General features: G+C 68.2%; 57 protein-coding genes and 1 other RNA gene (1 of these 58 only partly in view). 26 read left to right on the top strand and 32 right to left on the bottom strand.

Annotated elements, in window-relative coordinates; translation table 11 throughout:
- Nucleotides 1–316 (top strand): IS5/IS1182 family transposase (locus G524_RS0106085; RefSeq protein ID WP_027442915.1); only part of this gene is annotated, 316 nt, incomplete at its 5' end.
- On the opposite strand, the gene recF is transcribed toward G524_RS0106085, so the two are convergent.
- Entirely contained in the window at nt 313–1,401 is a 1,089-nt protein-coding gene (gene recF / locus G524_RS0106090; protein ID WP_027442916.1) for a DNA replication/repair protein RecF, read from the bottom strand. The genes G524_RS0106085 and recF overlap by 4 nt on opposite strands.
- A gap of 233 nt (nt 1,402–1,634) precedes the next feature.
- On the opposite strand from recF, the gene G524_RS17080 reads away from it, so the two are divergent.
- Genes G524_RS17080 through G524_RS0106105 form a run of 3 tightly spaced genes read left to right on the top strand, consistent with a single transcriptional unit; the run spans nt 1,635 to nt 2,153 of the window.
- Nucleotides 1,635–1,757 carry an enoyl-CoA hydratase gene (locus tag G524_RS17080; protein ID WP_245561308.1) on the top strand — a complete coding sequence of 41 codons (123 nt, stop codon included), beginning with the start codon at nt 1,635–1,637 and terminating at the stop codon, nt 1,755–1,757.
- Nucleotides 1,758–1,792: 35 nt separating this feature from the next.
- Nucleotides 1,793–1,906 (top strand): enoyl-CoA hydratase, encoded by a 114-nt coding sequence (locus G524_RS17085; protein WP_211219292.1) that lies wholly within the window; start codon nt 1,793–1,795, stop codon nt 1,904–1,906.
- A gap of 31 nt (nt 1,907–1,937) precedes the next feature.
- Nucleotides 1,938–2,153 (top strand): PspC domain-containing protein, encoded by a 216-nt coding sequence (locus G524_RS0106105; protein ID WP_027442917.1) that lies wholly within the window; start codon nt 1,938–1,940, stop codon nt 2,151–2,153.
- Between the two features lie 109 nt (nt 2,154–2,262).
- Here the strand turns inward: G524_RS0106105 and G524_RS0106110 are convergent, their stop codons facing one another.
- The 5 genes from G524_RS0106110 to G524_RS0106130 form a co-directional block, all read right to left on the bottom strand.
- Nucleotides 2,263–3,045, bottom strand: a complete 783-nt coding sequence (locus G524_RS0106110) for an SDR family oxidoreductase (RefSeq protein ID WP_027442918.1) — start codon at nt 3,043–3,045, stop codon at nt 2,263–2,265.
- On the bottom strand, nt 3,042–3,605 hold the full coding sequence (locus tag G524_RS0106115; RefSeq protein ID WP_027442919.1) for an NUDIX hydrolase: 564 nt from the start codon (nt 3,603–3,605) through the stop codon (nt 3,042–3,044). Before G524_RS0106115 ends, G524_RS0106110 begins: the two co-directional genes overlap by 4 nt.
- A gap of 76 nt (nt 3,606–3,681) precedes the next feature.
- The gene (locus G524_RS0106120) at nt 3,682–4,356 is read right to left on the bottom strand and encodes a TPM domain-containing protein (protein WP_027442920.1); all 675 of its coding nucleotides are present in this window, start codon (nt 4,354–4,356) and stop codon (nt 3,682–3,684) included.
- A gap of 3 nt (nt 4,357–4,359) precedes the next feature.
- Nucleotides 4,360–5,193 carry a TPM domain-containing protein gene (locus G524_RS0106125; protein WP_027442921.1) on the bottom strand — a complete coding sequence of 278 codons (834 nt, stop codon included), beginning with the start codon at nt 5,191–5,193 and terminating at the stop codon, nt 4,360–4,362.
- Between the two features lie 6 nt (nt 5,194–5,199).
- Nucleotides 5,200–5,802: a LemA family protein gene (locus tag G524_RS0106130; RefSeq protein WP_036857560.1), complete on the bottom strand. Its 603-nt coding sequence runs from the start codon at nt 5,800–5,802 to the stop codon at nt 5,200–5,202.
- Between the two features lie 183 nt (nt 5,803–5,985).
- Between G524_RS0106130 and mscL the strand changes: the two genes are divergently transcribed.
- Both mscL and ssrA read left to right on the top strand, forming a co-directional pair.
- On the top strand, nt 5,986–6,408 hold the full coding sequence (mscL, locus tag G524_RS0106135) for a large conductance mechanosensitive channel protein MscL (protein WP_027442923.1): 423 nt from the start codon (nt 5,986–5,988) through the stop codon (nt 6,406–6,408).
- A 144-nt stretch (nt 6,409–6,552) separates the two neighbouring features.
- Nucleotides 6,553–6,921, top strand: a transfer-messenger RNA (tmRNA) gene (gene ssrA, locus G524_RS16565).
- A 64-nt stretch (nt 6,922–6,985) separates the two neighbouring features.
- Here ssrA and G524_RS0106140 read toward each other — a convergent pair.
- From G524_RS0106140 to G524_RS0106155, 4 genes are all read right to left on the bottom strand, one after another.
- On the bottom strand, nt 6,986–7,240 hold the full coding sequence (locus G524_RS0106140; RefSeq protein WP_027442924.1) for a hypothetical protein: 255 nt from the start codon (nt 7,238–7,240) through the stop codon (nt 6,986–6,988).
- A gap of 94 nt (nt 7,241–7,334) precedes the next feature.
- A complete protein-coding gene (locus G524_RS0106145; RefSeq protein ID WP_027442925.1) occupies nt 7,335–8,585 on the bottom strand; it encodes an N-succinylarginine dihydrolase in 1,251 nt (416 codons plus the stop codon).
- Nucleotides 8,582–9,598 (bottom strand): arginine N-succinyltransferase, encoded by a 1,017-nt coding sequence (locus tag G524_RS0106150; protein ID WP_027442926.1) that lies wholly within the window; start codon nt 9,596–9,598, stop codon nt 8,582–8,584. The genes G524_RS0106145 and G524_RS0106150 overlap by 4 nt, the downstream gene beginning before the upstream one ends.
- On the bottom strand, nt 9,595–10,791 hold the full coding sequence (locus tag G524_RS0106155; RefSeq protein WP_036857561.1) for a hydrolase: 1,197 nt from the start codon (nt 10,789–10,791) through the stop codon (nt 9,595–9,597). The genes G524_RS0106150 and G524_RS0106155 overlap by 4 nt, the downstream gene beginning before the upstream one ends.
- A 120-nt stretch (nt 10,792–10,911) precedes the next feature.
- On the opposite strand from G524_RS0106155, the gene G524_RS0106160 reads away from it, so the two are divergent.
- Entirely contained in the window at nt 10,912–13,014 is a 2,103-nt protein-coding gene (locus tag G524_RS0106160) for a malate synthase G (RefSeq protein ID WP_027442928.1), read from the top strand.
- 31 nt (nt 13,015–13,045) lie between these two features.
- Here the strand turns inward: G524_RS0106160 and rsmA are convergent, their stop codons facing one another.
- The 4 genes from rsmA to G524_RS0106180 form a co-directional block, all read right to left on the bottom strand.
- On the bottom strand, nt 13,046–13,870 hold the full coding sequence (rsmA, locus tag G524_RS0106165; protein WP_027442929.1) for a 16S rRNA (adenine(1518)-N(6)/adenine(1519)-N(6))-dimethyltransferase RsmA: 825 nt from the start codon (nt 13,868–13,870) through the stop codon (nt 13,046–13,048).
- On the bottom strand, nt 13,863–14,879 hold the full coding sequence (gene pdxA / locus G524_RS0106170; RefSeq protein WP_027442930.1) for a 4-hydroxythreonine-4-phosphate dehydrogenase PdxA: 1,017 nt from the start codon (nt 14,877–14,879) through the stop codon (nt 13,863–13,865). Before pdxA ends, rsmA begins: the two co-directional genes overlap by 8 nt.
- A complete protein-coding gene (locus tag G524_RS0106175; RefSeq protein ID WP_027442931.1) occupies nt 14,879–16,246 on the bottom strand; it encodes a peptidylprolyl isomerase in 1,368 nt (455 codons plus the stop codon). The genes pdxA and G524_RS0106175 overlap by 1 nt, the downstream gene beginning before the upstream one ends.
- 275 nt (nt 16,247–16,521) lie before the next feature.
- Nucleotides 16,522–18,879, bottom strand: coding sequence for an LPS-assembly protein LptD (locus G524_RS0106180; protein WP_027442932.1), 2,358 nt, complete (start codon nt 18,877–18,879; stop codon nt 16,522–16,524).
- A 132-nt stretch (nt 18,880–19,011) separates the two neighbouring features.
- Here G524_RS0106180 and G524_RS0106185 point away from each other — a divergent pair, with 132 nt between their 5' ends.
- The 5 genes from G524_RS0106185 to ndk all read left to right on the top strand — a co-directional run bounded on the left by G524_RS0106185 (nt 19,012) and on the right by ndk (nt 22,419).
- Nucleotides 19,012–20,472: a leucyl aminopeptidase gene (locus G524_RS0106185; RefSeq protein ID WP_027442933.1), complete on the top strand. Its 1,461-nt coding sequence runs from the start codon at nt 19,012–19,014 to the stop codon at nt 20,470–20,472.
- Between the two features lie 170 nt (nt 20,473–20,642).
- The gene (locus G524_RS16570) at nt 20,643–20,792 is read left to right on the top strand and encodes a DUF2256 domain-containing protein (protein WP_084625077.1); all 150 of its coding nucleotides are present in this window, start codon (nt 20,643–20,645) and stop codon (nt 20,790–20,792) included.
- A 49-nt stretch (nt 20,793–20,841) separates the two neighbouring features.
- Nucleotides 20,842–21,282, top strand: coding sequence for a DNA polymerase III subunit chi (locus tag G524_RS0106195; protein ID WP_036857564.1), 441 nt, complete (start codon nt 20,842–20,844; stop codon nt 21,280–21,282).
- Nucleotides 21,283–21,343: 61 nt separating this feature from the next.
- A complete protein-coding gene (locus G524_RS0106200; RefSeq protein ID WP_036857565.1) occupies nt 21,344–21,853 on the top strand; it encodes a hypothetical protein in 510 nt (169 codons plus the stop codon).
- 143 nt (nt 21,854–21,996) lie between these two features.
- Entirely contained in the window at nt 21,997–22,419 is a 423-nt protein-coding gene (gene ndk, locus G524_RS0106205) for a nucleoside-diphosphate kinase (protein WP_027442936.1), read from the top strand.
- A 57-nt stretch (nt 22,420–22,476) separates the two neighbouring features.
- Here ndk and G524_RS0106210 read toward each other — a convergent pair whose 3' ends face one another.
- From G524_RS0106210 to purM, 3 genes are read right to left on the bottom strand one after another with little or no spacing between them, the layout of a single operon-like run.
- Entirely contained in the window at nt 22,477–23,679 is a 1,203-nt protein-coding gene (locus tag G524_RS0106210) for a sulfotransferase family protein (RefSeq protein ID WP_027442937.1), read from the bottom strand.
- Nucleotides 23,679–24,644, bottom strand: coding sequence for a phosphoribosylglycinamide formyltransferase (gene purN, locus G524_RS0106215; RefSeq protein WP_027442938.1), 966 nt, complete (start codon nt 24,642–24,644; stop codon nt 23,679–23,681). The genes G524_RS0106210 and purN overlap by 1 nt, the downstream gene beginning before the upstream one ends.
- A complete protein-coding gene (gene purM / locus G524_RS0106220; RefSeq protein WP_027442939.1) occupies nt 24,637–25,758 on the bottom strand; it encodes a phosphoribosylformylglycinamidine cyclo-ligase in 1,122 nt (373 codons plus the stop codon). The genes purN and purM overlap by 8 nt, the downstream gene beginning before the upstream one ends.
- A gap of 69 nt (nt 25,759–25,827) precedes the next feature.
- Here purM and G524_RS0106225 point away from each other — a divergent pair, with 69 nt between their 5' ends.
- Genes G524_RS0106225 through G524_RS0106240 form a run of 4 tightly spaced genes read left to right on the top strand, consistent with a single transcriptional unit; the run spans nt 25,828 to nt 28,942 of the window.
- Nucleotides 25,828–27,120, top strand: coding sequence for a hypothetical protein (locus G524_RS0106225; protein WP_027442940.1), 1,293 nt, complete (start codon nt 25,828–25,830; stop codon nt 27,118–27,120).
- A 13-nt stretch (nt 27,121–27,133) separates the two neighbouring features.
- Nucleotides 27,134–27,796, top strand: a complete 663-nt coding sequence (locus tag G524_RS0106230; protein ID WP_245561309.1) for an HdaA/DnaA family protein — start codon at nt 27,134–27,136, stop codon at nt 27,794–27,796.
- 52 nt (nt 27,797–27,848) lie between these two features.
- Complete coding sequence (gene epsC / locus G524_RS0106235; RefSeq protein WP_027442942.1) at nt 27,849–28,580, top strand: serine O-acetyltransferase EpsC; 732 nt, start codon at nt 27,849–27,851, stop codon at nt 28,578–28,580.
- A 35-nt stretch (nt 28,581–28,615) separates the two neighbouring features.
- Nucleotides 28,616–28,942 (top strand): DUF2794 domain-containing protein, encoded by a 327-nt coding sequence (locus G524_RS0106240; protein ID WP_027442943.1) that lies wholly within the window; start codon nt 28,616–28,618, stop codon nt 28,940–28,942.
- Between the two features lie 110 nt (nt 28,943–29,052).
- On the opposite strand, the gene G524_RS0106245 is transcribed toward G524_RS0106240, so the two are convergent.
- Nucleotides 29,053–29,982 (bottom strand): SDR family NAD(P)-dependent oxidoreductase, encoded by a 930-nt coding sequence (locus tag G524_RS0106245; RefSeq protein ID WP_027442944.1) that lies wholly within the window; start codon nt 29,980–29,982, stop codon nt 29,053–29,055.
- Between the two features lie 128 nt (nt 29,983–30,110).
- Entirely contained in the window at nt 30,111–30,806 is a 696-nt protein-coding gene (locus G524_RS0106250; protein WP_027442945.1) for an HAD-IA family hydrolase, read from the bottom strand.
- Nucleotides 30,807–30,884: 78 nt separating this feature from the next.
- Between G524_RS0106250 and glmU the strand changes: the two genes are divergently transcribed.
- The gene (glmU, locus tag G524_RS0106255) at nt 30,885–32,258 is read left to right on the top strand and encodes a bifunctional UDP-N-acetylglucosamine diphosphorylase/glucosamine-1-phosphate N-acetyltransferase GlmU (RefSeq protein WP_027442946.1); all 1,374 of its coding nucleotides are present in this window, start codon (nt 30,885–30,887) and stop codon (nt 32,256–32,258) included.
- Complete coding sequence (locus G524_RS0106260) at nt 32,255–32,557, top strand: HNH endonuclease (RefSeq protein WP_245561310.1); 303 nt, start codon at nt 32,255–32,257, stop codon at nt 32,555–32,557. The genes glmU and G524_RS0106260 overlap by 4 nt, the downstream gene beginning before the upstream one ends.
- 16 nt (nt 32,558–32,573) lie before the next feature.
- Here the strand turns inward: G524_RS0106260 and G524_RS0106265 are convergent, their stop codons facing one another.
- The 9 genes from G524_RS0106265 to G524_RS0106305 form a co-directional block, all read right to left on the bottom strand.
- The gene (locus G524_RS0106265; protein WP_027442948.1) at nt 32,574–32,822 is read right to left on the bottom strand and encodes a DUF1153 domain-containing protein; all 249 of its coding nucleotides are present in this window, start codon (nt 32,820–32,822) and stop codon (nt 32,574–32,576) included.
- 219 nt (nt 32,823–33,041) lie between these two features.
- The gene (locus G524_RS0106270; RefSeq protein ID WP_084625078.1) at nt 33,042–35,147 is read right to left on the bottom strand and encodes a prolyl oligopeptidase family serine peptidase; all 2,106 of its coding nucleotides are present in this window, start codon (nt 35,145–35,147) and stop codon (nt 33,042–33,044) included.
- A 165-nt stretch (nt 35,148–35,312) separates the two neighbouring features.
- Nucleotides 35,313–35,570 carry an ATP synthase F1 subunit epsilon gene (locus tag G524_RS0106275; RefSeq protein WP_027442950.1) on the bottom strand — a complete coding sequence of 86 codons (258 nt, stop codon included), beginning with the start codon at nt 35,568–35,570 and terminating at the stop codon, nt 35,313–35,315.
- Between the two features lie 6 nt (nt 35,571–35,576).
- Nucleotides 35,577–37,034: a F0F1 ATP synthase subunit beta gene (gene atpD, locus G524_RS0106280; RefSeq protein ID WP_027442951.1), complete on the bottom strand. Its 1,458-nt coding sequence runs from the start codon at nt 37,032–37,034 to the stop codon at nt 35,577–35,579.
- A 21-nt stretch (nt 37,035–37,055) separates the two neighbouring features.
- Nucleotides 37,056–37,925 carry a F0F1 ATP synthase subunit gamma gene (locus tag G524_RS0106285; RefSeq protein WP_027442952.1) on the bottom strand — a complete coding sequence of 290 codons (870 nt, stop codon included), beginning with the start codon at nt 37,923–37,925 and terminating at the stop codon, nt 37,056–37,058.
- A gap of 13 nt (nt 37,926–37,938) precedes the next feature.
- Nucleotides 37,939–39,468 (bottom strand): F0F1 ATP synthase subunit alpha, encoded by a 1,530-nt coding sequence (atpA, locus tag G524_RS0106290; protein ID WP_027442953.1) that lies wholly within the window; start codon nt 39,466–39,468, stop codon nt 37,939–37,941.
- A gap of 39 nt (nt 39,469–39,507) precedes the next feature.
- Nucleotides 39,508–40,062 (bottom strand): F0F1 ATP synthase subunit delta, encoded by a 555-nt coding sequence (locus tag G524_RS0106295; RefSeq protein WP_027442954.1) that lies wholly within the window; start codon nt 40,060–40,062, stop codon nt 39,508–39,510.
- 193 nt (nt 40,063–40,255) lie between these two features.
- A complete protein-coding gene (locus tag G524_RS0106300; RefSeq protein WP_027442955.1) occupies nt 40,256–41,227 on the bottom strand; it encodes a hypothetical protein in 972 nt (323 codons plus the stop codon).
- Between the two features lie 50 nt (nt 41,228–41,277).
- Complete coding sequence (locus G524_RS0106305; protein WP_027442956.1) at nt 41,278–42,873, bottom strand: S1 family peptidase; 1,596 nt, start codon at nt 42,871–42,873, stop codon at nt 41,278–41,280.
- A 110-nt stretch (nt 42,874–42,983) separates the two neighbouring features.
- Here G524_RS0106305 and G524_RS0106310 point away from each other — a divergent pair, with 110 nt between their 5' ends.
- On the top strand, nt 42,984–44,015 hold the full coding sequence (locus G524_RS0106310; protein ID WP_245561311.1) for a bifunctional transcriptional activator/DNA repair enzyme AdaA: 1,032 nt from the start codon (nt 42,984–42,986) through the stop codon (nt 44,013–44,015).
- Nucleotides 44,016–44,148: 133 nt separating this feature from the next.
- Here G524_RS0106310 and G524_RS0106315 read toward each other — a convergent pair whose 3' ends face one another.
- Genes G524_RS0106315 through G524_RS0106325 form a run of 3 tightly spaced genes read right to left on the bottom strand, consistent with a single transcriptional unit; the run spans nt 44,149 to nt 48,577 of the window.
- Entirely contained in the window at nt 44,149–44,784 is a 636-nt protein-coding gene (locus tag G524_RS0106315) for a glutathione S-transferase family protein (RefSeq protein ID WP_027442958.1), read from the bottom strand.
- Between the two features lie 10 nt (nt 44,785–44,794).
- Nucleotides 44,795–46,354, bottom strand: coding sequence for a cryptochrome/photolyase family protein (locus tag G524_RS0106320; protein ID WP_027442959.1), 1,560 nt, complete (start codon nt 46,352–46,354; stop codon nt 44,795–44,797).
- Nucleotides 46,355–46,396: 42 nt separating this feature from the next.
- Nucleotides 46,397–48,577, bottom strand: a complete 2,181-nt coding sequence (locus tag G524_RS0106325; protein WP_027442960.1) for a primosomal protein N' — start codon at nt 48,575–48,577, stop codon at nt 46,397–46,399.
- 55 nt (nt 48,578–48,632) lie between these two features.
- Here G524_RS0106325 and G524_RS0106330 point away from each other — a divergent pair, with 55 nt between their 5' ends.
- A complete protein-coding gene (locus G524_RS0106330) occupies nt 48,633–49,343 on the top strand; it encodes a DUF4197 domain-containing protein (protein WP_027442961.1) in 711 nt (236 codons plus the stop codon).
- 3 nt (nt 49,344–49,346) lie between these two features.
- On the opposite strand, the gene G524_RS0106335 is transcribed toward G524_RS0106330, so the two are convergent.
- A complete protein-coding gene (locus G524_RS0106335; protein ID WP_051220948.1) occupies nt 49,347–50,006 on the bottom strand; it encodes a DUF2490 domain-containing protein in 660 nt (219 codons plus the stop codon).
- 60 nt (nt 50,007–50,066) lie between these two features.
- Between G524_RS0106335 and fsa the strand changes: the two genes are divergently transcribed.
- The 6 genes from fsa to cysS all read left to right on the top strand — a co-directional run.
- Entirely contained in the window at nt 50,067–50,720 is a 654-nt protein-coding gene (gene fsa / locus G524_RS0106340) for a fructose-6-phosphate aldolase (RefSeq protein ID WP_027442963.1), read from the top strand.
- Between the two features lie 16 nt (nt 50,721–50,736).
- Nucleotides 50,737–52,575, top strand: coding sequence for a cobaltochelatase subunit CobT (gene cobT, locus G524_RS0106345; RefSeq protein WP_027442964.1), 1,839 nt, complete (start codon nt 50,737–50,739; stop codon nt 52,573–52,575).
- Between the two features lie 85 nt (nt 52,576–52,660).
- A complete protein-coding gene (locus G524_RS16275; RefSeq protein ID WP_156894032.1) occupies nt 52,661–53,272 on the top strand; it encodes a hypothetical protein in 612 nt (203 codons plus the stop codon).
- Nucleotides 53,273–53,284: 12 nt separating this feature from the next.
- Nucleotides 53,285–53,782 carry a hypothetical protein gene (locus G524_RS0106355; RefSeq protein ID WP_027442965.1) on the top strand — a complete coding sequence of 166 codons (498 nt, stop codon included), beginning with the start codon at nt 53,285–53,287 and terminating at the stop codon, nt 53,780–53,782.
- A 122-nt stretch (nt 53,783–53,904) separates the two neighbouring features.
- Nucleotides 53,905–54,567, top strand: coding sequence for a nitroreductase (locus G524_RS0106360; protein ID WP_027442966.1), 663 nt, complete (start codon nt 53,905–53,907; stop codon nt 54,565–54,567).
- Nucleotides 54,568–54,604: 37 nt separating this feature from the next.
- Nucleotides 54,605–55,059, top strand: the beginning of a protein-coding gene (gene cysS / locus G524_RS0106365; RefSeq protein WP_027442967.1) for a cysteine--tRNA ligase. The gene runs 1,021 nt beyond the window's last position; the window shows 455 of its 1,476 coding nt (coding positions 1–455); it begins with the start codon at nt 54,605–54,607; the stop codon falls past the right edge of the window.

Genomic DNA, 55,059 nt, shown 5'->3' on the forward strand with positions numbered 1-55,059 from the left:
CGATCCGCTGCTCGAGGCCGTGCCGGAAGGCAGCATCTTCCTCGCCGACAAGGCCTATGACAGCGACGCCATCCGCGACAAGGTCGAGGCGCGCGGCAGCTTCGCCAACATCCCGCCAAAGGCCAACCGCAAGAAGGGCTTCGCCTTCAGCTCCTTCCTCTACCGCTATCGCAACCTGATCGAGCGCTTCTTCGGAAAACTCAAGCACGCCAGAGGCTTGGCCACGCGATACGACAAACGCGCCGACAACTTCCTCGCCGCTGCCAAACTCTTCTCAACTCGCCTATGGATCGCAGCTAATGAGTCCACGGCTTAGAGCGGCGCGGCGCTGCCGGCGCTGACCTGCCACACCGCCGCTTCGTCGCGGATTGCCGCGAAGGGGGCCAGTTCGGTGCCGGTCATCCACACCTGCGCGCTGCCGGCGGCAAGGCGGCTCAGCAGCGCGGCGCGGCGGCGCGGATCGAGATGGGCGGCCACCTCGTCGAGCAGCAGCACGCTTGGCCGCCCGGCCGCGGCGAGCGCGCTGTGGGCAAGGGTGATGGCGATCAGCATCGCCTTCTGTTCGCCGGTCGAACAGGCCGCTGCCAGCTGGCCGCTCCCCGCCATGCGCACCTCGAGCTCGTCGCGCTGCGGCCCGGTGAGCGCGCGGCCCGCCGCCCGATCCCGCGCCCGGCCGCGCGCGAGCGCCTCGGCGAGCGCGCCCTCCTCCATCGGGCCGCCGGGGCGGTAGGTGAGGAGCGGGCGGGCGAAGGGTTCGCTCGGCAGGGCGGAAAGCTCATCGGCGAGGCGCTGGACGAGTTCGGCGCGGGTGCGCGCCAGCGCCGCGCCATGGGCGGCGGCCCTGTGCTCGAGCGCCTCGAGCCAGCGCGGATCGCCCCCGCTTTCGAGCAAGCGGGCGCGCTCGCGCAGCGCGGTTTCAAAGGCGCTCACCTCGCGGGCATGATCGGGCGCGATGGCGAGGGCCATGCGGTCGATGAAGCGCCGCCGCGCCCCGGCGCTGTCGGTGAACAGGCCATCCATCGCCGGGGTGAGCCAGGTGAGCGCCAGCCACTCGGCCAGCCGCGCCGCGCTGGCGGGCGCGCCGTTGATGCGCACCAGCCGCCGCCCGCTCTGCCCCGGCTCGGAATAGGTGCCAAGCCGGGCCGTGACCGCGCCCGCTTCGGTAAGGCTCGCACCGATGGCAAAGGCAAGGGGCGCCGCATCGGGCGCGGTGCGGCGGCCGAGTTCGCCCAGATTGGCGCGCCGCAGGCCCCGGCCTGGCCCGAGCAGCGAAAGCGCCTCGATGAGGTTGGTCTTGCCCGCGCCGTTCTCGCCCACCAGCAGGTTGAAATGGGCCGTCTCGCCGAGCGTGGTGGCGGCGTGGTTGCGGAAGTTTTCAAGCGTGATGCGGCTGAGGCCCATGGCGTGGGCGCGGGGTTAGCACAGGCTGGCGATTTGGCCAGAGCGCGCGGGGCAAAAAGGTGCTCGCCAATCCTTGGCAAAAAATCCCAAGCTTTCGGATGGCTGAATGGGGCGTTGGCCGCCTGAAAGCATGGGAATGGCGCAAATCCGGCGTTTTTCGGGTTTGGCACGGCTCGTGCAGAAGGTTGGGCATCCCCGGGATGGTCCCGGATCGGATCGAAAAGACCAAGGAGATGGCCACCATGTTCGCCACCGAAACCACCGCCCGCCTGTCCGCCGCCGCCTTCGCCATCGTGCTCTCGGCGCTGTCCTTCGCCTACGCGATCATCCCCGCCACCCCCGCGCTGGTTGCCTGATGGCCCCGCGCACACAGCAACAGAAAGGAATGTCCATGTTCGGCTCCGACAACACCGCCCGCCTCGCTTCGGCTGCTTTTGCCGTGGTCCTCACCATCGCCAGCCTTGCCTATGCCATCATCCCGGCCAGCCCCGGCATGATCGCCTGACCACAACGCTCGCACAGGAGACTGAAGGACCATGAACGACATCGTCGGCAACACCCCCGGCAAGCCGCCCCGCGGCAGCTTCCGCCTCGACAAGGGCAAGGCCAAGGTGTTCGGGGTGTGCGCCGGGATCGGCAATTATTTCGGCATCGACCCGATGCTGGTGCGGATCGGCTTTGTCGCCGCCACGCTGCTCGGCTTCGGCAGCCCGGTGCTGATCTACCTTGCGATCGCCTTGATCGCCGATTGACTGCAGCCTGCCTGAGGCCCGACCCGGTTGCCGGGCGGCTGCACACCGATCCCAATCAACCGGGAGGGGCCGCAAGGCCCCTCTTGTGTGTCAGGGGCCCTCTTGCCTTTCACATCGCCGAAATGCCGCCGTCGATCTTGAGTTCGGCCCCGGTGACGAAGCGGCTTTCATCGCTGGCGAGATAGACCACCGCCTGGGCGATGTCATTGGGCTCACCCACAAAGCCAAGCGGGATCTGCCGCGCCAGCTTGTCCATCAGCACATCCTTGTCGAGCGCATGGGCGCGCGCCGTGCCATCGAGGATCGGGGTATCGACAAAGGTGGGGTGGATCGAATTGCAGCGGATGTTCATGCGCTTCTTGGCGCAGTGCAGCGCGATCGACTTCGAGAGCATCCACATCGCCGCCTTGCTGGCATTGTAGGCAGGCATGGTGTCGCTGGCGATCAGCCCGGCGATCGAGGAGATGTTGATGATCGATCCCGGCGCGTGTTCGCGCATCAGCGGCAGGGCCTTCTGGCAGCCGTGGAAGATCGAATTGACGTTGATGTCAAAGCAGCGCTGCCAATCGGCAAAGGTGCAGGTCTCGATATTGCCGGGAACCCCGATCCCGGCATTGTTGACGAGCACGTTAAGACCGCCGAGCTTGTCGCGCGCGGCATCGATGGCGGCTTCCCATTGCTCGGGGCTGGTCACATCATGGGCGAGGGCAAAGGCGGTGCCATCGCCGAGTTCGGCATTGATCATGGCCGCGGTTTCCTCGGCCCCGGCGGCGTTGATGTCAGTGGCCAGCACCCGCGCGCCCTCGCGCGCGAGCGCCAGGCAATGCGCCCGTCCCAAACCCTGCGCCGCGCCCGTCACCAGCGCCAGCTTGCCCGATACCCTTCCCGTCATGTCTCATCCCCTTGCAAGAATAGTGGTGTGAGCAGCATTGCGATGCGCACGTCCACCCCGTGCCCGGCGCGGCGCCAGTCCGCAACGAAATCGGCAAGGCCGGCAAGCGCCACGCGGTGGACGGTGATGTTCTCGCCCGCGGTGCCTCCGCCGGCGCTCACCCGGGTGAGCCCGGTGGCCTTCAGAAGCGTGAAGCATTCGGACACCATCCCGGGCGAGGAATAGAAATCGCCCAGCACCTCGAGCCGCGCGGCGCGGTAGCCGGTTTCCTCCTCGAGCTCGCGCGCCGCGGCGCTCAGCGCATCCTCGCCCTCGCCCCCGGCCTCGTCGCCCACCAGCCCGGCCGGGATCTCGAGGCAGAAGCGCGCGAGCGGCACGCGATACTGGCTCACCAGGATCACGTGGCGCGTGCCATCGGGATCGGTGTCGAGCGCGATGATCGCCGCGGCGCGGATGCCCCGCGCGCGCCCGACATATTCCCAGCGCCCGCGGCGCTTGGCGGTGATGAAGCGGCCTTCCCACATCACTTCCTCGGGAAGGTCGGCATCTGTGTCTGTGATCACGCGCGGCTCCGTTGCGGGCAGGTGTGGCGCCCTTCGACAGGCTGGCGCGCGGCTGGTCAAGCCCCTGATTGCGTCAGACCTCGATCAGCCGGTCGGGCAGTTCGTTGACGTCCTCGGCCCCGCGCGGGAAATGCTCGGCCAGCACGTGGCCGACATCGCGCACGCCCGCGGCCAGCCCCTCGGCCACGCGGCCCTTGCGGATATGGGCGAGCATGTCGGCCATGGCCTCGCCCCACACCTCTGCCGAAACCTTGGCCGCGATGGCCTCATCGGCGACGATCTCGGCGCGGTGTTCGGCCATCGAGAGATAGATCAGCACCCCGGTGCGCCCGGTGGTGCGGCGATCGGCACCCACCTTGAACTGGCGCACCGCCTGGGCGTGGACGCGCATGGTCTTGACCGGGCCGGGCACCAGCAGCCACTTGAGCGGCTGCCATTGCTGGATCAGCCACACGCCAAGAAACTTCACGAGCCCCAAGGCGATCACCATGCTGGCAAGCTCGCCGGTGGTCCACTGGTGGTCCCACCCACCAAAGGCCGCGTCCCAGGCCTCGAGAAAGGGCAGGGGAAAGGCCGCAAAGAGGCTCATCGCGGTGAAGGCCGCCCCCGCCGCCCACAGCAGCGCGACATCGGTATAGCCATCCGAACTGTCGGCCAGCACGGTGACGATCTCGCCCGCGGTCTGCGCCTCGGCCGCGGCCACGGCCTCGCTCACCAACTGGCGTCCGGCATCATCAAGATAGGCCATGGCTCACCACCCCCCGGAGGCGCCGCCGCCCCCGAACGATCCGCCTCCGCCGGAAAAGCCGCCGCCGCCCCAGCCGCCCCCGCCGCTGCGGCCGCCGCCCGACATCATCCCCCGGGCAATGGCGCTGCCCACTTCCCACAGGATGATGTCGCGCGCGGTATCGCCAAGGTCGCGGCTGCCCCAGGGGCCGGCGCCGCGGGCACGATAGCGCCGCCGCCGCCCGCGCCCGGCGAGCGCAGGCAGGATGAAGAAGAAGAATAGGAAGGCAAGCCAGATCAGCACGCCCACCGGAAAGCCGCCATCGCTCTTGCGCTTCTTGCCGGCCTCGGCCGCGACCTTGGCAGCCTCCTCGGGCGGAAGCTGCAATTGCGCGATGATCGCGTCGGTCCCGGCCTCGATCCCCCCGGCAAAGTCGCCATTGCGGAAGGCGGGCAGGATGGTGTTCTGGATGATCAGCGCCGCAAGCGCATCGGTGAGGTAGCCTTCCAGCCCATAGCCGACCTCGATGCGCACCTTGCGCTCGTTGGGCGCAACCAGGAGCAGCGCGCCATCGTCACGCTCCTTGTCGCCAAGGCCCCAGTGCCGGCCGAGCTGGTAGCCATAATCGGCAATGTCATAGCCGTTGAGATCGGGCACGGTCGCCACCACCAGCTGGCGCTGCGACTGGGCCTCGAGCGCCTCGAGCTTGGCGGTAAGGCGCGCCTCGACCTCGGGCGGGAGGAGATCGGCGGCATCCACCACCCGCCCGGTGAGCGGGGGAAATTGCGGCTCGGCGGCAAGGGGCGCGGCGAGCCACGCCCCCACCAGTGCCAGCGCCAGGGCAAGGAGCCGGATCACGGCTGATCAATTCGTCGTCATGTCGATCTTGGGCGCGGCCTCGGCGCCTTCGGTCACCGCCTTGTAGGGCACCATCGGCTCGGCCCCGTGGATCACCTTGGCGCCGATGATATCGGGGAAGGTGCGGATCGTGGTGTTATACTTGCGCACCGCCTCGTTGTAGTCGCGGATGGCCACCGCAATGCGGTTCTCGGTGCCTTCAAGCTGGCTTTGCAGCGCGAGGAAGTTCTGGTTCGACTGGATCTGCGGATAGGCCTCGAAGCTGGCGAGCAGCCGCCCGATCCCGGCGCCAAGCTGGCTCTGCGCCGCGGCGAAGGCCTCCATCTTGGCCGGATCGGTAAGATCATCGGGGGTGATGTTGATCGCGGTGGCCTTGGCGCGCGCCTCGGTCACTTGGGTGAGGATGGTGCGCTCGTTCTCGGCCGCGCCCTTGGCCACCTCGACGAGATTGGGGATGAGATTGGCGCGGCGCTGGAACTGCGCCTCGACATCGGCCCACTTGGCCTTGGCCTCTTCTTCCGCCGCCGGCACCGAGTTGATCCCGCAGGCGGCAAGGCTGAAGGCGAGCGCCGCGGCAAGGGCGCCGCGCAGCATGGTGGCAAATGGCATGAAGCAATCCCTCCTGTTTGCGCGCGGGGGGAGAAGGCCCCGGCACTGTGTATTGCGGATATAGCACACCCCGGCCCCCATTCAAGCGGGGCAAGGGGGTAAAGTTATGGCTTGGCAGGGCCTTGCGCGGGTGCCACAAGCGCGGCTGCAACCAAGTCTTGCAAGCCAATCAGGGGGATCGCCATGCTTTCGGAATTTCGGGCCTTCATCGCCAGAGGCAATGTCATCGATCTGGCTGTCGGGGTGATCATCGGCGGCGCCTTCGGCACGATCGTCACCTCGCTCACCGAGGAGATCATCATGCCGATCGTCGGGGCGATCTCCGGCAATATCGACTTTTCGGATCGCTATATCGTGCTTTCGGGCGAGGTGGCGCCGGGCACGCCGCTCGCCGCCGCGCGCGAGGCGGGGGCCAATGTGATCGGCCTTGGCGCCTTTGTCTCGAGCGTGATCAATTTCCTCATCCTTGCCTTCATCATCTTCCTGATGGTGCGCTATGTGAACCGGCTCACCGCGCAATTTGCCAAGCCCGAGGAGCCGGCCGCGCCTGCGGGGCCGAGCGAGATCGACCTGCTCACCGAGATCAGGGACGCGCTCAAGAAATAAGGCGCCTTTGTTTTGCGCGCCCCCATCCGGGGGCGCGTCCTCGGTGCAGTTCCCTTCGCTTTGCTGTGGGGCACCTGCGGGCGGGCGGTCGCCCTTGCGGTCGCTGCGCGACCGAGGCGTGCCATTGGATACCGCGGTCCGCATCCACTTCACATTCAGGAATGGATCGCTATATCAGCTCTCGCCGGTTTCGGTCGGCTATGGCGATAAATGGCTGCGTGCAATAGGCACAACGGACCCGGGGGCAGTACCCGGCGGCTCCACCATCTGCGCCGCACCCGGCATGCCGCAAGCGTGCCGGGCCGGCGGCTCAGCTGATGGGGCCGAACCAGGATCGACGTGTGTTGAAAAGCGTGGTTTTCGCCCGGGCTGAGTAACCCGTCAAAGGCTCACATCCACAAGTGCCAACGACAACGAAGCACTTGCTCTGGCTGCGTAATCTGACGGCCTAGCGGCCTGAACTTACAAAGCCTTGAGCGCGGTTGGACCGACCGGTCAACAGAACGGATTCCGGGGGCCCGGGGGAGCCTAGCAACAGAATCCCCCACCTTCGCGCCGCTGCCGCTTGCCCTTGCGATCAGCCCTGCTGCTTGCCGGCCTGCGCGCGCAAGGCTGCCACTTCCTTTTCAAGCTTGAGGCAATCGAGGATCTTCGCGCCCCCGAGGAACACCGCGCCGGTGGTGGCAAGGAACAACAGCTTGCCGCCGAAGCCGGGATATTGGTGGAGATAGGCGGTGCCGCGCGCGGTGGCGCCCAGCGCCAGGGCATAGATGATCAGGAACGCTTCAAAGCGCGTCTTGATCACGAACAGCCTTGAGAGCTTGCGCAGCATGGCATCTCCCGCTCAGGCGCGACTCGGTTGCCTTTCCGCGCCGCCTTAGGATTTCGGAAAGGTTACGCCCGAAAGCCGCCGCCGCGCAAATGCGTTAACCAAGTGCGGCAAGATCGAGCGCCTCGAGCAGCGCCTGCCGGGCGGCGATCACGCTCCTTGCCAATGGCTCTGTCCCGATATCGGACGGATCGATCTGTTCGGGCCAATGGGCCTCGATTACCGCGGCGATGCGATCGGCCTTGGCCTCATCGAGCAGGAAGCGCGGATCGACCGTGGCCGGATCGCAAACCACCCGCAGGCGCAGACAGGCCGGGCCCCCGCCATTGGCCATCGACTGGCGCACATCGACCGGGATCACCTGACGGATCGGGCCGTTGCCGGCCAGCATCGCGGTGCACCAGCCCCATACCGCCGGGCTTTCGCGGCATTCCTCGGGCACCACCAGCGCCATCTCGCCGCTCGGCAGGGTGAGAAGCTGGGCGTTGAACAGATAGGTGCGGATCGCCTCGTCAAGGCTGACCGCGCTCGCGGGCACCTCGACCACCTCGAGCGCGGGGAAGGCGCGCCGGATTGCCTCATAGGCCGCCTCTTGATCGGCAAAGGCCTCGGCATGGGTAAAGAGCACCCGCTCGTTCGCCACCGCCACCACGTCATTGTGGAAGGCCCCGGCGGCTATCGCGGCGGGGTTCTGCTCGATGAAGAGGGTGCGTTCGGGCGCGAGCCGGTGCGCGCGGGCGATGAGGCGGCTGGCCTGTTCGTGCTGGCGCGCGGGGAAGGGCCCGCCGCTCTTGCCATAGACGAACACCTCGACCCCGACGTCTGCATGGCTTTGGCACAGGCGCATGTGATTGGCCGCGCCCTCATCGCCCAGGCTCGGCGGCACGGGATCGTGGATGACGAAATGGTCGCGGCTGGCAAAGGCCAGCTCGAGCTGGCGCCTGGTATCGGGCCATTCCTGCGCGCGGTGGAGCATGGTGACAAGATTGGCCGGAGTGAGGTGGCACTTGCCATCGGCCGTATCGGGCGCAGGGGAAACGGTGGCGGCATTGGCGGTCCACATCGCCGAGGCCGACCAGGGCGCCGCGCGCAGTTGCGGCGGCTCGCTCCCATCAAGCGCCAGCGCCGCTTGAAGCGCGCGGTTGGGGCGGGGCAGGGGAACGAAGAAGCCCTGCACCCCGAGCCGGGCGAGATTGCCGCGCATCTTGGCCAGCCCCTGCAGCGCCGCGGCGCGCGGATAGGAAGGATCGCCGGCGTGCGCCGCGCTGGCGATATTGCCGAGGCTGAGCCCGGCATAATTGTGGCTGGGGCCGACGATCCCGTCGAAATTGATCTCAACAAGGCTCATCGCGCCACGCTCCACACCTCATCGCCCTCGCGCACGTCGAGCAGGTCGGCGCTCGCCGCATCGATCGCGATCCCGCCTTCCTCATCGAGCACCCTCACGCCGAAACAGGCGCGAAAGGCGCCGAGGCGCCCGGTGGCAAGGATCGCCTTTTCCCCTTCGCTCACGTCAAGACGCCGCACCTTGGCCTTGCGGCTGGCCTTGATGCTGGCGACCTCGTCGGTGCGCGCGGTCATCGTCGGGCCGCCATCGAAGATGTCGAGGTAGCCCTCGAAGCGGAAGCCCTCGTGCTCGAGCATCCGCATCGCCGCGCGCCCGCTGGGATGGGGCACGCCGATGGCGCTGCGCGCTTCCTCGCCCAGCATCGCCACATAGACCGGGTGCTTGGGCATCAGATCGGCGATGAACTGGTTGCCGTTGATGGCGTTGAAATAATCGGCCTCCTGAAAGCTCATCCCGAAGAAGCGCCCGGCCACCCCGTCCCAAAAGGGCGAGCCGCCGCGCTCATCGATGATCCCGCGCAGCTCGGCCAGGATGCGCTCGGCAAAGCGGGGGCGGTGCATGGCGATGAACAGATAGCGTGAGCGCGCCAGCAGCAGCCCCAGCCCCCCGGCGCGCTCATTGGGGTGGAGGAACAGCCCGCCGACCTCGCTCGAGCCTTCCAGATCGGTGACGAGGCTGAGCATCTCGGCCCGGACGGTGCGGTCAAGCTCCTTGGAATATTGGGTAAGGGTGTTGAGGCGGTAGGAATAGAACGGCCAGCGCTGGCCCACCTGGCTCATCAGCTGGCAGGTGCCGCGCACCGCACCGGTGCGCACGTTCTCGAGCACCAGCACGAACAATTCGTCGGCAAGGCTCTCCTCGGTGCGGGCAAAGGCGGCCTCGGCGCGCTCGAGCTTGGCGCGCAGCGCCGCACGGTCGGGCGGCAGGTTGGTAAAGCCCCCGCCGGTGAGCTTGGCCATCTCGTAGAGCGCTTCAAGATCGCTCGGGCGCGCGGCGCGCAGTCGAAAACTCATGCCAGGGCTCCTTCGGCCAGCCGTTCGATCACCCGGGCCGAAAGCGCGGCGCGTTGGGCAAGGCTGGGGACGATCAGATATTCATCGGCGGAATGGATCGCCCCGCCGCACACCCCCATGGTATCGACCACCGGCACCCCGCAGGCGGCGATATTGTTGCCATCGCACACCCCGCCGCTCGGCCGCCAGGCGATCGCCTGGCCAAGCTCGGCCCCGCAGGCGCGCACGAGATCAAACAGGCGCTGCGCGCGCGCATCGACCGGCTTGGGCGGGCGGGTGACGCCGCCGTGGGTGTCGATCACCACCTCATGCGCGGCGGCGATCCGGGCGGTGAGCGCGGCAAGATCGCGGGCAAAGCCCTCCATCGCCGCCTCACTCCTGGGGCGGATGTTGAAGCGCAGCACCGCCAGATCGGGCACCACGTTGTTCGCCGATCCGCCATCGACGCGCGCCGGGTTGATGGTGAGATCGTCGCGTTCGAGCGCCTTCAGCCCCAGGATCAGATCGGCCGCGGCAACGATGGCGTTGCGCCCCTCGTGTGGGTTGCGCCCGGCATGGGCGCTGCGGCCGCGGATGGTGAGGGCGTAATTGCCCGTGCCGCCGCGCGCATGGGCGAGCGTGCCATCGGGCAGGGCCGCCGGCTCATAGGTGAGCGCGGCGAGCTTGCCCGCGGCAAGCTCGGCGATCAGCGCGGCGCTGGCGAGCGAGCCGGTTTCCTCATCGGAATTGATGAGCACGTCATAGCCCATGAGCGCCGCGGCGGGCCGGCTTTCGAAGGCGAGCAGCGCGTGGAGCATCACCACGATCCCGCCCTTCATGTCGGCAACCCCGGGGCCGTTCAATGTCTCGCCATCGATCCAGCGCTGCGCCTGGAAGGGGTGATCGGGCGCGAACACCGTGTCCATGTGGCCGGTTAGGAGAATGCGCCGCGCGGCCTCTGGCCGCACCTTGACCACCAGGTGCTGGCCGTGGGGCTGGTCAAACGCGCGGCCATCGGCGCCGATCGCGCTGACCGGGGCGGGATCGACCAGTTCCACCGTGCCGGGCAGGGCGGCGAAGGCCTCGGCGAGCTGGGCGGCCTGGCGCGCCAGCCCGGCGAGATTGCCGGTGCCGGTGTTGATCGCGCTCCAGCTTTCCACCGCGGCGAGCATCGCGGGCGCATCGAAGGCGACAGGGGGCAGGGGGGCTTGCATCCGTCCCCCTCTAGCCGCCCGCGGCGCTGCGGCCAAGGCGTTGCAATCCCAGCGCGGCTCGGCCATAGGGCCTGCCGTCCTCTCCTCCCCGGGGCGCTTGAGAACCCACGAGGACAAATGATGACCGAGATGACCACCCGCGCCGGCCTTGCGATCGATTCGCGGCTCGCCGCCTTCCTCGAGACCGAGGTGCTTGGCCCCCTCGGGCGCGATGTGGGCGCCTTCTGGCAGGGCTTTGCCGCGCTCCTCGCCGAGCTTGCGCCGCAAAACCGCGCGCTCCTCGCCAGGCGCGAGGAATTGCAGGCCAAGATCGATGCCTGGCACATGGCGCGCGCGGGCCAGCCGCATGACGCCGCCGCCTACCGCGCGTTTCTCGAAGAAATCGGCTATCTCGTGCCCGAGCCGGGCGCTTTCACCATTGGCACCCAGAACGTCGATCCCGAAATCGCCACCATGGCCGGGCCGCAGCTGGTGGTGCCGATCCTCAACGCCCGCTTCCTCCTCAACGCCGCCAATGCCCGTTGGGGGAGCCTTTATGACGCGCTCTATGGCACCGATGCGCTCGATGCGCCGCCGCCGCGCCCGGGCGGCTATGACGCGGCGCGCGGGGCCGCGGTGATCGCGCGGGCGCGCCGCTTCCTCGATGAAACCTTCCCGCTTGCCGATGGGGCAAGCTGGGCTGACCTTGCCGGGCGCGAAGAGGTGCAGCTTGCCGATCCGGGGCAATTCGTCGGCACCACCGACAAGGGCCTCTTGCTCAAGAACCACGGCCTTCATGTCGAGGTGGTGTTCGATCGCACCGCCCCAGTGGGGGCGAGCGACAAGGCCGGGATTGCCGACATCATCATCGAGGCCGCGCTCACCACTATCGCCGATTGCGAGGATTCGGTTGCCGCGGTCGATGCCGAGGACAAGCTTGCCGCCTATCGCAACTGGCTTGGCATCATCCGCGGCGATCTTGAAGAAACCTTTGCAAAGGACGGGCGCACCATCACCCGGCGCCTCAATGAGGACAAGCGCTACACCGCGCCCGATGGCAGCGTGCACCACCTTCCCGGGCGCAGCCTGATGTTCGTGCGCAATGTCGGCCACCTCATGACCAATCCGGCGATCCGCCTGCCCGATGGCAGCGAGGTGCCCGAAGGGATCATGGACGCGGTCTTCACCGCCGCGATCGCCACGCTGGGGCTTGAGGGCCATGGCCGCTTTTCCAATTCGCGCACCGGCAGCATCTATATCGTCAAGCCCAAGATGCACGGGCCGGAAGAATGCGCCTTTGCCAACACCCTGTTTGACCGGGTGGAGGATCTCCTCGGCCTTGCCCGCCACACGCTCAAGGTCGGGGTGATGGACGAGGAGCGCCGCACCAGCGCCAATCTTGCCGCCTGCATCCACGCGGTGAAGGACCGCATCGTGTTCATCAACACCGGCTTTCTCGATCGCACCGGGGATGAAATCCACACCTCGATGCGCGCCGGGCCGATGCTGAGGAAGGGCGCGATGAAGGAGAGCGCGTGGCTCAAGGCCTATGAGGCGAGAAATGTCGCCATCGGCCTTGCCCACGGCCTTTCGGGCAAGGCGCAGATCGGCAAGGGCATGTGGGCCGCGCCTGATCTGATGGGGCAGATGATGGTGGAGAAGATCGCGCACCTCAAGGCCGGCGCCAACACCGCCTGGGTGCCCTCGCCCACCGCCGCGACGCTCCATGCGCTGCACTATCACCAGGTTGACGTGTTCGAGGTGCAAAAGCACCTGCCCGCGCCGCCGGGGCTCGAGGCGCTGCTTACCATTCCGCTGGCCGAGGGCGCGAACTGGTCGGAGGAGGAGATCAGGGAGGAGCTGGACAATAATTGCCAGGGCCTGCTCGGCTATGTGGTGCGCTGGATCGACCAGGGGGTGGGCTGCTCCAAGGTGCCCGACATCAATGATGTGGGCCTGATGGAAGACCGCGCGACTTTGCGCATCTCCTCGCAGCACATCGCCAACTGGCTGCTGCACGGGGTCATCACCGAGGAACAGGTGATGGATTCGCTGCGCCGCATGGCCGCCAAGGTCGACGCGCAGAATGCTTCCGATCCGCTCTATGTGCCGCTCACCGGCAACGAGAACGGCCCCGCCTTCAGCGCCGCGAAGGACCTGATCTTCAAGGGCGTGGAACAGCCCAGCGGCTACACCGAGCCGCTGCTCCACCACTGGCGACAGGTGAAGAAGGCGCAAGCCTAGCCGCGCCACCGGAACGCGGGGCGGCAATGCCTTACCGGCCGAGCGCGCGGGCCAGCGCCACGAACTCGGCGACGCTGACCGTCTCGGCGCGGCGGGTCTTGTCGATGCCGAGGGCCGCGAGGGCTTCCAAGGCGCCCGGCACGCCCTTCAAGCTCTGGCGCAGCATCTTGCGGCGCTGGCCGAAGGCGGCTTCGGTGAGCCGTTCGAGGGTGGCCGCGCTGACCCCTTCGGGCATGGCCCCAGGGACGAGATGCACCACCGCGCTCATCACCTTGGGCGGGGGGGTGAAGGCGCTGCGGTGCACCTTCATGGCGATGCGCGCCGCGCTGCGCCACTGCGCCAACACGGCGAGGCGGCCATAGGCAGGGCTGCCGGGAGCGGCAACGATCCGCTCGGCCACCTCGCGCTGGAACATCAGGGTGAGCGAGCGCCACGGCGGTGGCCAGGCCTCCCCCGAAAGCCAGCCGACGAGCAGCGCGGTGCCGACGTTGTAGGGCAGGTTGGAGAGGACATGGAAGGGCTGGCCCTGCATCAGCGCGGCGTGATCGAGCTTGAGCGCGTCACCTTCGATGACGGTGAGCTGGCCGGGGAAGCGTTCCCCAAGTTCGGCGAGCGCGGGCAGACAGCGCCGGTCCATCTCGATCGCCGTCACCTGCGCCCCGGCGCGCAGCAGCGCGCGGGTCAGCCCCCCGGGGCCGGGGCCGATCTCGAGCACCCGGGCGCCCGCCAGATCGCCCGGGATCGCGGCGATGCGGGCCAGCAATTGTTCATCGAGCAGGAAGTTTTGCCCCAGCGCCTTGGACGCCGAGAGGCCGTGGCGCGCGATCACCTCGCGCAGCGGGGGAAGCTCAGCCACCGCCCGCCGCCCGGCGTTCCGCCATCTCGGCGGCAAGGGTGATCGCCGCGGCCATCGCCCCCGGATCAGCCAGGCCCTTGCCGGCGATGTCGAAGGCGGTGCCGTGATCGGGCGAGGTGCGCACCAGCGGCAGGCCGAGCGTGACATTGACCCCTTCATCAAAGGCCAGCGCCTTGACCGGGATCAGCGCCTGATCGTGATACATGGCCAGCGCCGCATCATAGGTGGCGCGCGCGCGCGGGGTGAACAGGGCATCGCCCGGCACCGGGCCGAAGGCGGCGATCCCTTCGGCCCGAAGCGCGGCGATGGCAGGGGCGATGATCCGCGCCTCCTCATCGCCGAACTGGCCGCCTTCGCCCGCGTGAGGGTTCAGGGCGGCGATCGCCAGGCGCGGGGCGGCGATGCCGAAATCGCGGCGCAGCGCCGCGGCGGTGATGCGTGCCTTGTGGCAGATGAGATCGACCGAAATCAGCCGCGGCACCTCGGCAAGCGCGACATGCACCGTCAGCGGCACGGTGCGCAGGCCCGGCGCGGCCAGCATCATCACCGCATCGCGATAGGGCCGGGCGCAGGCATCGGCGAGAAACTCGGTCTGGCCGGGATAATCCCAGCCGATCGCGGCGAGCGCGGCCTTGGCGATCGGGGCGGTGACAAGCCCCCCTGCCACCCCGGACAGCGCGAATTTCGCCCCCCATTGCAGCGAGGCCAGCGCGAGCCGCGCACCCTCGGGCGAGGGCTGGCCAGGCATGAGCGGCGCATCGAGCCCGGCCAGCACCGGCAGGCCCGCCGCGCTGGCAAGGTGTGCCTCGGCAGGCTCGGCAATCGGCACGATCGGGCAATCGATCCGCAATGCCTCGGCCACTCCGGCCAGCAGCTGCGCCCCCCCGACCACGAAGGCCGCCGGCGCATGGCCCTCGGCCACGAGGCGCGCCCAGGCGCCGAGGATCACCTCGGGCCCGATCCCGGCCGGATCGCCGATGGTGATGGCCAGCGGCGCGCGCGCCACGATCAGTTGTATTCGATATAGGCGTCGTTGCGCAGGTCGCGCAGATAGCGCTGGGCGCGCTTGTTGACGCGTTCGTCCTCGAGATCCTTCATCACCGCGGCAAAGCTCGGCGCCCCGGCATCAGGCGGATCGTCGCGCCCGCACAGCATCAGCACCCGCACCCCTTCCTTCACCCCGCCAAAGGGCGGGGTGGTCTGGCCGATCTGGAGGTTGAGCAGGATCGCGCGCAGCTGTTCGGGCAGGTTGGCGGCCTTGATCTGGTCGTTGGAGATCACCTCCGCCCCGATCCGCGCCGCCCCGGCCTCGACATCGCCGCAGCCGCGCAGGGAGCTGAGGAAATTGCTGAACTCGGCCACCTTCGCCTCGGCCTCGGCCTGGGTCACATTGGGCGGGAAGGCGATCGAGATCTGCTTGAGGCTGAGGATCGCCTCGTTGGGATCGGCGCTCAGCACCTTGCGCTTGTTGATGAGGTAGAGGATCGAGAAGCCGCCCGGGATCTCGATCGGCCCCACCAGCTGGCCCGGCACCATGCTGCGCGCCGCGGCGGCAAGCTGCGGCGGCAATTGCCCCAGCCGCACCCAGCCCAGATCGCCCCCCACCACCGCGGTGGTGGCCTCGGAGAACTGGCGGGCATAGGCGACGAAGCTGCCGCCCTGTTCAAGCTGCTGCATGATCGCCTGGGCATTGGCGAGCACGCGCTCGCGGTTCTCGGTGGTGGCCGAGAGGAAGATCTCACCCAAACGGTATTCCTCGGTGCCCTTGGCTTCGGTGAGACGCTTGAGCACGTCATTCACTTCCTCGGCCGAGACATTGACGAAGGGCATGATGTTGCGGCGCAGCAGGTTTTCCCAGGCGATCTCGCCCTCGATCTGGCGCTTGAGCGAGGCCGGCGAGGACCCGATCGAGACGAGATATTCGTCCATCTTGCGCGTATCCCCGCCGAAGTTCTGCCCGGCGAGCTGCGTGTAGGTTTGTTCGATCTCCTCGCGCGCAGGCGCGAGCTTGGCTGCCTCGGCCGCCTGGATCTTGAGCGTCTCGTCGATGAGGTTGCGCAGCACCTGCACCCGCAGGCGCAAGAGTTCCTCAGGCGAAAGCTGGGCATCGGAGGCCGAGATCACCAGCGCGAGGCGCTGATCGATATCCGATCCGGTGATGACATAGCCGTTGACGATCGCCGTGGCGGTGCGCCGGTCGGGATCGTTTCTGCCGAACAGGGTGATGTCGGCAGGCAGGCCAAAGGGATTGTCGGCGGTGGGCACCGCCACGGTCTGCGCGGGCGCGGCCACCGGTATCGCCGCCAGCGCCACCAGCCCCGTCGCCGCCAGCGCCGCGGCGGTGCGGGCGAGGGGGCCCCTTGAAAACGTCATCATGTTCACTCGCATCATCCCGTCTTGCGGCCCTCATCGATGGGCGCAACATTCACCCGGCGCAGCACGCCGCATTGATCTGGCGCAGCGCACCACGCCGCCGCGCGCCGCCTAGCTTCGCCCGGCTGAATGGAAGCTGAGCCTCGCCCGATCCCGCATGGCCGGCACGCATCCATTTAACGGGGCCCTTAACCCGATTTGCGCGCGGTGCCAATTGTGCGCCGGGCCTGCGCCGGGGATGGTGGGCGGGGATGGCGGCGGAGCGGGGCAGGCGAGGTTCAGCGAAAGCCGAGATTGCGCAGCGCGAAGAACACCTGGAAGGCATTGCCGCGCCGGGCATCGCCCGCATCGATGAAGTCGCGCCGCCAGGTGGCGCCGAACTCGATGCAGTCATCGGCATAGGCAATCCCCAGCCGGGTGCGGATCGGCTGGAAGCCATCGGGCTGGAACACCGGGTCTTCCTCCTCGTCGGTGAGGTTGAACACCCCCGAGCCGAACACCGACCACTTGCGCCCGAGGGCGATGCGCGCCGCGGCGCGCAGCTCCTCGCGGTCGCGCAGATCCTCGACCGTGGCGATGTTGCGATCGAGCCGCAGGTAGCCGACCTCGAGATAGGTGCGGCGGGTGCCGATCGCCGCGTCGATCTCGTTGCGGCGTACCGCGAGGCTGTCCTTGTCGAGCCGGAAGCGGTGGGTGAACTGGATGAGGTTGCGCAGGCGCACCTCGGTGCGACCGACGAAATCGCTCACCCTTTCGGACAGGCCCGTGCCCTCGGGAAACAGCCCGGGGCGCGGCGCCTCGAGCCGGTAGGACTGGCCGATGGTGGTCTTGACCCGCCAGCCGGGGCGCTGCAGCTCCCAATCGACCCCCCAGGTCACGCGGCTGCCGTCCTCGACCCGGTCATAGCCGGGAAAGCGATTGAGCGCGAAGAGGTTGGAATCCTCAAGGTCGATCGCGCGGGCGTCCTCGTTGGGCACGGCCAGATTGCGCAGCCGGGGGCTGGCCACCAGTTGCAGGCGCGGCTTGAACACCTGGGTGCCGCCCAGCGCCGGGCCGATGAAGGGCCATTCGATATCGAGCGCGGCGGTGGCGATGGCGCGCGCGCTCCAGCCCTCATCGCCGCGATAGCTGGGCGTGGCGGTCGAAAGGGTGTTGCGGGTGTTGTAAACGTCCCCGCGAATGAGCGCGGTCAGCGTCACCAGCTGGCCAAGCCCGGTCAGCCGCCGCATGTCCCAACGCGCCCCGGCAAAGGCGCGCTGCGTGTCCTGCCCGTCGTTGCGCAAGAGCGCGAGGCTGTTGGCCTGGAGTTCCAGCTCGCCGCCCAGCACCTTGCCGACGAGCCGCTGGCGGTAGTCGATCGCCGGCAGGGCCAGCGGCACCTGTCCCTGATCGGCGTTGAGCCTCAGTGTCTGGGTCGCCCAGCCGGCGATCGAGAGATAGGAACGCGCGGTGATCCGCTCGAGATTGAAGGTCGAACGCAGCCGGTCATCGCGGCTCAGGTCATAGCGGCGCAGGAAGGTGCGGTCGCTTGCCAGTCGGATCGAGGAGGCAAAGCTCCATTCGGGTGAGAACTGGAAGCGACCATTGGCATCGAGATAGCCGCGCGGATCGCTGCGGAAGCTCTGCCCGCCGGTGAAATCGGTGGCGCGGTCGGAAAAGGTGCCAAAGGCGCTGACCTGATAGGCGCCGGTGCCGGTGAGATGGCGCCACTTGGCGCTCGCCATCGGCGCGACGTTGGAAAAGACATAGGCGCCCAGCATCAGATCGCGGTTGTCCGCAAGGCGCCAGTAGTATTCGCCCGAAAGCTCAAGGCCATTGACCTGGGTGATGCGGATGTCCGGCACCAGAAAGCCGGATTCGGCCCGGCCATCGGTGCGGATCGACAGGCCCGGCAGGGGCAGAAGCCGCGCCCCGAACAGCTCGAGCACCGCGCCCTCGAACCGCACCCGGCTTTGCTGCTGGTCATAGATCACCTTGTCGGCGGTGATGCGCCAGCTCGGCTCCTGCGCGCAGCCGGCCGCATCGACCACCGCGCAGGCGGTGTAGGCGGCATCGGTGAGCACCGCGAGGCCATCTTCGCCGCGCTCGGCCGCGCGGGCAGCGAGCCGCCCCCCCGCGCGCAGCGCGAGCAGAAGCTCGCTCATCGCCCCGGTCTCGAAGGTTTCGCTGAGTTCGAGGCTTTCGGTGAAAAGCTGGTTGCCGGCCTCGTCCACCAGGCGGATATTGCCGGTGGCGAGGATCCGGCCGCTGCGGCGATCCCACGAGACCTCGTCGGCGCGCACCGAGCGGTCCTCGGAGCGCAGCACCACATCGCCGCGGGCGGTGATGGTGTCGGTTTCGGAATTGTAGCTGAGCTCGCGCGCCTCGAAATCGATCTGCCGACCGGTTTGCGTTGCAGGTTGGGCCGGGGCAGGTTGGGCCGGGGCAGGTTGGGCCGGGGCGGGTGCGGGCGCGGCAGCATCAGGCGCGGTGGCCGGCGGCGTCTGCGCCGCACGCGCTGCATCCTGTGCCGCCAGCGCGGCCGGGCTGCCGGCGAGCGCCAGCGCCAGCACCGCGCGCGACAGGCCGCCCCGCGCCGGGAGGCTGGGGTTGAGGCACACGGCGCGGCGCAATCCGTAAAACGGGCCTCCCGACATGGCCTTGCCTATTGCACCGCGCGGGCCTAATCGCAATCGCCATTGCGCCGGCTGCACGCAGCCTGCCGCAGAGCGCCGGCGCCTTGCGGCAGCGCCCCTACGCGGCCCCATCATCAAGCCTTGGGAGATTCCATGAAGATCGATCTTGTTGCGAGCCCACCCAGCGATGTTCGCCTGCAGGCGCGGGTGGTCAATCAGGGGGCGGCGCTTGCCGGGCTCGATCAGGCGCTGATCGAGGGCGCGGCGGCCTCGCGCTTCAGCGGCAAGGCCGGGCAGCTGTTCGAGGGCTTTGCCACTATTGCCGGGAGCGTGCGGCGCGTGGCGCTGGCCGGCGCGGGCGAGGCGGGCGCGGCCGAGCGCCGCCGCAATTGCGAAAGCGCCGGGGCGGCGCTGGCGGCCAAGTATCTGACCGCGGGCGAGAGCGCGATGGTGCTTGACCTTGGGCAAGCGGGCCTGTCGGCCGAAGACGCCGCGGCGGTGCTGCTCGGCCTGCGCCTGCGCGCCTGGCGCCACGATGCCTATCGCACCCGCTTGAAGCCCGAGCAGCGCCCCTCGCTCGCGCAGGTGCACGTGATCGGCGCGCCGGCGGGCACGGATGAGGCCTGGGCGCGCGAGGCGGCGCTGGCACGGGGTGTCGAGTTCACCCGCCAGCTCGTCACCGAGCCGGCCAACCGGCTCTATCCGGCCACTTTCGTGGCTGCCTGCGAGGAGGCCTTCGCCGGCACGGGCGTGGAGATCACCGTGCTTGGCGAAGCCGAGATGCAGGCGCTCGGCATGGGGGCGCTGCTCGGCGTCGGGCAAGGCTCGGCGCGCGAATCGAAGCTGCTGGCGATCCGCTGGAACGGCGGCAAGGAGGGCGAGAAGCCCACCGTCTTCGTCGGCAAGGGTGTCACCTTCGACACCGGCGGGATTTCCCTGAAGCCCGGCCCGGGGATGGAGGACATGAAGTGGGACATGGGCGGCGCCGGGGCGGTGGCCGGAGCGATGCTGGCGCTCGCGCTCCGCAAGGCGAGGGCCAATGTCATCGGGGTCATGGGCCTCGTTGAGAACATGCCCGACGGCAAGGCCCAGCGCCCGGGCGATATCGTCACCACCATGAGCGGGCAGACGGTCGAGGTGCTCAACACCGATGCCGAAGGCCGGCTGGTGCTGTGCGATGCGCTGCACTGGGCGCAGCAGCAGTATGATCCGGCGCGCATCGTCGATCTGGCGACGCTCACCGGCGCGATGATCATCAGCCTCGGCAATGAATTTGGCGGGATGTTCGCCAATGACGATCAGCTCGCCGCGCAGCTTGCCGCCGCGGGCGAGGCGAGCGGTGACAGGCTGTGGCGCATGCCGCTTGGCCCCAATTACGACAAGCTGCTCGATTCGCCCGTCGCCGACATGAAGAACATCGGCCCGCGCGAGGCCGGATCGATCACCGCGGCGCAGTTCCTCCAACGCTTCATCAAGGAAGGCACCCCCTGGGCCCATCTCGACATTGCCGGAATGGTCTGGGCAAGCAAGCCCGGCCACACCTGGGACAAGGGCGCCACCGGCTATGGCGTGCGGCTGATCGACCGCTTCGTGCGCGATGTGGTGGAAGGTTGATCGCACACGAGCATTTCGGCCCGCAGGGCCGCAAGGCCGCACGGCCGCCCGCAGCGACGCGGCCTCCAGGCCGTGTGAGCGAGGATAGCCAAGGGCGCGGATGCGCCCGCCGGCGCTTGAGGCAAACAAGAATGCCTCGGGCCGCAAGGCGCTAGGCGCTGGGCTGCGACATGCCGAAGATGCGCCGCAAGGCCGATCTGCCGACCAAGACCTGCCTTGCCTGCGGCCTGCCCTTCACCTGGCGCAAGAAGTGGGCGCGCGATTGGGACAATGTGAAATATTGTTCCGAACGCTGCCGCAGGGGTAGAAAGGCGCCATGACCTCATCCCTCTTTCATTCCATGCGCAAGCAGCGAAGCGGGTGAACGGGATGAAACAGAAACTCGATTTCTGGCAGGTCACCGCCGACCCTCTCGAGAAGGTCGTCGCCCTCATCGCCCGGCGCGTGCTGGGCGAGGGCGAAAGGCTGCTGGTGGTCGCGGGTGATCCGCAAGCGCGCGCGGCGATCTCGCAGAGCCTGTGGCAGGCCGGGCCAGAGAGCTTCCTTGCCCATGGCGAGGCCGGGGAGCCGGGGGCCGAGCGCCAGCCGATCCTGCTGGCGGGCGAACCAGTGGCGGCCAATGGGGCAAGCCACGTGGTGCTGGCCGATGGGCAATACCGCGAATGCCCCGGCTTTGCCCGCGTGTTCCTGCTCTTTCCCCCCGCGCTTGCCCCCGCCGCACGCGCGGCCTGGGCAGCGCAGGACGGGCGCGCCGAGATCGAACGGGCCTATTATGCGCAGGAAGAAGGGCGCTGGGTGAAGAAGCGTTAGGGCCTTGCGCGGTGCGGGCCGATCAGGGATGCTGGCGCGCACACGGGAGAAGGGGTAAGCGATGCGGCAGGCATTTTTGGTGATGGCAGGCGCGGCGCTGACGCTCGGCCTTGCAGGCTGCGGCTCGGAAAAGAGCGGCGAATTCACCACGCCCGAGGGCGGCAAGGGCGAATACACCATTGATGAAAAGAGCGGCGAGACCCGCATGACGATCACCAGCAAGGAGGGCAAGGCCACCTTGCGATCGGGTGCGGACGTGCCGCTGAGCCTTCCCGAAGGCTTCAGCCTCTTTCCGGGATCGAAGGTTGTCACCAACACCGTGGTCGATCAACCTGATGGCAAGGGCACGCTGGTGAGCTTCGAGGCCGCCGCCCCGGCCGAAAAGGTGATCGCGCATTACCGGGACGAGGCCAAGGCCGCGGGCTTTGCCATCGAGCTCGAACTGACCACCAACGGCACCACCATGCTCGGCGCCCAGCGCAAGGAAGATGGCACCACGCTGTCGGTCACCGCCAGCAATGGCGAGACAACCACTGGGCAGATCATCTTCGGCACCAAAAAGGCCGGCTGAACCTTAGCCTCACGCGCGCCCGTTCGGGCGGCTCGCGGGCGCGCCTTGCGCCTCCCACGCGCGTGCTTGCCATTTTGCAGCGCAGCATCTAGGGGGCGCGCCAAAACATCCCCCATACAACCAAGGTTCACAGGAGCACGTCGATGGCGGTCACCCGCACCTTTTCGATCATCAAGCCCGATGCCACCCGCCGCAACCTCACCGGCGCGGTCACCAAGATGCTGGAGGAGGCCGGCCTGCGCGTCGTCGCTTCCAAGCGCATCCGTATGACCCGCGAACAGGCCGAGGGTTTCTATGCCGTGCACAAGGAGCGCCCCTTCTTCGGTGAACTCGTCGAATTCATGACGAGCGAGCCCGTGGTGGTGCAGGTGCTCGAAGGCGAGGATGCCGTGGCCCGCAACCGCGCGGTGATGGGCGCGACCAACCCGGCCGAGGCCGCGCCGGGCACCATCCGCCGCGAATATGCCCTCTCGATCGGCGAGAACACCGTCCACGGTTCGGACTCGGACGAGAACGCCGCGATCGAGATCGCCTTCTTCTTCAAGCCCGAGGAAATCGTCGGCTAAGGCTTTCCGACTGGCCGAAAGGCAAGGGGCCGTCCCGCCGGGGCGGCCCTTTTGCTGTCAGGCGCCGGCAAAGCGGGCCAATTGCGCGGCGTGGGCGTGGTGGTGGCCATCCGCGCTGGCGGCCATCACCTTGCGCATCGCGGCGAGCGCTTCGGGCGTGAGCGCAAGGCCAAGCTCGGCATAGCAGCGCCTGATCGCGCCCTCCCAATCGGCTTCGAGCGCGTCGAAGGCAAGCCGCGCCACCGGCCCCTGCCAGCCTGCGAGCGCCGCGGCCATGCGCGCTTCGCGCAGCGCAATCTTGTGCCGCCAGCGCGCCTCGATCTTGGCAAGATCGCAGGAATCGGATTGCAGCGCCATCTGGTTGGCCGCGAGGCTCACCGCACTGCGCAGCACCGCCGCATGGTCGCGCTCGGCGATCACCAACCGGGCATCGGGAAAGAGGGCAAGCAGGGTGGCAAGATCCTCGGCAAAGGCGGGGACCTTGAGGACGCGGGGTCGCTCGGCAAGGCCGCGGGTGGCAGCATCGGTTTTGAGGATGCGGAGAAATTCGCGGTAGATCGGGGCGGGATCGCGCCCCTCGCTCCAGGCTGAATAGGCCGGGATGTGCCACTGGCTTTCATAGATCGAATGGTGGAGCGCGGCCGAGATCCACGCCAACTCCTCCTCCACTGCGCTTGCCTCCATCGGGTGGATGGTCTGCATCCAGGGGTTGAGCCAGCCCAGCAGCGCCAGTTCCAGCGCGGCCTTCACGCGGTTCAGGCCCAGCGGCGCGGGCACCGGGTGATAGGCATCGCAATAGCGGGTGTGCGCATGCGCCGGATCGGCGGCGAGCAACTGGTGGATGCGGGTGGTGCCCGAGCGCATATGGCCCACGACAATGATCGGCGGCGCGAGCCGGGTGTCGCGCAGTTCGGGCCGCGCCTGCCACAGCGCGCCAAGGGCAAGGCGGTTCTTCACCACCCGCGACAATTGCCCCCAGGCCATCGCCCGGCCGAGGGGGTTGAGGTCCGCCTCGGCCTGAAGCGCGGCGCACAGCCGCTCGAGCCGCACGCGGAAATCGGCGACGTCCTCGGCGCTGCGCCCGCCCTGCTCGGCCGCCTCGGCCCGCGCGCCATGGGGCTTGGCGGCGAGCGCCCAGAGCGCATCGGGATCGAGATCGGGCGCCGGCAGCCAGCCGCGCGCCCAGGCCCGCCCGAGAAAGGCGCTCGCCCTTTGCGCCAGCGGGCTGCGCGCGAGCAGGTGATCGCGCGGCGGCGCCATCAGAACTGCTCCGCCACATCCATCAGCCGGGTGAGGCGTTTGGGTGCCGCGCTGCGCCAGCTGCGCCTCAGCCAGGCGGCGATATCCTGCCAATCAAGGTCGCGCCGGTCGAGCACGATCCCCACCCACCCGCTCGCCCCATAGAAGGCCGGGCGGAAATAGGCCTCGGGCCGATCTTCGACCAGCGCGGCAAGCTCGTCTGGCCCGCTGGTCTTGACGAGGAGAGCAATGCCCTGGTGCCCATGGTGGCGATCGGCGAAATAGGCGAAATACTTGCCCGCCTTGCCTGTGCCGACGCGAAAACCGGCAGCGCCGAAGCTCTCCTGCTCGCTGGTTTCGGGCAGGGCCAGCGCAAGGCTGCGCACCTGCGCCAGCAGCCAGGCAGGGTTGCGCCAGCGGCTGACGTAATCGGCAAGCGCGCGCGGATAGAGCTGGTGCTCGGCGAGCTTGACCCGCGCGGCGAGGCTCTCTGCCGTTTCGCCCGGCGTGATCGGCACGGCGATCTGGGCCAGCACCTCGCCGGCATCGAGTTCGCTTGTCACCAGATGAACGCTCGCCCCGCCGTGGCTCTCCCCGGCGGCAATGGCGCGGGCATGGGTGTCCAGCCCCTTGTATTTGGGCAGGAGCGAGGGGTGGATGTTGAGCATCCGTCCGGCCCAGCGCGCCGCGAACCCGGCCGAAAGGATGCGCATATAGCCGGCCAGCACGATATATTCCGCGCCTGCCTCTTTCGCGGCGGCTTCCATCGCCGCATCATGGGCCTCGCGCGTCATCCCCTTGTGCGAAAGCGCGAAGGTGGCAATCCCCTCGGCCTCGGCCAGTTTCAGCCCTGCGGCGGCGGGATCGTTGCTCGCCACCAGCACCAGCTCATAGGGGCATTCCGGCATCCGGCTGGCATAGAGCAGCGCGGCCATATTGGTGCCCGCGCCGGAAATGAAGACGGCGATGCGCGCCCTTTCAGCCAAGGTGCGTCGCGCTCCAATCGCCCTTGGCCGCCCAGGTGCCGCGCGACCCGCGCACGGTGCAGCCCCTTTCGCCCGGCGTGATCGTGCCGATGCGCCACACGGTCTCGCCCGCCGCCGCGAGCCGCTTGGTGACCTCGTCCACCTTCGCTTCGCTCACGGCCAGCACCATGCCGATGCCGCAATTGAAGGTGCGCGCCATCTCCTCCGGCTCGATATTGCCCTGGGCCTGGAGGAAGGCCATCAGCCGCGGCAGGGGCCACAGATCGGCATCGATCCGGGCATGGGCGCCCGCGGGCAGGATGCGCGGGACATTCTCGAGCAGGCCGCCCCCGGTGATATGGGCAAGGCCGTGGACCAGCCCCGCGCGGATCAGCGGCAGCAGGCTTGCGACATAGATGCGGGTGGGGGCGATCAGCGCATCGATGAGCAGGCGTTCCTGATCGAACAGGGCGGGGCGGGCGAGCTTCCAGCCCTTATCTGCCGCGAGCCGCCGCACCAGCGAATAGCCGTTGGAATGGCCCCCCGAGGAAGCAAGCCCGAGCAGCACATCACCGGGTGCCACCTTGGCGCCGGTCAGCTCCTCGCCGCGCTCGACCGCGCCGACGCAGAAGCCGGCAAGATCATAATCGCCCGGCGCATACATCCCCGGCATCTCTGCCGTCTCGCCGCCGATGAGCGCGCAGCCGGCGATCCGGCAGCCCTCGGCAATCCCGGCGATGACCCGCTCGGCAACGACGTTGTCGAGCTTTCCGGTGGCAAAATAGTCGAGGAAGAACAAGGGCTCGGCGCCCTGGACGATGAGATCGTTGACACACATGGCAACCAGATCAATGCCCACGGTGTCGTGCCGGTCATGCTCGATCGCGAGCTTGAGCTTGGTGCCCACCCCGTCATTGGCCGCCACCAGCAGCGGATCCTTGTAGCCGGCCGCGCGGGGATCGAAGAAGCCGCCAAAGCCGCCCAGCTCGCTCGTGGCCCCGGGGCGCGCGGTGGCCCGGGCGAGCGGGGCGATTGCCTTGACCAGCGCATTGCCCGCCGCGATCGAAACCCCGGCCCTGGCATAGGTGTAGCGGCCATCTTCGGGCCGGTCGGTGGCGTCTGTCCCCGCAGTCATGCCCGGTGCTTTAGCGGTTCGCGCTTGGAATTCCACTCGCCATTGGGCAAAGGAGGGGCGATTTTCCCCATGAGCGCGCCACTGTCTCCTCCCGCCCCCCGGACGATCCTGCCGCCCGCGCTGCGGCGCGCTGCTGGCGCCGCGGCGCTGGCGCTGGGCCTGGTGGGCGGCGCCTATGGCCTTTACGCGCAGGTGGCGGGGGAGCGCGGCATTGCCCCCACCGCAGCGAGCGCGGATATCGAGGTCAAGGGGCTGCGCGTCGATGTGCGGGGCAAGAGCGCCGAGGAAGCGCGCAGCAACGGCTGGCGCGAGGCCCAGCGCCAGGCCTGGGCCAAGCTCGGCGGGCCCAAGCTGTCGGACAGCCAGCTTGATGGCCTCGTCTCGGCGATCGTGATCGAGCGCGAACAATTGGGGCCGCGGCGCTATATCGCCACGCTCGGGGTGATCTTCGATCGCCAGCGCGCCTCGGCCTATCTCGGCGGGCCGGCTCAGGCCTCGCGCTCGGCCCCGTTGCTGCTCATCCCGGTGATGGAAAGCGCGGGCGCCTATATCACCTTTGAACAGCGCAATCCCTGGCAGCGCGCCTGGGCCGAGTTCAACCCTGGCACCAGCCGGATCGACTATGTCCGCCTTTCGGGGGCAGGGGGCGATTCGCTGCTGGTCAATTTCGGCCAGACCACGCGCCGCAGCCGCGCCTGGTGGCGCACCATGCTCGATCAATATGGCGCCACCGATGTGCTGATGGCGCTGGCCCGGCTCGATCACCAGTTCCCCGGCGGGCCGGTGCGCGGCACCTTCACCGCGCGCTATGGCCCGGATGATCGCATGCTTGAAAGCTTCACCCTCACCGCCGAAAGCCCCGAGCAATTGCCCGCGATGCTCGCTCAGGCGGTCGAGCGCATGGATGCGATCTTCACCGCCGCGCTCGCCGCGGGCAAGCTCAAGCCCGATCCCACCTTGCGCCTCGGCGCCATGGGCGAGATCGACCCGGCGATCCAGCGGCTGATCGAGATCGGCCGCGCGGCCGAGGCGCGCCGCGCGGCCGAGGCCGCCGCGGCGGCAGCAGCGGCGACGCCGCGGATCGAGGCCCAGCCGGTCACCGGGATCGAGCCGGGCGAGGTGGCGGTGCGCAGCTTCACCGTGCAGTTTGCCACCCCCGATGCCGCCGCCTTCGATGCCGCGCTCGCCGGGGTGCGCGCCGCCTCCGGGGTGCGCGGCGCCAGCGTCACCAGCACCGCGATCGGCGGCACCTCGGTGATGAGCGTCGCCTTTGCCGGCACGCTCGAGGAGCTTGCCGCCGCGCTCGAGGCGCGCGGCTTTGCGGTGCGGCGTGGGGCCAACGCGCTCGCCATCAGCCGCTAGGGGGCAAGGCCCGATGATGCCCGATCATGGCCCCAGCCAGATCGCCCTGCCGCTTGCCCCCCGCGCCCCGGCAGGGGCGGAGCGGATCGTGACGGGGGCGGCCAATGCGGCGGTGGTGGCCGCGCTCGAGAAGCCCGAGAGCTGGCCCTTCCATGTCGCGGTGCTCACCGGCCCGCCGCGTTCGGGCAAGAGCCTGCTCGGGCGCTGGGCGCTGGCGCGGCACGGGCCCGAGCGGCTAGAGGTGATCGACGATGCCGAGGGCATCGATGAAACCGCGCTGTTCCACCGCTGGAACGCGGTGCAGCAGGGCGGCAGCCGCGAGGGCGCATCGCTGCTGGTAATCGCCAATGCCGATCCCGAGGCCGGCGGCTGGCGCATCGCCTTACCCGATCTCGCCTCCCGGCTTGGCGGCTCGCTCCAGCTTGTGATCGGCCCGCTCGATGATGCCATGGCCGCCGATCTCATCCGCGCCCATGCCGAGGCGCGCGGGCTTTCCCTGCCCGAGGGCGCGGCGGAATATCTGGTGCCGCGCACCACCCGCAGCTTTGCCGCGATCGAGGCGCTGGTGGCAGCGATTGATCGCATCTCCCTTGAACGCCAGAGCCCCGCCACCATGTCTGTCTGGCGCGCCGCGCTCGAAGCCCTGCACGGCCCCGAACAGCAGCGCCTGCTTTGATGCGCCGCGTTCCCGATTGCATCGGGCGCGCTTTGGTGGGAAGGGATGAGCGATGTTCGAGCGGCTGATCGCCTATCTGGATTCGGTGCGTGCCCGCGATCCGGCGCCGCGCTCGCGCTGGGAAATCCTGCTCTATCCGGGCGTGTGGGCGCTCGGCTTTCATCGCATCGCCCACTGGCTGTTCGAGGCGCGGCTCTATTTCCTCGCCCGGCTGGTCAACCACATCTCGCGCCTCTTGACCGCGATCGACATCCACCCCGGCGCGCGCATCGGCAAGAACTTCTTCATCGACCATGGCTTTACCGTGATCGGGGAGACGGCGGAGATCGGCGACAATGTGACGATCTACCAATGCGTCACGCTGGGTGGCACCAACCCTGCCAATGGCAAGGGTGGCAAGCGCCATCCCACCATCCGCGACAATGTCATCATCGGTTCGGGCGCACAGATCATCGGCCCGATCGTGGTGGGCGAGCGGGCGCGGGTGGGGGCCAATGCGGTGGTGACCGATGATGTGCCCGCGGGCGCGACGATGATCGGGATCAAGGCCCGCTCCACCCTGGTGCCGGCCGAGGAGTGGCTCAAGGAATTCATCCCCTATGGCACGCCGTGTGACGATCCGCCCTGCGATGACCAGGGCCGGCCGCGGCGCGATTGTGTCGAGAAGCTCGAGGCCGAGGTCGCCGCGCTGCGCGAGGAAGTGGCGGCGATGCGCGCGGTTCTGGCCGAGCGCGAAGCCCCGGTGGGCGCGGCCCGGCGCCGCAAGAGCGGGACCGAGGATTGACGCGCGCAGCCCAAGGCCCCGATGCCGCCTGCCAGGTGGTGAGCTTTCCCCGCCGGGGCGCCGATCAGGTCGGGTTTGAACGGGCCGAGCTGATGCGCATTCTCGATCTATACGGCCGCATGGTCGCCGCCGGCGAGTGGCGCGACTATGCGATGGACTTCACCCGCCACGCCGCCACCTTCGCCGCCTTCCGCCGCACCGCGGAAAGGCCCCAGGCGCGCCTCGAAAAGCGCCCCGCGCTCAGGGCCAAGCAGGGCATGTGGACGCTCTATGGCGAACACGGCCAGGTCTTGAAGCGCGGCCATGACCTCGCGAACGTCCTCGCGCCCATGGAGCGGCGGCTGCTGAAGGCGGTGGACTGAGCCTTTCTCCCGTCCGAAGGGGAGAGTGCTGAAGGGCTGGGTGCTTTGCCCTATCGGACCTCGAACACCCAGCCCCAACCCCTTCCCTCGAGGCAAGGGGCTTGAACAGTTCAGCCCCGCGCGCTCGAGGGGCCGGTGCCGGTCACCTTCTGCATCGCCTTCAAGATATTGGCCGATTGCTCGGAGCCCGATTGCGGGGCGATGAGGTTGGTAAAGGCGCTGATCTCCTCCCAGTGCTTGGCGAAGCCTTCGACCGTGCGCTCATCTTCGGGCAGCCACACCGGCTCGTTCATCACCGTCCAAGCGCTGTGGAAGCCGCCCGCCCCGGCGCCGACGATGGCGTTGGTGGGGGCATCCTCGGACACCAGGAACAGCGCGGCGGGCACCACGTTTTCGGGCGCGAAGAGCTTGAAGGCTTCTTCAGGGAAAAGGTCCTCGGTCATGCGCGTGCCCGCCACCGGCGAGAGGGTGTTCACCCGCACGTTGTACTTCGCGCCTTCAAGCGCGAGGGTCTTGGTCAGGCCCGCAAGCCCGAGCTTGGCCGCGCCGTAATTGGCCTGGCCGAAATTGCCGAACAGCCCGGTCGAGGAGGCGGTCATCAGCACGCGGCCATAGCCCTGCTCGCGGAAGGTTTCCCAGCAGGCCTTGGTGGCAAAGGCCGAGCCGGTGAGGTGCACCTTCACCACGAATTCGAAATCGGCCGGGTCCATCTTGGCGAAGGTCTTGTCGCGCAGCACCCCGGCATTGTTGATGAGGATGTGGACGCCGCCCCACTTCTGCTTGGCATCGGCGACCATCTTTTCCATCTGCTCGAACTCGGTGACCGATGCGCCATTGGCCATGGCCTCGCCGCCCATCGCCTCGATCTCGGCGACGACCTGCGCGGCGGCATCGGAAGTGCCGGTGCCATCGCGCGCCCCGCCGAGATCATTGACGACGACCTTGGCGCCGCGGCGCGCGAGTTCGAGCGCATAGGCCTTGCCCAGCCCCCCGCCCGCACCGGTGACGATCGCGACCTTGTCCTTGAAGCTGATGGTCATGGCTGTTCTCCTGTCTGTGGCTGTGCGGCGCGCGCTTTACGCGCGCGTCAATGCTGTTGCGCGGCGCTGCGTGGCACTTTCATGCGCCGCTTGCAACCGCCATACTGACAGGGGCCGATGCCGTAGGGTCAGGGGCGTGGGGAGAGCCCTTCGAGCGCGGGGATGAGCGCCGGAAACGAATCGATCACCGCATCGGCGCCCATTTCCTGCGGCGGCCCATCGCCATAGCCATAGCTCACCGCCACCACCGCCACGCCCGCGGCCCTTGCGGCGCGCACGTCATAGCTCGAATCGCCCACGAAGACGAAGCGCCCGCCCCCCAGCCTCGCGCGTGCGGCATGGATCGGGGCGGGGTGGGGCTTGGCGAGGAATTGCCCGTCCGGCCCGCGGCCGAGACTGTCGCCCCCGATCACCGTCTCGAAGCAGCCGACAAGGTCGAGCGCGGCGAGGATGCGCCGGGCGAAGCCTGCAAACTTGTTGGTGACCACGCCGAGGCGGATGCCGCGCGCGGCCAGCTCTGCAAGGGTCTCGCGCACCCCCGGATAGGGCGCGGTGTGAACCGCGCAATGATCCTCGTAATAGGCGAGCATCGCCTTGTAGAGCGCCCGGAACTCGGCCTCGGGCAGGCCGCCTTGCGCCTCGACCGCGCGGGCGAGCATGATCTTGGCCCCGCCGCCGATGAGATCCTTGCTGCTTTCCACCGACACCTCGGCAAAGCCGCCGAGCCTGAGGGCATGGTTCACCGCCGCGCCGAGATCGCGGAAGCTATCGATGAGGGTGCCGTCAAGGTCAAAGCCGATGGCATCGAAGGGGATGGTGTGCATGGCCCCAAGGCCGTGGCGCAGCGATCATCAAACCGCAAGCATTTGCTGGCAGGCGCGGCTTTGCCTAGAGAGAGCCGCATGACCACCAGAGCCACCCATCCTTTCGCCGCGATCATCCTTGCCGCGGGCAAGGGCACCCGCATGAACAGCGCGCTCCACAAGGTGCTCCACCCGATTGCCGGGCGGCCGATGCTCGAGCACCTGTTCGAAAGTGTCGCCGCGCTTGGCCCCGAACGCCTCGCCGTGGTGGTGGGCGCCGGGCGCGAACAGATCGAGGCGGCGGTGGGGTCGCGCGCGGCGATCTGTGTGCAGGAGCCGCAGCTTGGCACCGGCCACGCGGTGCAGCAGGCCGAGGGCGCGCTTGCCGATTTTGCCGGCGATGTGCTGGTGCTCTATGGCGATGTGCCCTTCGTCCGGCCGGAGACCATGCGCGCCATGCTCGCGCGGCTGCATGGGCCCGATGCGCCCGCCGCGGTGGTGCTGGGCTTCGAGCCGGAAGACCCTGGCCACTATGGCCGCATCATCGCCGATGATGACGGGCGCATTGTGCGCATGGTCGAATACAAGGATGCCGACGAGGGCGAGCGGGCCTGCCGCCTGTGCAATTCGGGCCTGCTGGCGGCGCGCGCGGAAGACCTCTTTGGGTTGCTCAGGCGGGTCGGCAATGCCAATGCCCAGGGCGAATATTACCTGCCCGATATCGTCAACATCGCCATTGCCGATGGCCGGCCCTGCGCGGTGATCATCGCTGCGAGCGCGGACGAGGTGGCGGGGATCAATTCGCGCGCCGAGCTCGCCGCCGCGGAAGGCCGCTGGCAGGCGGCGCGGCGCCGGCGGGCGATGGACGAGGGCGCCACCCTGATCGCGCCCGAAACGGTGTTCTTCGCCCATGACACGGTGCTGGGGCGCGATGTCACGATCGAGCCCAACGTGTTCTTCGGCCCCGGGGTGGTGGTGGGCGATGGGGTGCTGATCCGCGCCCATTGCCACATCGAGGGCGCGCGGCTTGAACGCGGGGTCAAGGTCGGCCCCTTTGCCCGGCTGCGCCCCGGCACGGTGCTCGAGGAAGACAGCTTCATCGGCAATTTCGTCGAGGTCAAGAACGCCGTGCTCCACCCCGGGGCCAAGGCCAGCCACCTAACCTATCTCGGCGATGCCACGATCGGGGCCAAGGCCAATATCGGCGCGGGCACGATCACCTGCAATTACGATGGCTATTTCAAATATCGCACGGTGATCGGCGAGCGCGCCTTCATCGGCTCCAATTCGGCGCTGGTGGCGCCGGTGACGATCGGGGCCGATGCGATCGTGGCGGCGGGCAGCACGGTGAGCCGCGACGTGGCGCCGGGCGAGCTGCGCATGGTGCGCGCCGAGCAGCTGGTCAAGCCCGGCTGGGCCGATCGCTTCCACGACACGATGAAAAAGAAGAAGGCGGCGGAGAAGAAGGGGTGAGCGCGCCGGGCGAGGGTGAGGACGAGGCGCAGGCGCTGGCGCCGCTTGCCTGCTGGCTCTGCGAGCGCCCGCTGGGGCGGATCGTGCAGTGGCATCACCCCGTGCCCAAGTCGAAGAAGGGCAAGATCAAGGTGCCGGTCCACCCGATCTGCCACAAGACCATCCACGCCAATTTCACCAACAGCGAGCTGGCGCGCATCGGCAATGATCCCGAGGCGATCCGCGCCCATCCGCCGATGGCGCGCTTCATCGCCTGGATCGCAGGCAAGCCTGCTGATTTCGACGCGCCGACGCGCTAGGTCGCGCAGGCGCGGCTCAGGCCTCCTCGAGCCGCCCCTGGGCTGCGCCGCCGCCGGTGGCGATGTAATCGGCCTCCCAGGCGGCAAATTCATCGCGGCTCAGGAGATAGCGCGCCCGGGCCTCGTGAAAGCTGATCAGCCCTTCGTGCACGGCGCGCACCACTTCGTCCTTGCGCGCCTTGGACCAGTGGACCCGGTGGTTGCGGGGCAGGTGGCGGTAGCGCTTGATCGCCTCGGCGATCGAGATGTCCTTCGGGTAGGCCATTGCTGGTGCTCCTCGTCGCATGTCGCCCCCGACGCTGCGCGAGGATTGGGCCAAAGGCTTAACGAGGCCCTGCCGGACAGGGTTAAGGTCGGGTTGAGCAACCGCTCCGTGCTGCACCTGCGACGAGCCGCGGCCAGGTGTCGGGCGGGTTGACACATGGCCTCGATGGCATGACTGCAAGCGCCCCGCCGCGGCGGGCGGGGCGCGCGCGCAAGGGCGCTATTTCGCCGCCGGCGCGTCCATCAGCCGCTGCATCAGATAGACGAATTGCAGCGCCTGGAGCTTGGCGCGCTGGGCATTGTCCACCCCGCCCGAATGGCCCCCGGTGGTGTCCTCGAAATAGAGATAGGGGTGGCCCTGTTCATTCAGCCGCGCGGCCGCCTTGCGCGCATGGGCAGGGTGGGTGCGGTCATCGGCGGTCGAGGCCCAGAGGAAGGGCGAGGGGTATCGGGCGCCGGGGACGATTTTCTGATAGGGCGAATAGGCCTCGATCCAGGCGCGCTCCTCGGGAATGCGCGGATCGCCATATTCGCCGATCCACGAGGCCCCGCGCCCGATCAGGTGATAGCGCAGCATGTCGAACAGCGGGATCTGCACGATCGCCGCGCCGAACAGGTCGGGCCGCTGGGTGAAGGCGGTGCCCACCAACAGGCCGCCCTGCGAGCCGCCGATGATGCCGAGGCGTTCAGGCCGGGTGAAGCCGCGCTGCACCAGATCCTCGGCCACGGCGATAAAATCATCCCAGGTGCGCTGCTTGTTCTCGCGGATTGCGCTCTGGTGCCACTGGGGGCCGAACTCACCCCCGCCGCGCAGGTTGGCGAGCACATAGGCGCCGCCCTTTTCCAGCCACAGCTTGCCGGTGGTGCCGAGATAGGCGGGCAGGCGCGGCACCTGGAAGCCGCCATAGCCGGTGAGCAGCGTGGGGGTGGAGCCGTCGGCCTTCATGCCCTTGGGCTTGACGATGAAGTAGGGGATCAGCGTGCCGTCCTTGCTCGTGGCTTGGTGCTGTTCCACGCTCATGCCCGTGGGGTCGAAATAGGCCGGGCTGGTCTTGATCACCTGCGGATCGGAGCTGCCATCGGAATAATAAAGCGTGGTGGGATTGAGAAAATCGCTGACCGTGAACATCACCTCGTCGGTCTCGTCCGAGGCGGCGGCAATCCCGATGGTGGCGTTGTCGGGCAGGGGCACCGGGCGGCTGACCCACTGGCCATTCTCAAAATTGAAGCGCAGCACCCGGCCCACGACATTGTCGAGCAGCGCCACGTAAAGGCCATTGGCAGTGATCGCGCCGCCCTGCTTGGTCTGGCGCTCGCCCGGCGCCCAGACGAGGGTCTTGCGCGCGCCGTTGGGATCGGCCTTCCATTCCTCCAGATCGACCGCGATCAGGCTGTCGGCGGGGAAGGTCTGGCCATCGACCTGCCAATCGACATCGGTGGAAAACAAGAGGTGCCCATCGACGATGCCATAGGGCGCAGCCTTGGTGGGAATGTCGAGCTGGAGCCAGGCGTCATCCTTCCACACATAATAGAGCGTTTCGTGGAAGCTGATGCCGCGAAAGGCGGTGCGGGCGTGGATCGTGCCCTTGGCATCGCGCAGCAGGCTGGCCCCGGCCCAGACATCGCTGGGCGCGCCGCGGAAGATTTCGGGCGCATCCTCGATCCGCGTGCCGCGCTGCCACACCCGGCTGGTGAAGGGATATTCGCTTTCGGTGAGCGTGCCCTCGCCAAACGAACGGCCGACCAGCAGGGTGTTCTCGTCGATCCATTGCACCCCGCCCTGGCTCTTGCGATCGAGCACGAAGCCGCCTTCGACGAATTGCTTCGTGGCGGTGTCGAATTCGCGCAGGATCGTCGCATCCTCGCCGCCATCCGAAAGCGCGATCATGCAGCGCGTGAGCTTGGGCGGCAGGCAGGTTGATCCCTGATAGACCCATTCGCGCCCCTCGGCCCTGGCGAGCGCGTCGATATCGAGCACGGTCTCCCATTGCGGGGTGGCGCTGCGATAGCTTTCAAGGCTGGTGCGGCGCAGCACTCCGCGCGGGTTGGCCTTGTCCTGCCAGAAATTGTAGAGCCCATCGGGGCGGAAGGAGACGAAGGGGATGCGGTCTTCGGCATCGAAGATCGCCAGCGCCTCGGCCGCGAGCTGCTCATAGCGCGGATCCTGGGCGAGCACCGCAAGGGTGCGCTCGTTTTCCCTGGCGACCCATTCGAGCGCTTCGGGGCTGCGGGCCTGTTCGAGGAAGATATAGGGGTCCTGCTCGGGGCCGGGAACGCCGGGGGCGGCGGTCTCCCCGGCCGCGGCGGGGGTGGCAGAAAGGCTCATGACAAGCGCCAGTGCAAAAGTGGAGACAAGTTTCAAGCGTCCTCTCCATCGGGATGGGCAGGGCGCCCTTGTGCCCGCCGCGTGCGCGCTTGGAAAGGGGCGTCAAGCACAAAGGGCGAGCCAGCGGCCCGCCCTCGTTGGCAATTCGTCGATCGGTCGCGGGGCTCAGCCCTCGACGTGCTCGGCAAGGATGGTGAGGCCCGCCTCGCTCACCTCGGCAAAGCCGCCGCGCACTTCGATCACCTCGGGCGCCGCGCCTTCCCTGGCATAGACCTGCACCGCGCCGTCGCGGATCGTGCTCATGAAGGGCGCATGGCCCTCGAGCACGCCGAATTCGCCCTCGGTGCCGGGGACGACCACCATGTGGACATCCTGCGAGCGCACCAGCCGTGCCGGGGTGACGAGTTCGAAGTGGAGCGCCATTTCCGCTTACGCCTCTTCGGCCAGCTTCTTGGCCTTCTCGACCGCCTGATCGATCCCGCCGACCATGTAGAAGGCCTGTTCGGGCAGGTGGTCATATTCGCCATCGACCAGCGCCTTGAAGCTCTTGACCGTGTCCTCAAGCTGCACGAACACGCCCGGAATGCCGGTAAAGACTTCCGCGACGTGGAAGGGCTGGCTCAGGAACTTCTGGATTTTCCGCGCACGGGCGACGGTGAGCTTGTCCTCCTCGGACAGCTCATCCATGCCGAGAATGGCGATGATGTCCTGCAGGCTCTTGTACTTCTGCAGGATCGCCTGAACGCGGCGGGCGGTTTCATAGTGCTCCTCGCCCACCACCCGCGGCTCGAGCACGCGGCTGGTCGAATCGAGCGGGTCCACCGCCGGATAGATGCCAAGCTCGGCGATCGAGCGGCTCAGGGTGGTGGTGGCATCGAGGTGGGCAAAGCTGGTCGCGGGCGCCGGGTCGGTGAGGTCGTCCGCGGGCACGTAGATCGCCTGAACCGAGGTGATCGAGCCCTTGGTGGTCGAAGTGATGCGCTCCTGCAGCTTGCCCATGTCGGTGGCGAGCGTCGGCTGATAGCCCACCGCCGAGGGGATGCGGCCGAGCAGCGCCGACACTTCCGAACCCGCCTGGGTGAAGCGGAAGATGTTGTCGACGAAGAACAGCACGTCCTGGCCTTCGACGTCGCGGAAATATTCGGCCATGGTCAGGCCCGAAAGCGCCACGCGCGCACGCGCACCCGGCGGCTCGTTCATCTGGCCGAACACCAGCGCCACCTTCGAGCCTTCGGAGATGGCATTGCCATCGGCATCCTTGGCGATGACGCCGGCGTCGAGGAATTCGTGGTAGAGGTCATTGCCCTCACGGGTGCGCTCACCCACGCCGGCGAACACCGAGACGCCGCCATGGCCCTTGGCGATGTTGTTGATGAGCTCCTGGATGAGCACGGTCTTGCCGACGCCCGCGCCGCCGAACAGGCCGATCTTGCCGCCCTTGGCGTAAGGAGCGAGCAGGTCGATCACCTTGATGCCGGTAACGAGGATGCTCGCCTCGGTCGACTGGTCGACGAAGGCCGGGGCCTCGGCGTGGATCGGCGCGGTCTGCTCGGCGCCGATGGGGCCGCGCTCGTCGATCGGCTCGCCCACCACATTCATGATGCGCCCCAGCACCTTGGGGCCGACCGGCACCGAGATCTGCGCGCCGGTGTTGATCACTTCCTGCCCGCGCACGAGGCCCTCGGTCGCGTCCATGGCGATGGTGCGCACGGTGTTCTCGCCGAGGTGCTGGGCGACTTCGAGCACCAGGGTCTTGTCGCCGTTACGGGTTTCGAGCGCGGTGAGGATCGGCGGCAGCTCGCCTTCGAACTGCACGTCAACGACGGCGCCGATAACCTGGCTGATGGTGCCGTTGGTGGTCTGGTTGAGAGCGGGGGCGGTGGCCATCTTTCGTTCCTTGAGCCTAGATTACAGCGCCTCGGCGCCAGCAATGATTTCGATGAGTTCAGTGGTGATCGCGGCCTGGCGGCTGCGGTTGTACTGGATGGTGAGCTTGTTGATCAGCTCGCCCGCGTTGCGCGTGGCATTGTCCATCGCGGTCATCGAGGCGCCCTGTTCGGAGGCCTCGCGCTCGAGCAGCGCGCCGAACAGCCGGGTGCGCACATAGCGCGGCAGCAGTTCGGCGAGGATCTCCTCCTCGCCCGGCTCGTATTCGACCACGGCATCGCCCTTGCCGGCCTCGGCCGGGGCGGGGACGGGGATCAGCTGGGTGACGGTCGGCTCCTGGGCGAGGGCCGACTTGAACACGGGAAAGATAAGGTGCGCGACATCGAAGCGGCCCGCCTCGAACAGGCCGATAAGCTCATTCGCGATCGCCTCGGCCTCGGCAAAGCCCGGGGTCTTGACCGTGCTGGTATCGAAGCCGCCGGTGATGAGGCCGGGAAATTCGCGGCTGAGCGGGGCGCGGCCCTTCTTGCCGACGAGGAAGAAGGTGACCTGCTTGCCGGCGGCCTGCAATTCCTGCGCCTTGGCCTTGGCGGCCTTGACGAGGTTGGAATTGAGCCCGCCGCACAGGCCCTTGTCGGTGTTGACCACCACCAGAAGGTGGCGCTGGTCGGCGCCGGTGCCGGCGAGGAGGCGGGGCGCGCTGTCCCCTGCGACCTTGGCCGCAAGGCTGGCCATCACCGCGGTCAGCCGTGCGGCATAGGGGCGCGCCGCCTCGGCCGCGGCCTGGGCGCGGCGCAGCTTGGCCGCCGAGACCATCTGCTTGGCCTTGGTGATCTTCTGGGTCGACTTGACCGAGTTGATCCGGCCTTTGAGTTCCTTGAGCGAGGGCACCGGACCTGCTCCCTCAGGCGAACTGCTTGGCGAAGGCTTCGAGCGCGGCTTTGGTCTTGGCCTCGGTCTCGCCCTCGAACTTCTTGCTGGTGCGGATCTCGGCGAGCACCTCGGCATGCTCGCGGCGCATGTAATCGAGCATCTGCGCCTCATAATCGTTCACCCGGTTGACCGGGATCGGATCGAGGAAACCGTTGGTGCCGGCATAGATCGAGACCACCTGCTCCTCGAACGGCATCGGCGAGAATTGCTTCTGCTTCAGCAGTTCGGTGAGGCGCGCGCCGCGGTTGAGGAGCTTTTGCGTCGCCGCATCGAGGTCAGAGCCGAACTGGGCGAAGGCGGCCATCTCACGATACTGGGCAAGGTCGAGCTTCATCGAGCCGGAGACCTTCTTCATCGCCTTGGTCTGGGCCGCACCGCCCACACGCGACACCGACAGGCCGACGTTGATCGCCGGGCGGATGCCCTGATAGAACAGCCCGGTTTCAAGGAAGATCTGCCCATCGGTGATCGAGATCACGTTGGTGGGAATATAGGCCGACACGTCGCCCGCCTGGGTTTCGATCACTGGCAGCGCGGTGAGCGAGCCGTGGCCGTTTTCCTTGTTCATCTTGGCGGCGCGCTCGAGCAGGCGGCTGTGGAGATAGAACACGTCACCCGGATAGGCCTCGCGGCCCGGCGGGCGGCGCAGCAGCAGGCTCATCTGGCGATAGGCCACGGCCTGCTTCGACAGGTCGTCATAGACGATCACCGCGTGCATCCCGTTGTCGCGGAAGAACTCGCCCATGGCGCAGCCGGTGTAGGGCGCAAGATATTGCAGCGGCGCCGGCTCGGAGGCGGTGGCGGCCACGACGATCGAATATTCCATCGCGCCGTTTTCCTCGAGCTGCTTGACGATCTGCGCCACGGTCGAACGCTTCTGCCCGACCGCGACATAGATGCAGTAGAGCTTCTTCGTCTCGTCGCCTGAGGCGTTGACTTCCTTCTGGTTGATGAAGGTGTCGATCGCCACCGCGGTCTTGCCGGTCTGGCGGTCACCGATGATGAGCTCGCGCTGGCCGCGGCCGATCGGCACCAGCGCGTCGATCGCCTTCAAACCCGTCTGCACCGGTTCGGACACCGATTCGCGCGGGATGATGCCCGGGGCCTTGACTTCGACCCGGCGGCGCTCGGTCGCCTCGATCGGGCCCTTGCCGTCGATCGGGTTGCCGAGCGCATCGACCACGCGGCCGAGCAGGCCCTTGCCCACCGGCACGTCAACGATCGTGCCCGAGCGCTTGACCACATCGCCTTCCTTGATCTCGGCGTCCGAGCCGAAGATCACCACGCCGACATTGTCGGCCTCGAGGTTGAGGGCCATGCCCTGCACCCCGTTGGCAAATTCCACCATCTCGCCGGCCTGCACCTTGTCGAGCCCGTGGATGCGGGCGATCCCGTCACCCACGCTCAGCACGGTGCCGGTTTCGCTGACCTCGGCCTCGGTGCCGAAATTGGCGATCTGCTCCTTGATGACCTTCGAGATTTCTGCGGCGCGGATTTCCATGTTTCTTCCTTTAGGCCTGCATGGGCACGTGGGTTCGGCTCACGCCCGCATTGCCTGGGCGAGCGCGTTGAGACGGGTGCGGATCGAGCCGTCGATGCGCTGCGATCCGATGGTGACGACAAGGCCGCCCAGAAGCTCGGGATCGACCTTGGTGGTGAGCATGACGGTGCGCCCCTCGCGCTGGGTGAGCTTTGTCTTGAGCGCGGCCAGCTGCTCCGCGCTCAAGGGGTGGGCGCTGGTGACGGTGGCGGCAACCTCGCCGCGCTGGGCCGCGGCAATCGCCTTGAAGGCGCTGATGATCCCGGGCAGCTTGGCAAGGCGGCGGTTGGCGGCGAGCACGCCGAGGAACTTGCCGACCAGCGGGGCAAGGCCCATGGCCTCGGCCACCGCGGCGATCGCCTTGCCCTGCGCGGCGCGCGAAAGCTCGGGATTGGCGATCAGGCCGGCCAGCTCGGCCGATTCGCCAAGGGCCTTGGCGAGGGCATCAAGATCGCTTTCGACCGGCCCGACCACGCCGCTTTCGCTGGCAAGATCGAACAGGGCCGCAGCATAGCGCCCTTCGAGGCTGGCCTTGATTCCGGCGGAATTATCCACGCGCGCTTCATCCTCTCGGATCGTGAAAAGGCAACAAGGGGTGCGATGTATGGCCCGCGGGGAGGCTTGCCCCCGGCGAGGCTGGCGCGCGCCTAGCACCGGCTCTGCCAGAGTGCAAGAAAGCGCCGGGGATTTTGTTGCAGCTGCGAGAAAAAGCCTGGGCCCGGCGCGCCCGGCCCGAGGCTGGGGGGCATCAGGGGGCAGGCCCGGTGACCTCGCAGGTGCCACCCTCAAGCGCGCATTCCTCCTCGTAAAGCGCCATGACCTTGGCGGCGAGTGGTTTGCCCAGCGCCTCGCCATTGAGCGCATGGAGCGCGGCGAGATAGGCGCGGTCGAACTCGGTGAGACCATCGGGCGCGGCCTTGGGCCCATCGCGAAACAGCGTCATCAGCGTCGGCACGGTGATGCCTTCGAGGTCAGCCCCGGGGCGCGGCCCGCCCAGCAGGTGGAGCGTGGCGAAATCGGCCAGCTGGCCCACCTCGACATCGACCAGCCGGCGTCGATCGAACAGCACCACCGCGGTGTCCTTCTGCATCATCACCGTGGGGCGCAGCCGGGGGATGGAATTGGTGCGCAGCTCATTGCCATCAAGATTGCCGAGCAGCACGCCATTGGTGGGGCGCTGGGTCATCTGGCTCCACGAAACCGCCGGTTGCCCGGCAGCCAGCTCGGCGCGGACGGTGCCGAGCGGGCGGTCACGAAACTCGTAGGTCCCGATCAGCGAGGGGCGCTTCTTGAGCAATTGCTCGAAGATCTTCGCCGGCTCATCGACCACGATGATGAAGGCATTGGGGCGGCAATCGGGCTTGGCCGGGGGCAGCTTGGCAATCGCGCCATTGGCGCGGATGCGCGCGGCGATGCGTTCGGCCAGCGGTGGATCGAGACCGGCGACCACCGGGCAGAGCGGATCGAAGAAGCGCGGCGGACGCTCGGTGAACTTCTCGCGGACGGTCAGCCGGCGCAAATCGGTGGTGATGGCGCGGGGGGCAAGCACGCGGTTGCCGGGCACGACGATCTCGCGCGGGCCGTTCGCGGCGGGGCTTTGCCCGGCGGGATCGGGCACCGCGCCGGCATGATCCTGCGCCGCGCCGGGAGCGGCCACAAGCGCCGCGGCCAGAACCGGCCAGAGGCGCCTGGCGCGCGTCCAGAGGGCTTGGGAAAGCATCACAGATCAACATCGTCCTTCGCGCGGCTGAACCCTGGGTGAACGGGTGCTCAGCGGCGCGGGGCGCAGGAATAGACCAGCCTTTCGTTGGGGCGCTCCGGCAGCAGCGCGATGAGCGCCGATTGCTGTTCGCCCAGGATGCGCGCCCCGTCGCTGACCCCGCAGGCCGGCGGGCTATAGGCCGCGCGGGCGGCGCGCGCCTGCTCCAGCGCTTCCTGTCCCAGGAGATAGCGATCGGTGCGCAGGGTGCGGGTGGCCGGATCGAAGGTGTTGACCGCCACCGCCGCATCCTCGCGCGCGGCAAACACCCTTTGCCAGGCGCCGCCGGGGCCAAGCCCATACTGGGTGCGCCCGTTGACGCAGCCATCGGCGGACCATTCAAAGGCGACATCATCGGTGCGCGCGCTCGTCACCCGGCTGCGCTCGGGCACGAGGGTGCAGATGAGCGCGCCCTCGGCGGCGGCGCTGGCACTGGGGGAAGGGGCGGGCGCATCCTCGGCTTCGGCGAGCGCGGCGGCGACCTTGTCCTCGATCGCGGCAAGGCCCGGGCGGGTCAGCCACAGCACCGCCGCAGCGATGAAGGCAAGGCCCGCCACAACGCCGGCGATCGCGGCGCGCCGTCTTGGTGCCGCCGCCTCGGCATCGGTAGCCGTGCCGCGCCAGCGCAGCCCGGCGGCTGCGGCGCCGAGGCCGATGAGCAGCGCGACGAGCGCCAAGGCCATGCGGTTCTCGCGCGCGGCGAGCACCTCCATCTGCGCGGCAAGCTGCGCCTTCTCGCGCAGCGCGCGCTGGCGCTCGGCGCGCTCGGCCAGGCGCGCGCGGGCGGCGGCCTGCTCGGCCTCGAGCCGCTGGCGCTCGGCCGCGTCAAGCTCGTCGAGCGAGCGGCAGGGCAGGGCATTCATCACCGGCTCGACCCCATTGGCCTTGAGAAAGGGCACCAGCTCGCGCAGCGAGACGGCAAAGTAGAACTCGCCATCGCCGCTGCCCGAATCGGTGCTGAAGGAATTGACCCCGACCACCCTGCCGCAGGGATCGAGCAGTGGCCCGCCCGAATTGCCGCGGGCGATGGGGGCGGTGTGGAGGATCGTGTCAAACTGCCGCGCGGGCCGCTCGCCAGAGACGAAGCCGCGCGAGGTCACCGGCGGCTGGGCGCGAAATATGTCTGACATATCAAGCCCCTGGGCAAGGTCGACGGTCATCGGATAGCCCACCGCCGCAACTTCCGCGAGGCCGGTGCCGCCCGCGCCTCTGCCCGCGGCCCCGGCCCCGCTGGCAAGCGCCAGCGGCGGCAGGGCGAGCCTGCCCCCGGTGATCTCGAGCAGGGCAAGATCGTTGCGCGGGCTCACCGCCACCACGCGGGCAAAGGCCCCGCCGGCGCCCTCGGGCGGGACGATGCCGATGCGCAGCGTGTCATCCTGCACCGCCTCGCGCACCACATGGGCATTGGTGACGATCCGAGTGGGGCTGACGGCAAAGCCGGTGCCGTGGCTTACCGGCGCGGGCGCGCCGCCCTCCTCGGCGATGATCACCACCCGCACCACCCCGCGCGCGGCCGCGGCAAGATCGCCCGGATCGGCCGCGGCGGGCGCGGCAAGGCAGACAAGGCAGGCAAGGAGCGCCGCAAGGGCGCGCAGCAGCAGCGGCATGGCGGTGCTTATAGCGGCAATTTCGCCGCGCGCGAGATTGAACGCAAGGCCGGGGGGTGCGCCGCGGCGCGCAAGCTGGCACAATGTTTCACGTGGAACATTTTACGAACATGGATGACGAAGCGCGCTGGCAGGCGGTGAGGACGAAGGACCGGCGGTTCGACGGGGCCTTTGTCACCGGCGTCCATTCGACCGGAATCTATTGCCGCCCTTCGTGCCCGGCGCGCCTGCCGCATCGCTGCAACGTGCGCTTCTACGCCACCCCTGCCGATGCGGAGGCGGCGGGGCTGCGGCCGTGCAAGCGCTGCGCGCCCGATCGCCAGAGCGCTGCCGAAACCTGCGTGCGCGCGGCGATAGCGGCGATCACGGCGCAGGGGCGCATGAGCCTTGCCGAGCTGGCGGGGCTCACAGGTTATAGTGCGACGCATTTTCAACGTATCTTCACCCGCAGCACCGGGCTTTCGCCTGCCGCCTATGCGCGCGCGCTGCGGCAAAGCCGCGCCGAAGCGGCGTTGATTGCGGGGCCAAGCGTGGGCGAAGCGATTGCCGCGGCAGGCTATGCCAAGCCCGATCACTTCTATGCCGAAAGGAAGGGGAGAGAGGGGATGAGCCCCAATGATTGGCGCCGCGGCGGCGCGGGCCGGCGGATCTTCTGGGCGGTGCTGGCGACCTCGCTCGGCGAGATGCTGGTCGCCGCGACCGACAAGGGCGTGTGCTGCCTCGCCTTTGGCGAGGGCGAGGCGCAGTTGCGGGCAAGGTTCCCCAAGGCCGAGCTGGTCGCGGCGGGCGCCGAGATGCGCGATCTGTTTGCCCGGGTGGTCGAGGCGGTCGAGCAACCCGGGCCGCTCAGCGCCGCGATCCCGCTCGATGTTGCGGGCACCGCCTTCCAGCAGCGGGTGTGGGAGGAGTTGCGCCGCATCCCCTGCGGCGAGACGCGCAGCTATGGCCAGCTTGCCGCCGCGCTCGGCCAACCCGGCGCGGCGCGCGCGGTGGGCGGGGCCAATGCCGCCAACCCGGTGGCGGTGCTCACCCCCTGCCACCGGGTGATCGCCGCCGATGGCTCGCTCGGCGGCTATGCCTGGGGGCTTGAAATCAAGGCCGAACTGCTGCGGCGCGAACGCGCGGCGCGGGAGCCGGGGTGACGGTTGGGCGCTAACGGCATCGCGTCGTCACCCCGGGCTTGACCCGGGGGCCTGCTTTCCTTTCCGCCGCCCGATGGCACGCGCCGCAGGCCAAGGCAGCGAGGCCCCGGATCACGTCCGGGGCGACGGGTGGTCAATCGAGTTTCGGCGGCATTCCGGGCTCGCACCTGGCCATGGCGCGTTGGTAGGCCGGGCGTTCCCCGATGCGCTTGAGGTAGGCCTTGAGGTTGGGCAGGTGGTCGATGCTCATGCCGCTCATCGCCCGGGCGGTGGTGAGCTGGAAGCCCATCATGATGTCCGCCGTGGTGAGCTGGCTGCCGCCGAAATAGGCAGCCTTGCCGAGCCGCTCCTCGACGATCTGCCAGCCCTTGGCCACCCGCTCGGCGACGAAGGGGGGCAGCTCGGATGCGCCCATGAACTGCGCCACCAGCGCCATCATGCCATTGGTCATGAAGGTGGCATTGGCCCAGTGATAGAAGAACAGGTGATCGGCAAAATCGGGGTGATCGGGGCCGGGCACCAGCGGTGTGCCGGGCGCATATCTGGCCACGATATAGTCGATGATCGCCCCGCTCTCGCCCAGCACCAGATCGCCATCGGTGATCACCGGGGCAATCCCCATCGGGTGCAGCGCCTTGTAATCATCGGGCGCAAGGCGGTTGTCGGCGCGGCGGGTGTAGAGCTTCAATTCATAGTCCAGCCCCAGCTCCTCGGCGAGCCAGACGATGCGTTCGGATTGCGACAGGCGCAGGTGGTGGATGGTGAGCACGGCTCTCTCCCTATTCGTTTCGCGCCCAGCCTTTGCGCGCAGGCACGAGCGAGTCGAGAAATTTCTCGGCCGTTTCCAGATATTGCGCCTGCTTGGCTTGGCCCATCCGGTCCCAGGTGGCATAGATCCGCCCGATGCGGTGATTGCTTTCAAGCCTCGCGCGGTTGCGCGCCATGAAGTGCCAGTAGAGCGCGTTGAAGGGGCAGGCATCGGGGCCGGTTTTCTGCGCCACCTTGTAGCGGCAGGCAGAGCAGTAATTGCTCATCTTGTTGATGTAATTGCCGCTCGCCGCATAGGGCTTGGTCGCCAGGCGGCCGCCATCGGCATAGAGCACCATGCCCGCGACATTGGGCAGTTCCACCCATTCAAAGGCATCGGCATAGACGGCCAGATACCAGTCGGCGACTTCCTGCGGGTTGATCCCGGCGATGAGGCAGAAATTGCCGAGCACCATCAGCCGCTGGATGTGGTGGGCATGGGCATCTTGGCGGGTGGTGCGGATGCAATCGGCAAGGCAGCGCATCGGGGTCTCCCCCGTCCAGAAGAATTCGGGCAGGGGGCGGTGGGCGGCGAGTTCATTGGCCTCAGCGAGGCCCGGCATCAGGTGCCAGTAGAAGCCGCGCACATATTCGCGCCAGCCGATGATCTGGCGGATGAAGCCCTCTACGGAATTGAGCGGAGCCGTGCCCGCAAAATAGGCAGCCTCGGCCCGGCGGCACAGCTCAAGCGGCTCCAGCAGCCCGATATTGAGGCTGGTCGAGAGCAGCGAATGATAAAGGTCATCCTCGCCCGCGATCATCGCGTCCTGATAGGGGCCAAAAAGGGCAAGGCGCTCGGTGAAGAAGGCCTCGGCGGCTTCGAGCGCCTGAGCGCGCGTCACCGGCCAGGTGAAGGGTTCCAGATCGCCGAAATGATCGGCAAAGCGCCTGGCGACAAGGCCGATCACCTCGCGGGTGATGGCATCGGGGGCGAATTTGGGCGCGGGCGGGGGCCTCAGCCCGGCGCGCGGCGGCTCGCGGTTTTCGGCATCATAGTTCCACTGCCCGCCCACGGGCCGCGCGCCCTCCATGAGAAGGCCGGTCTTGCGCCGCATCTCGCGGTAGAAATGCTCCATGGTGAGGTGCCGACGCCCTGCGGCAAAGCGGGCAAATTCGGCGCGGCTGGCGATGAAGCGGGTGTCGGCAAGGATGGTGACGGGGCAGGCAAAGCGGCCCTGCCATTCCTGCATCGCCTGCTCCACGCGCCACTCGCCGCTTTCGGTGACGCGGATTTCCCGCGGGGCATGGCGTTCGACGGCGCGGGCGAGCTCGCCAGTGAAGCTGCCGGTGTTCTCGGGATCCTCGAGCGTGACGTAATCGACCGCAAAGCCCCGGGCGCGCAGTTCTGCGGCAAAGTGGCGCATGGCCGCAAAGATCAGCACGATCTTCTGCTTGTGGTGCTTCACATAGGTTGCCTCGTCCCACACCTCCATCATCAGGATGCGGGCATCGGCGGGGCAAAGGCCCTCAAGGCTCGATAGACCATGCGAAAGCTGGTCGCCGAGGATGGGGACAAGGATGGGGCTCAGCATGGCGGCGATACGCTTGGGGGCCGGGCGCGGTTTCAGGCGGGGTCAGACGAAGCTGTAGGGATCGATATCGATCCCCACCCGCACCCCGGGGGGGAAGGGGACGCGCGCGATCCAGGCGCGCAGCACCTCTTGCAGCGGGGCGCTGCGGCGCGCGTTGATGAGGAAGCGAAAGCGATAGCGCCCCCGCAGCAGCGCGAGCGGTGCCGGGGCGGGGCCGAGGATGGCGATATCGGGCAGCTGCGGGCGCGCCTCGCCGAGGCGCGCGGCGGCCTCGCGCGCTTCCTTCTCGTCCTCGGAGGAGAGGATGATCGCCGCCCAGCGCCCGAAGGGCGGGGCGCCCGCAGCGCGGCGATCCTCGGTCTCGGCGGCGTAGAAGGCATCGCGATCCCCGCTCGCCAGCGCCGCGATCACCGGCGCGTCCGGGTGGCGGGTCTGGATCAGCACCTCGCCCGGCTTGGCCGCGCGCCCGGCGCGCCCGGCGACCTGGGCGATCTGGGCATAGGTGCGCTCGGCCGCGCGCAGATCCCCGCCTTCAAGGCCGAGATCGGCATCGACCACGCCGACCAGCGTGAGTTCGGGAAAGTGGAAGCCCTTGGTCACCAGCTGGGTGCCGATGATGATGTCGATCGCCTTGTTCTCGGCCGCGGCGATGAACTGCGCGGCGCGTTCGGGGCTGCCAAGCGTGTCCGAGGTGGCGATGGCCAGCCGCGCCTCGGGGAACAGGCCGCGCACCTCCTCGGCGATGCGTTCGACCCCGGGGCCGCAGGCCACCAGGCAATCGGCCTCGCCGCATTCGGGGCAGGCGCCGGGCACGCCGGTTTCAAAGCCGCAATGGTGGCAGGCCAGCCGCTCCGAGAGGCGGTGCTCGACCAGCCAGGCGCTGCACGCCGGGCATTTGAAGCGGTGCCCGCAATTGCGGCACAGGGTGAGCGGGGCATAGCCGCGGCGATTGAGGAACAAGAGCGCCTGTTCGCCCCGCTCGAGCCGTGCGCTGAGGGCCTCGATAAGCGGTGCGGCCAGCCAGCGCTGGCGCCCCGGCTGATCGCGGGTGAGATCGATCAGGCGCACGCCGGGCAGGCTTGCCCCGCCAAAGCGGCGCGGCAATTCGCAGCGCTGATAGACGCCGATCGCGGCCATGTGCAGGCTTTCAAGCGCCGGGGTGGCGCTGGCGAGGATCACCGGCACACGCTCGAACCGGGCGCGCATCACCGCCACGTCGCGGGCGTTGTAGCGCACCCCGTCATCCTGCTTGAAGCTGACCTCGTGGGCCTCGTCGACCACGATCAGCCCGAGCCGGGCATAGGGCAGGAACAGTGCCGAACGCGCGCCCACCACCACCTGCGCCCCGCCATCCTCGGGCGGCTGCACGATCGCGCGCCAGGCGCGGCGGCGCTGGCTCGACTTGAGCGAGGAATGCCACAGCACCGGGGCAGTGCCGAAGCGCGCGGCAAAGCGGGCGAGCACGTTTTCGGTAAGCGCGATCTCGGGCAGCAGCACCAGCACCTGCCGGCCCATGGCAAGCGCGGCGGCGATGGGTTCGAAATAGGTCTCGGTCTTGCCCGATCCCGTCACCCCGTCGAGGAGGAAGGGGGCAAAGTCTGCGGCCCTGACCGCGGCGGTGAGCCGCGCGGCGACCGCGGCCTGCTCGGCGGACAGCGCGGGCGGGGCGTGATCGGGATCGAGCCGGGGGAAGGGCCGGTCGATCGCGACGCTGACCGGCACGATCAGCCCGGCCCCGATCATGCCGCGCAGCACGCCTTCTGACACCCCGGCACTGGCGGCAAGCTCGCGCAGGCTGCCCTGCGCGCCCGCCAGCCGTTCCAGCGCCGCCTTGCGCTTCGGCGTGAGGCGGGCGGGCGCCGGGGCGGCGGCGAGCCGGTATTCGGTGACGCGGCGCGGCCCGGCCAGCGCGCCGCCGCTCGCCAGCGCCATGCGCGCAACGCTGGCAAGCGGCGCGCAATAATAATCCGCGGTCCATTCGATCAGGCGCCGCAGCGGCGCTTCGAGCGGGGGGACGTCGAGCACTTCGAGGATCGGGCGCAGCCGTTCCGGCGCCACCGGATCGCCGGGCAGCACGCCCTCGTCCCACACGATCCCCGTGACCTTGCGCGGCCCGAGCGGGGCCACCACCACGCTGCCCGGCGGCGCCTCCACACCCTCGGGCAGGCGATAATCGAGCGGGCCGAGCGCGGCATTGAGGACAAGAAGGCGCACGCGGTTCATCCTGGCGCCATATGGGGCGCGGCAAAGCGGTGAGGCAAGGAGGGATGCCCGACTTATGACCATGCCCATTTCCCCGCCCATTGCCCGCCCCATCGCCCGCCGCCAGCTCATCGCCGGGGCCGCGGCGCTTGGTGGCCTGGTGCTGCTGCCTGGCTGCGCCGGCACCGCCGGGCCTTTGAGCCTTGAGGAAGCGGTGCGCCGCCTGCTGCTGGTCGCCAGCGAGCGCGCCTTTGCCCGGCTGACTGCGCCGGGGGGCGTGTGGGACGAGCAGATCGCCCGGCTCGATCTGCCCGCGCTCCTGGGCGGGCGCGGCGAGGTGCTCGCGCGCATCCTCGGCTCGGCGCGTGTGCGCGGCGCGCTCGAGGCGCGGCTCGCCGATCTGGCCATCGATGCCTCCTATCGCGCTGCCCCGGTGGTGGCCGATGCGGTGCGGGTGATCGGGGTGAGGAACGCGCTGGCCATCATCCGCGGCGGGCCCGATGCGGCGAGCGCCTACCTGCGCGCCGAGATGGGCAGCGCGCTCATCGATGCGATCCTGCCCGAGTTGGGCGAGGCGCTCCGCCTCAGCCGCGATCCGCTGATCGGCGATGTGGTCGCGCTGCTCGCCGGGCCCGAGGTTGCGGGGATGGCCGAACGATTCGGCCGCGCGGTCGAGGATGCGATCTGGGACGAGATCGCGCGCGAGGAAGCCGCGATCCGCGCCGACCCCGAGGCCACCCGCGATCCGCTGCTGATCGGCGTCTTCGGCGCGGGCCAGCGGCTCTAGCGGCTAGAAGCGGTAGGTGATGGCTGCCTGCGGGATATGGCTGGTCTTTGCCGGGCGCGCGCCACGCGGGAAGATCACGAGCCAGTAGATCGCCCCGACATCGAGATTCTTGCTGAGGCGGTGGATCAGGCTTGCCTGCATCCGCCACTGCTCGGTCGAGGCGCCCTGGCCTGATCTGCGCCCCTGCAACAGGCCAAGCCATTCGACCCCGGCGGTCGCGCGCCAATCCTTGGCCAGCGGCTGGCCGTATTGCACCCGCTGGCGCAGGCGCAGCTCCATCCGATCGGCGCCGTCGAAGAAGCGCTGCTCGAGCCGGGTGCGCGCCTCGATCCGCCCGAGCGTGAAGCTCGCCTGCTGGTGGGTGCGCAATTCGGTCAGCCCCGCAGCTTCGACCAGCATCACGCCCCCGCCGATCCGGGTGTTTTCGCCCACCTGCTCATCGATCGCGATGCGGATGGTCTGCTGGTCGGCGCCCACCTCGCGCGCGGAGCGCCAGCGCTGGGAGGCATCGAGCGTGAGCGTGGTGCCATCACCGATCTTCCCGGTGGCCACGGTATTGAGCCAGAATTGCGAGTCCTCGTCCGCGGCGCGCGCTTTGGATGGTTGCCAAGCGGCAAAGCTGGCGGCAAGCAGGAGCAGGCATCGCGCGGCGGGCTGAGTCACGCCGCGGCGCTTAGCCGCCGCGAAGCCCGGTCGCCACAGGAATCCGAAAAGAGAGCTTGCATGAAATTCTTCGTCGACACTGCCGAAATCGAGGCGATCCGTGATCTTGCCGCCACCGGGCTGCTCGATGGGGTGACGACCAACCCCTCGCTGATCGCCAAGTCGGGCCGCGATTTCAAGGAAGTGACCGCCGAGATCTGCCGCATCGTCGATGGCCCGGTGAGCGCCGAGGTGGTGGCGCTCGATCACGCCACGATGATGAAAGAGGCCGAGGTGCTGCGCAAGATCGCCGACAATGTCTGCATCAAGGTGCCGCTCACCGTCGATGGCCTCAAGACCTGCAAGGCGCTCACCGGCGATGGCACCATGGTCAATGTCACGCTGTGCTTTTCGGCCAATCAGGCGCTGCTTGCGGCCAAGGCCGGGGCGACTTTCGTCTCGCCCTTCGTCGGGCGCCACGATGACAATGGCTTTGACGGCATGGAGCTGATCCGCGACATCCGCCTCATCTATGACAATTACGCCTTTGCCACCGAGATCCTGGTGGCAAGCGTGCGCCACACCAACCACGTGCTCGAGGCCGCGCGCATCGGCGCCGATGTGATGACCGCGCCCCCTGCGGTGATCCACGCGCTGTTCCGCCACGTGCTCACCGACAAGGGGATCGAGGGCTTCCTTGCCGATTGGGCCAAGACCGGCCAGAGCATCCTCTAGCGCGCGCACGAAGCCCATGGCCGAACAAACCCCGCTCGATCGCTTCAAGCAGGCGCTGACCAGCGCATCGCGGGCGATCGCGCGTGATGGCGAGGTCGAGATCGCCTGGAGCGCCGATGCCCCGGGAAGCGCGGGCAACCGCTTTCGCGTGCCGCTGCCCGGGCGCGATCTGCCGCCCGAGCAGGTGCGCGAGGCGCGCGGCTTTGCCGACAGCTTCGCGCTGAAACTGCGCCATCACGATCCTGCGCTTCATGCCCGCGGCGCGCCGCCCGAGCCGATCGCGCGGGCGTGCTATGACGCGATCGAACAGGCGCGTTACGAGGCGCTGGGGGCCAACCGCTTCGGCGGGATCAAGGCCAATCTCGATGCCGCCACCGAACTGCGCACCGCCTCTGACCAGATCGTGCGGGCGCAGAACTCCGCCGAAGTGCCGCTGCAGACCGCGCTGGCGCTGCTGGTGCGCGAGGCGCTGACCGGGGAGGCCGTGCCCGAAAAGGCGCGCGGCGGGATTGCGCTGGTGCGCGACTTTCTCGAAGAGAAGGTCGGCGGCGATCTTGCCGGCCTTGCCGAGCGCATGGGCGATCAGGCGGCCTTCCAGAAGCTCGCGCTCGAGATGCTGCGCGAGCTTGACCTGACCCGGCCCGCCGATGCCCCCGATGCCGGCGAGAATGACACCCCCGATGACGAGGACGCGCCCAGCGACGAGAGCGCGGGCGAGGACGAGAGCGAGGGCGCGGGCGATCCCCAGGCCGCCGAGATGGCCGGCGAGATGGCCGAAGGCGAGGGCGATGGCGAGCAGAGCGCCGAGGCCGAGGCCCAAAGCGAGATGGGCGAGGGCGATCCGGGCGAGGAGGGCGATGGCGCCAAGGCCCCGGTGCGCCCCAACCGGCCGCAAGGCGAGATCCCGGCGGGGCTCGACTACCGCGCCTACACCACCCGCTTCGACGAGGAGGTGGCGGCGAGCGACCTGTGCGATCCGGATGAGCTTGATCGCCTGCGCGCCTATCTCGACAGCCAGCTGACCGGCCTGCAAAGCGTGGTGACGCGGCTTGCCAACCGCTTGCAGCGCCGGTTGATGGCGCAGCAAAACCGCAGCTGGGATTTCGATCAGGAGGAAGGCGTGCTCGATGCCGCGCGGCTTGCCCGGGTGATCGTCTCGCCCGGCACTGCGCTCTCCTACAAGGTCGAGCGCGATGTCGAATTCAAGGATACGGTGGTCACCCTGCTCATCGACAATTCGGGCTCGATGCGCGGGCGGCCCATCAGCATCGCCGCGATCAGCGCCGATATCCTTGCCCGCACGCTCGAGCGCTGCGGGGTGAAGACCGAGATCCTGGGCTTTACCACCCGCGCCTGGAAGGGCGGGCAGAGCCGCGAGGCCTGGCTCGCCGATGGCAAGCCGCCCAATCCGGGGCGGCTCAATGATCTCAGGCACATCATCTACAAGCAGGCCGACGAGCCCTGGCGCCGGGCGCGGCGCAATCTCGGGCTGATGATGCGCGAGGGGCTGCTGAAAGAGAACATCGACGGCGAGGCGCTGATGTGGGCCCATGCCCGCCTGCTCGCCCGGCCCGAGGAGCGGCGCATCCTGATGGTGATTTCGGACGGCGCGCCGGTCGATGATTCAACCCTCTCGGTGAACAGTGCCGGTTATCTCGAAGCGCACCTCAGAAGCGTGATCGCATGGATCGAACGCGCTTCGCCGGTTGAACTGGTGGCGATCGGCATCGGCCACGATGTCACCCGCTACTATCGCCGCGCGGTGACGATCATGGACGTCGAGCAATTGGGCGGCACGATCATCGAGCAGCTCGCCGAGCTGTTCGAGGATGAAAAGGGCGGCAAGTCTCGTTGACACCGGTGCGCGCTTCCCATGAAGCATTGACGCATTGCCGCGTTTGCCTCATATCGTCTTCTCACACCGTTTCTGGGGCGCTCACTTGAAATCATTCCTGTTCGTGCTGCTGCTCCAGGCAGCTGCGCCCGAGATTACGCAGAGCGGTGAAAACCCCGCTGTCGATGCCATTCCTGCTGAAGCGGCACCTGATGCTGCGCCCCATACCGCAACCGAGGTCCTGCTTCCCAAGGCCACCCCGGTCGTGATCGCTGTCGACAAGGAAGTCGGCTCGAAGATCAGCGTGGCCGGCGAGATGTTTCCGATCCGCCTTGCCCAACCGGTCGAGCTTGACGGAGTGAGCCTGCTGCCCGCCGGAATCACCGGAGAAGGACAGGTCGTCCACGCGAAGAAAGCCGGCATGGCAGGCTCGGCGGGCGAACTGATCCTTGCCGCGCGCTATCTCGATTACCACGGCCGACGGATTGAACTCAGGAGCTTCAAGTTCATCGAGGAAGGCGACGAGATTCTCTCGCGCGGGAAAAACAATGTTGATCTCGCCTCGGCCACCAACGCTGCGATCGGGCCGCTCGGCTTCTTCATCAGCGGGGGCAACACCACCATCGCGCCGGGCACGCTCGCCTCGGCGAAGACCAAGAATGACGAGACCTTTGCCGTGCCGGCGGAAACCGCCGCCGCCCCGGAAGAAGTCAAGTGACAGGAGAATAGAATGAAGAAGTTTCTGGTGGCACTGGCTTTCGCGGCGGCAGCGCCGGTGGCGATGACCGCTTCGGCTCCGGCCGCTCTGGCGCAGGACAAAGCTGAAGGCGAGTTCAAGATCCCCACGCCGCCCGAAGGCAAGGGGCAGGTGATCTTCTATCGCACCGGCGGCATCAGCGGTGCGGCGCTCGGCTGTGCGGTGTTCGACGCTGGGGCCGAGGACAAGCTATCCTCGCTCGGCGCGGGCAAGTATTTTGTGCTGGTGTCCGACCCCGGCCCACGCAGCTTTACCGTCAAGTCGCTCGAGGCCAAGGACGCGATGACGCTGGAGATCGAGGAAGGCGAAACCCAGTTCGTGCGCTGCAAGATCAAGGCCGGTTTCATGTCCGGCCGCGCCGACATTGCTCCGAGCAATGAAAGCGAGTTTCGCAGCAAGTACAAGACCGCCAAGCTGGTCGATGCCGACGATATGTCGGCCGAGGTCAAGGCCATGAACTATCCCCAGTAACGCGCGATCCGGTCGGGGATCGGGGTAGGCGGCGCCGCTGGCGATTTTGTCGCTTGCGGCCCTTGCCTTGGGCGCGGATGAAGGCGTCCGTCCCGAATGCCAATGATCGGAAGAATCACGTCATGACTGTTACCGAAGCTGTCACCACCCGCCGTTCCGTCCGCCAGTTTCTTGATAAGCCGGTGCCCTATGAGGTGATCCACCGGGTGATGGACAAGGCCCGCTGGGCACCTTCGGGGTGCAATTACCAGCCCTGGCAGGCCACCATCCTCACCGGCCAGCCGCTTGCCGACCTGCGCGCGCGCATCGCCGGCCAGCCGCTGGGTGAGCTCGAATACAGCTGGGACGCACCGGCTGCGCACGAGGAATACAAGGCCCGGCTCGGCGGGGTTTCGGCCAAGATGTTCGAGGCGCTCGGCATCGCGCGCGACGACACCGCCGGGCGCATGGCGGCGATGGCGCGCAACGCCACCAATTTCGACGCGCCGGTGCTGCTCTTGTGCTATTTCCCGCGCTTCATGCTCGAGCCGCAATGGTCGGACACCGGCATGTGGCTCCAGACCATCGCGCTCCTGCTGCGCGAGGAGGGGCTGGATTCGTGCTTCCAGGAATTCATGGCCTTCTATGCCAAAGAGATCCGCGCGTTCCTCGGCCTCGATCCCGAAAGCACGATGTTCTTCTGCGGCATGGCGATCGGCTATCGCGATCCGGATGCGCCGGTGAACAATTTCGCGCGCGAGCGGGTGCCGCTCGAGGAGCAGGTGCGCTTCCTCGGCTGGGATTGACGCGGCGCGCCGGCGCAAGCAAAGGCGCACACGCGCCATGACCGACACCCCGCTCAAGCTGTTCAACTCGCTCACCCGCCGGCTCGAGGTGTTCGAACCCGTCCACCCTGGTGAGGCGCGGGTCTATACCTGCGGGCCGACGGTCTATAACTATCCCCACATCGGCAATATGCGTGCCTATGTCTTTGCCGATGTGCTGGGGCGCACGCTCAGCTGGAAGGGCTACCGCCTCACCCATGTGATCAACATCACCGATGTCGGCCATCTTACCGATGATGCCGATGCGGGTGAGGACAAGATGGAGAAGATGGCGGCCGAGAAGGCCCAATCGATCTGGGACATCGCCGAACATTACAAGCAAGCCTATTGGGCCGATGTGCGCGCGCTCAACATCCGCGGGCCGATGAAGGAGGGCCGTCCCGAGCCTGCGCATTGGACGGTGGCGACCGATTATGTCCCGCAGATGATCGCCTTTGCGCAAACCATTGCCGA

It is taken from the genome of Erythrobacter cryptus DSM 12079 (assembly GCF_000422985.1).
Lineage (GTDB): Bacteria > Pseudomonadota > Alphaproteobacteria > Sphingomonadales > Sphingomonadaceae > Erythrobacter > Erythrobacter cryptus.

What these genes read in the sequence shown, in the direction of transcription:
- atpD (WP_027442951.1), bottom strand. Translation starts at nt 37,034, where the DNA reads ATGGCCACCGCCCCCGCTCTCAACCAGACCACCAACGGCACCATCAGC.
- G524_RS0106245 (WP_027442944.1), bottom strand. Translation starts at nt 29,982, where the DNA reads ATGACCATCAGCTTCAAGGACAAGGTCGCGATCGTCACCGGTGCGGGC.
- G524_RS0106230 (WP_245561309.1), top strand. Translation starts at nt 27,134, where the DNA reads ATGATGCCCGATCATGGCCCCAGCCAGATCGCCCTGCCGCTTGCCCCC.
- G524_RS0106305 (WP_027442956.1), bottom strand. Translation starts at nt 42,873, where the DNA reads ATGCCGCTGCTGCTGCGCGCCCTTGCGGCGCTCCTTGCCTGCCTTGTC.
- epsC (WP_027442942.1), top strand. Translation starts at nt 27,849, where the DNA reads ATGTTCGAGCGGCTGATCGCCTATCTGGATTCGGTGCGTGCCCGCGAT.
- purM (WP_027442939.1), bottom strand. Translation starts at nt 25,758, where the DNA reads ATGACTGCGGGGACAGACGCCACCGACCGGCCCGAAGATGGCCGCTAC.
- glmU (WP_027442946.1), top strand. Translation starts at nt 30,885, where the DNA reads ATGACCACCAGAGCCACCCATCCTTTCGCCGCGATCATCCTTGCCGCG.
- ndk (WP_027442936.1), top strand. Translation starts at nt 21,997, where the DNA reads ATGGCGGTCACCCGCACCTTTTCGATCATCAAGCCCGATGCCACCCGC.
- G524_RS0106200 (WP_036857565.1), top strand. Translation starts at nt 21,344, where the DNA reads ATGCGGCAGGCATTTTTGGTGATGGCAGGCGCGGCGCTGACGCTCGGC.
- G524_RS0106330 (WP_027442961.1), top strand. Translation starts at nt 48,633, where the DNA reads ATGACCATGCCCATTTCCCCGCCCATTGCCCGCCCCATCGCCCGCCGC.
- G524_RS0106355 (WP_027442965.1), top strand. Translation starts at nt 53,285, where the DNA reads ATGAAGAAGTTTCTGGTGGCACTGGCTTTCGCGGCGGCAGCGCCGGTG.
- mscL (WP_027442923.1), top strand. Translation starts at nt 5,986, where the DNA reads ATGCTTTCGGAATTTCGGGCCTTCATCGCCAGAGGCAATGTCATCGAT.
- G524_RS0106155 (WP_036857561.1), bottom strand. Translation starts at nt 10,791, where the DNA reads ATGCAAGCCCCCCTGCCCCCTGTCGCCTTCGATGCGCCCGCGATGCTC.
- recF (WP_027442916.1), bottom strand. Translation starts at nt 1,401, where the DNA reads ATGGGCCTCAGCCGCATCACGCTTGAAAACTTCCGCAACCACGCCGCC.
- G524_RS0106300 (WP_027442955.1), bottom strand. Translation starts at nt 41,227, where the DNA reads ATGCTTTCCCAAGCCCTCTGGACGCGCGCCAGGCGCCTCTGGCCGGTT.
- G524_RS0106185 (WP_027442933.1), top strand. Translation starts at nt 19,012, where the DNA reads ATGAAGATCGATCTTGTTGCGAGCCCACCCAGCGATGTTCGCCTGCAG.
- fsa (WP_027442963.1), top strand. Translation starts at nt 50,067, where the DNA reads ATGAAATTCTTCGTCGACACTGCCGAAATCGAGGCGATCCGTGATCTT.
- G524_RS0106360 (WP_027442966.1), top strand. Translation starts at nt 53,905, where the DNA reads ATGACTGTTACCGAAGCTGTCACCACCCGCCGTTCCGTCCGCCAGTTT.
- G524_RS0106160 (WP_027442928.1), top strand. Translation starts at nt 10,912, where the DNA reads ATGACCGAGATGACCACCCGCGCCGGCCTTGCGATCGATTCGCGGCTC.
- G524_RS0106175 (WP_027442931.1), bottom strand. Translation starts at nt 16,246, where the DNA reads ATGATGACGTTTTCAAGGGGCCCCCTCGCCCGCACCGCCGCGGCGCTG.
- G524_RS17080 (WP_245561308.1), top strand. Translation starts at nt 1,635, where the DNA reads ATGGCCACCATGTTCGCCACCGAAACCACCGCCCGCCTGTCCGCCGCC.
- G524_RS0106140 (WP_027442924.1), bottom strand. Translation starts at nt 7,240, where the DNA reads ATGCTGCGCAAGCTCTCAAGGCTGTTCGTGATCAAGACGCGCTTTGAA.
- G524_RS0106265 (WP_027442948.1), bottom strand. Translation starts at nt 32,822, where the DNA reads ATGGCCTACCCGAAGGACATCTCGATCGCCGAGGCGATCAAGCGCTAC.
- G524_RS0106270 (WP_084625078.1), bottom strand. Translation starts at nt 35,147, where the DNA reads ATGAGCCTTTCTGCCACCCCCGCCGCGGCCGGGGAGACCGCCGCCCCC.
- G524_RS0106325 (WP_027442960.1), bottom strand. Translation starts at nt 48,577, where the DNA reads ATGAACCGCGTGCGCCTTCTTGTCCTCAATGCCGCGCTCGGCCCGCTC.
- G524_RS0106310 (WP_245561311.1), top strand. Translation starts at nt 42,984, where the DNA reads ATGGATGACGAAGCGCGCTGGCAGGCGGTGAGGACGAAGGACCGGCGG.
- G524_RS16570 (WP_084625077.1), top strand. Translation starts at nt 20,643, where the DNA reads ATGCCGAAGATGCGCCGCAAGGCCGATCTGCCGACCAAGACCTGCCTT.
- G524_RS0106320 (WP_027442959.1), bottom strand. Translation starts at nt 46,354, where the DNA reads ATGCTGAGCCCCATCCTTGTCCCCATCCTCGGCGACCAGCTTTCGCAT.
- G524_RS0106150 (WP_027442926.1), bottom strand. Translation starts at nt 9,598, where the DNA reads ATGAGTTTTCGACTGCGCGCCGCGCGCCCGAGCGATCTTGAAGCGCTC.
- cobT (WP_027442964.1), top strand. Translation starts at nt 50,737, where the DNA reads ATGGCCGAACAAACCCCGCTCGATCGCTTCAAGCAGGCGCTGACCAGC.
- G524_RS0106210 (WP_027442937.1), bottom strand. Translation starts at nt 23,679, where the DNA reads ATGGCGCCGCCGCGCGATCACCTGCTCGCGCGCAGCCCGCTGGCGCAA.
- G524_RS0106225 (WP_027442940.1), top strand. Translation starts at nt 25,828, where the DNA reads ATGAGCGCGCCACTGTCTCCTCCCGCCCCCCGGACGATCCTGCCGCCC.
- G524_RS0106275 (WP_027442950.1), bottom strand. Translation starts at nt 35,570, where the DNA reads ATGGCGCTCCACTTCGAACTCGTCACCCCGGCACGGCTGGTGCGCTCG.
- G524_RS17085 (WP_211219292.1), top strand. Translation starts at nt 1,793, where the DNA reads ATGTTCGGCTCCGACAACACCGCCCGCCTCGCTTCGGCTGCTTTTGCC.
- atpA (WP_027442953.1), bottom strand. Translation starts at nt 39,468, where the DNA reads ATGGAAATCCGCGCCGCAGAAATCTCGAAGGTCATCAAGGAGCAGATC.
- G524_RS0106180 (WP_027442932.1), bottom strand. Translation starts at nt 18,879, where the DNA reads ATGTCGGGAGGCCCGTTTTACGGATTGCGCCGCGCCGTGTGCCTCAAC.
- G524_RS0106250 (WP_027442945.1), bottom strand. Translation starts at nt 30,806, where the DNA reads ATGCACACCATCCCCTTCGATGCCATCGGCTTTGACCTTGACGGCACC.
- G524_RS0106130 (WP_036857560.1), bottom strand. Translation starts at nt 5,802, where the DNA reads ATGCCATTTGCCACCATGCTGCGCGGCGCCCTTGCCGCGGCGCTCGCC.
- G524_RS0106120 (WP_027442920.1), bottom strand. Translation starts at nt 4,356, where the DNA reads ATGGCCTATCTTGATGATGCCGGACGCCAGTTGGTGAGCGAGGCCGTG.
- G524_RS0106145 (WP_027442925.1), bottom strand. Translation starts at nt 8,585, where the DNA reads ATGAGCCTTGTTGAGATCAATTTCGACGGGATCGTCGGCCCCAGCCAC.
- G524_RS0106105 (WP_027442917.1), top strand. Translation starts at nt 1,938, where the DNA reads ATGAACGACATCGTCGGCAACACCCCCGGCAAGCCGCCCCGCGGCAGC.
- G524_RS0106195 (WP_036857564.1), top strand. Translation starts at nt 20,842, where the DNA reads ATGAAACAGAAACTCGATTTCTGGCAGGTCACCGCCGACCCTCTCGAG.
- G524_RS0106110 (WP_027442918.1), bottom strand. Translation starts at nt 3,045, where the DNA reads ATGACGGGAAGGGTATCGGGCAAGCTGGCGCTGGTGACGGGCGCGGCG.